Genomic DNA, 54,575 nt, shown 5'->3' on the forward strand with positions numbered 1-54,575 from the left:
GCCGAAAGCGAGCCCGATGAACGTCGTCCGGATGATGTTGAGGACGTAAATGATAGAGATAGAGACGGCCAGCGCCCGGAGTTTCCGTCCCAACGGCGCCCGGACCGCGGCGATACAGCCGGCGAAGATGGCCATACTCCCCAGTCCCGTACACGCCATGATGATGTTGTAGACGATGCCGGCGTGGTTCGGGTCGGGCGTCTCGAAGTAGAACGCGGCGTGAAAGCCCTCGTATGCCGGCCGTTCGGGGCCGATGGGTTGCAGCGTCGGGTCGTAGCCGAGCAGCGACATCAGCGACGCCGTCTGGCTGGCGACGTGTTCGACCAGCAGTTCTCGGACCAGCGGTATCGTCTCCGCCGGGAGGTAGATGAGGCCCATCACCGCCACGGCCCGCGAGAGGACGAACAGCGAGTCTCGTCCGTCGACGAGCAGGTAGCCGGCATACAGACACGCCGGCACCCCGACGAGAGCGAGTAGCGCCTCGACGAAACTGTTCTGCTCGAAGAAGAAAAACGGCGCGAGCAACAACCAGAAGACGGCGAACAGCCCCCACGCAGCGCCGACGGCGTAGCGTGCGAGGTCCGGACGCCATCGCTCGGCGAGAGTGCCGCCGCCGAACAGCGCGATGAGAACCCACGCAAGCGGGTCCGTCACCGCCAGTACGTCGAAGGGGAGCATCTATGCGTACCGACCGGAAGGGACGGTGCGGTAAAATCCTTGTTGGCCCATGTCCGACTCGTGCCGAACCGTCACCAGAACACTTCGTCGGCGCGGTGGCCGTCGGTGTACGCCGCCAATCCCTCGCCGGTCACGCCGGTGATGTGGAGGTCGTCGTACAGCGTCGAGTGGGTGTAATCGAGGAAGGTCATCGGGAAGACGAGGCCGCCATCTTCGCGGATGACGCTTGTGACGCCCGTGAAGGCGTGTTTGTGCCGTCTGTCGCTGATGTAACAGGCCGCGACCGGAACCGTCTGTTGCCACGGCCCGACGGCTTGTAGTGCGTCCATCGAGCGGTGGACCAACTCCCAGCAGAACAGCCCCGTCCCGTCGCTTTCTAAAATCGCCTCGAAGGTGACTTCGCCTTCGAAGTGTTTCCGGAGGTCGACAGTGCCGAAGACGACGTTGTCCTCGATAGAGCCGGCGAGATATCGGGGGATGTCGTATCCCGCGTGCTCGCGGAATCCCGTTACGAGACCGTCGACGAGGGGTTCGATTTTCGCCGGATCGACATCGGCGAACCGCTCGACGATGGCCGGGTCGACGGTTCGGTCACGGCGACCCCGAATCGCGGCGACGGCGTCGGGGCGGGTGTCGGCTTGGGCGACCCGTTCGAAGAACGCCTCCGGTTGGCTGAACTCGAAGGTGTAGTCGCCGGCCAGCAGCGCTTTTCCGTCGGCGAACAGCGCGGCGAGGCGGCCACCGAGACCGAGTTCCGAATCGGCCTCGCGGGCATCGTCGGCAGAGTCTTCCGTGAACTCGAGTCGGTGCGTCGCGTCTTCGTTCCACGCCGTGACACCGTCTTCGACGAGCCGAAGCCGCGTGCCGTCGACCATCTCGTCGTAACTCGGCGCCAAGCGCTCCGTGACCACCGACGCGAGATCCTGCTCGTGGAGGTTCGTCCCCATGCCGAGTTGGCCGTACCCCAGCGTCGTGTTGTGAATCGCCTTCGCCGCGCCGACGCCACCCAGCGTCGCGCCTGCACCAGCGAGAAAGCGCCGCCTCGATACACCACGGAGGTCGTCCAGCCGTGAGTCCTCGGTCACGTCTCGCGGTCACCTCCGTCGGTGGCCGTCTGGGGCGGTCGTAGCGTCACCTCGCTGCCGGTCAGAAGCGACAACAGTTCCTCGGCGATGTCGAGCAACTCGGGCAGCCACCGCGAAACGAGCCAGGCGACGCCGATGAGCGCGAACACCGCAAGCCCCTGTGAGATGATTCGGTCGGCAACAAAAAAGGACACCCGCCCGGGGTCGGACAGTCCGAAGACGAACATTACCGGCCCTTCGAGCCACGCGTAATCGAACCACTGGTGGCCGTTCGACAGAGCGATGAAGGCGTTCCGGCCGAGGTTGAGCACCCAGATGGTGGACACCGACGCGACGACGGCCGTCACTTTCCGGCGGAGCGGCGCGTCGACGGCAGCCGAGAGCCCGCCGAAAATCGCCATGCTCGCCAACCCGGTACAGGCGAAGACGATTTGCGAGGACCGCCCCGTTGCCGGGAAGAAGAACGTGTTTACGTAGCCCGACCCGTCGAAGGGGTCCTTGATGAGTTCCATCCCCCCACCGTAGCCGAGCGCCTCGATGAGCCACGCCGTCTGGGTGGCGACGCTCTCGATGAGGAACTGCCGGGCGGCCGGCGAAGTCTCGAAGGGCAGATACAGCAGGCCCATGAACGCGACGGCTCTGGAGACCACAAGCAGCGAATCTCGGCCGTGATACAGCCGCCAGCCGACGTACAGACACGCCGGAACCGCGATGGCGACCAACACCGTCTCGACGATGCTCCGGTGGACGAAGACGTAGAAGTGGATGAGGAGCAGCCAGAAAATCGAAAACAGCCCCCACGCGCCAGCGGTCAGTTTTCGGGCCGCCTCGCGGCGGTCCGTCGACTCCGCGAGGACGCCAGCGAAGAAAACCCCGATAATAATCCACGCGAGTACGTCGGTGACCGGCAGCACGGAGGGGCCACTCGTCGGGAGCGCGGAAAGACTCATTGTCGAAGCAATGCGGCACGACGAGTATAGGCTTTGTCGTCGAAGGTGCGCCGGACACACGACCACGGGGCGGCGCCGATACTACGTGACGACGCGTTGGTAAGTGGTGTTGAAGTCGGATTACCGCGTCACTACTTCCACTTCGTGACCATCGTTCGTCTTCGTGAAGGCATAGCGGTTCCCGCAGGATTCGGGGTCCCGATAGTCCTCGGCGTCGCGGGTCATCAGCGTCTCCCACGTCGAATCGAGGTCGTCACACCGAACGGCGACGTGGCCCCACGCGTCGCCCATCTCGTAGTGCCGGCCGTCGTAGTTGTAGGTCAACTCGACGCTCATCGCCTCCTCGGCGGCGTCTTCGGGCTTCATGAAGTACAGCGCGAAGTCGTCGAACTCCTCGCGTCGGAAGAGGTCGTACTCCAGTTTGCGGCTGAACCAACCGATTGTCTCGTCTGCGTCCTCGACGCGGAGCATGGTGTGGTCGAGGCTCCACTTCTCGCCGTGGTCGCGTTTGACCAACTCGATTTCGTGGCCGTCGGGGTCCGTCACGAACGCGTAGCGGTTGTCGCAGGATTCGGGGTCGCGGTAGTCCTCGACGCCGCTTTCCATCAGTTCGTCGTAGGACTCCTTCAGTTCGTCTTCGGGGACGCGAACCGCGATGTGGCCCCACGCGTCGCCCATGTCGTACGTGCGCCCGTCGTGGTTGTAGGTGAGTTCGAGCAGTGCACCCTCCTCGTGGACGTTTTCGGGGCCGAGAAAGACGTTCGTGAACGTGTCGGCCTCCCAGCGGCCCTTCTCCTCGTAGTCGAAATGGGTGGTGTAGAACTCCAGAGACTCCTCTAAGTCCTCAACGCGCATCATCACGTGGTCCAGTGTCGCGTGCATGTCCGGACCGACGAGTCCGCGACAGGAAAACGTAGCGGCGGCGGCAGTGGGCCGTCGGCCGTACGAGCTATACCCCCTCGTCGACTGCATTGGTCACATGGACCTCCAACGACGCGACGTGTTGAAGACGGCCGCCGCAATCCCGCTGGCAGCGGTTGCCGGCTGTACCGGCGTTCTCGATGACGGTGAAACGCCGGCGTACAACGACAGCACGCCCAAAGACGGCGCGAACGACGATGCCGGCGTGTTCTTCGTCCACATCGACGCCGAGTGGCTCCGCGACTTCGACGGCGACGAAGAACTCCCCTACGCCGAGGAACTTCCGGACGCCGTCGACATCGATGTCGGTTCCGACACCGCGCCGGTCAACGTCGACCCGCTTGTCGGCTACCCCACTGGGGGCCTCCTCGTCGGCACCATCAGTCTCGGCTTCGGACTCCTCCCCTACGGTTTCGGCGACCGGCTTCTGAAAGGGGTCGGTGGGAGCGAACTCTCCGAGGGAACGGCCGACAACGACACCGACTCGGATACGGACACACCCGAGTCCGGGAGCGAACTCCGCGTCGATTCGATGCTGCTCGTCGACGGCGTCGCCGTCTTCCGGGGCTCTTTCGATGCCGATGCCGTCGTCGCCGCATCCGAAGGGTTCGAACCCGGCGAGGAGCGAAACGACTTCGATGTCTACGAGGGCACCGAAGAGGGCTTTCTCTCGACGGAGGGATTGGCCTTTGCGGTCCGCGAGGACACTCTCGTCACGCTGTTGGACGGGGAGTCGAGTCTCGACACCGTACTCGACACCGTCGCCGGCGAAGCCGAACGGTTCGGCGAGGGCGACGGCGGCGGGTGGGCACTGGAGACCGCTGGCGACGGCCACATCACGCTTGGTGCGTGGGGCATCGACCCCGAAGCGGGGGCGACGAGCGACGGGGAGGCTGACACCGGTCAGTTCATCAAGAGCGGCCCAGTGCTTGAATCCGCGACCGGCGTCGTGAGTTCTCTCACCCTCGGCCCCGAAGAGGGAACCGCGTCCCTCGCCGCCGTCTATCCGGAGGGAGAAGTGCCCGATCGGGCCGCCATCGAGAACGAAGTCGGTGCGTCCGCGACGACGCGTGACGTTTCGGTCGATGGAGTCCGCGTCGCCGTCGACGGTACGTGGCGCGTGGTCGAGGAGTCGACGCCGACCGACACCGGGAGCGACTAATCCAGCGGGCCGAGGCCCTTCCGTCGAGCCAACGGCCAGTAGTACCACCACACGACGGCCCACGAGGCGATGGCGCCGAGCGGCAGGACGGGGAGTTCAGACAGCGGAAGTCCGTAGGCCCGAAACAGCCCGTAGGACACCTGTGCGTGAGCGACGCCGGCGAAGGCGAGCAAGCCGCCGGTAAGCCGAGGGTCCTCGAAATCCCAGAGGCCGGCCACCGCGCTCGTGAGCGCGCCCGCGTAGAGAAGTATCCCGGCCGGCCACGCTTGCAGTCGACGCGGGAGTGCGTCGGTGTAGACGAAGAGGAACTCGTAGACGTTTGTCAGATGGAACGGGTCGAGACTCACCAGTCCGAACGAGAAGACGAACGTCGTCTGGCCAACGAGGAGGACGGTCCACGGTAGCGCCCCCACCGCGAGAACGGCGAGCAGTCTGCGACGTGCGGCCGAGTCGTGGTTCACGGCGGTCACTTCCGGGCGACGATTCGGAGGATGTCCTCGTCGTGGAGTTCGTGGTCCCTCCCGACCTGCTGTTCGTCGTGTTTCGCCGACGAACCGGTGACCCGGGCGAACCGGAACCGCTCGTCGAAGCTTCCGCCGAGTTTCTCGATGGCGTCGTCGACGGTGTTTTCCTCCTCGGTGAGAACGAGCGGTTCCTCGCGGTCGACGCCGCGACCCGGCTTGTCCATGTAGATGCGGATGAGGCCGAGTTCCTCCCAGATGGTCTGTTTCAGCGAGTCGAGGCCCTTCTCCTCTTCGGCGCTGATGAAGACTGCTTCCTCGGGGTTGATGTCGTGGTCCCGCAACTGCTCGTTGACGGTTTCGAGGTAGTCGGGTTCGATGAGGTCTGCCTTGTTGACACAGACCATCGAGGGGAGGTACTCCCGATTGGCCTGCAGGGAGTCGACCAACTGGTCGATGGTGAGGTCCTCGCGGATGGTCACGTCCGCGTTGACGTAGTCGTACTCCCGGAGGACGCTCATGATGGTCTCGTCGTCAAGGCTCACCCGGTCGGAGGTGGTGAGGTTGATGCCGCCTTTGTGTTTCTTCCGGATGTTCACCTGTACCGGTTCGGTGTCGAGACGCACCTTGTTCTTGTACAGTTCTTCGCGCAGGCGCTCGTACTGCTGAATCTCGAACACCGACAGGACGAACAACACTAAGTCCGCGGTGCGGACGACCGACAGCACGGCTTGGCCGCCGCCGCGGTTCTCGGCGGCGCCCTCGATGAGTCCGGGCACGTCGAGCAGTTGGATGTTGGCGCCGTTGTACTCCAGCATGCCGGGGTTGACGTCGAGCGTCGTGAACTCGTAGGAACCGACCTCGCTGTCGGCGTTCGTGAGGGCGTTGAGGAGCGTCGATTTGCCGACGGAGGGGAATCCGACCAACGCGACCGTCGCGTCGCCGTGTTTCTCGACGGCGTAGCCACCGCCGCCGCTCCCGGAGGACTGTCTACGCTCCCATTCCTCCTTCTTCTCGGAGAGTTTGGCCTTCAGCCGACCGATGTGCTGTTCGGTCGATTTGTTGTACGGGGTGTTGGCGATCTCCTCTTCGATCGCCTCGATCTCCTCTTTGAGCCCCATTACGCGAGTACTGTCGTCGGTGCCGAAAAAGGCGTTCGGTTGTGCCTCACTCGCCCCGAGCGCGGGGATTATATCGCGACGGCGACAAGCGATGGTATGGAGGGCAAGAAGAAACTCGCATACAGCCTCATCTGTATCGGATTGGCCTTCGTCGGCGTCTTCCACTTCGTCTTCTCGACGCTGTTTGGCTACGGCTTCCGGCAGGTGAGTGGTATCCTCATCGTCGCCGCGATATTCGGCCTCGTACTCGTCAACGCCTGATTCGACCCGGTTCGGACGGGTTTCAACAATTTAATGTCCGGGTACAAGAAACGATTTCTCGATGGCAAGCCCCTCCGGACTCCGCGACAGCACCCAAATCGTTCTCCCATGGGCGTCGCTGGATGGGGTGCAAGCGGAGCTCGAATCGGAGTTCATGGTTACGATTTACGACGAGGGAAGCGCCGCCCGCATCATCGGCAGCCCCGTCGTTATCAAGGAAGTCAGCGAGTATCTCGTTCGGCAGGGCATCTCGCTGCCCTAAGCGGACGAGCGGTGGGGCTGAGACTGCACCACACGCCGGAGTGAATCGACAACCCTTAAACTCGCGGCGACAGTTCGTTTCGATATGGCTGGAACTATCGAAGTGCTCGTCCCCGGCGGGCAGGCCAACCCCGGACCGCCGCTCGGCCCGGAGCTCGGCCCGACCCCCGTGGACGTGCAGGCGGTCGTCAACGAAATCAACGAACAGACCGCGGCGTTCGACGGCACGGAAGTGCCCGTCACCGTCGACTACGACGACGAAGGGTCGTTCAGCATCGACGTTGGTGTGCCGCCGACGGCGGCGCTCATCAAGGATGAACTCGGCTTTGAGACCGGCAGCGGCGTCCCCCAGGAGGACTTCGTCGCCGACATGTCCGCAGAGCAACTGAAGACCATCGCCGAGCAGAAACTCCCCGACCTGCTCGCCTACGACGCCCGCGGCGCCTCCAAGGAGGTCGCCGGCACCTGCGTCTCGCTGGGCGTCACCATCGAGGGCGAGGACGCACGCACCTACAAGCAGCGACTGGAGGACGGCGAGTTCGACGACACCTTCGCCGAGTCGGAAGCCGCAGCGTAATCCGGACGGAGATACCCCGTCCAGCAGTCACACCACGAACTTTTGGTGGCGACGCTCCTCGAGAGAGACGTGAACGACGACGAAGCGACGGCGCCGGAGAGCCACCCGGTTTTGCTGTTCGACGGGGTCTGTAACCTCTGTAACGGCCTCATCCAGTGGGTCATCGAGCGGGACCCGGAGGGACGGTTCCGGTTCGCCGCGCTTCAATCCGACGCCGGCCAGCGACTCTTGTCGACTCACGACCTACCGACCGAGGACTTCGAGACGTTCGTTCTCGTCGATGGTGAGAACTACTACACAAAGTCGACGGCGGCGTTGCGCGTCCTGAAGGGCCTCGGGTTGCCGTACTCGCTTCTGTACCCCGCGGTGGTTCTGCCGCGTTTCGTTCGGGACCGCGTCTACGACTTCGTCGCCGACCACCGCTACGGATGGTTCGGAAAACGCGAGTCGTGTATGGTGCCCGACGAGAGCCTCGAATCGCGGTTCCTCGAGTGAGAGGTCTCGGCACGCCGAAAGCGGTTCGACGGCCTTAAGTGCGTCATACTCCTCGCTCGATACGAGACAGGCGTAGCCTGTTTCACACCGTAGTAGCCCACGTGGCTGCGACTACGGAGGTGAACGATGGCAGATTCGATACAGGACGCAGTATCTCGCGCACTCGACGAGGCACCCGAGCGGAACTTCCGTGAGACGGTCGACCTCGCTATCAACCTGCGCGACCTAGACCTAGACGACCCCAACAACCGGGTAGACGAGAGCATCGTCCTACCATCGGGTACGGGCCAGGACACGCGTATCGTCGTGTTCGCCGAAGGTGAGACAGCGATTCGTGCCCAGGACGTCGCAGACGACGTACTGGACGGCGACGAGCTGGAAGACCTCGGAGACGACGACGACGCGGCGAAAGACTTGGCGGACGAGACGGACTTCTTCATCGCCGAGGCCGACATGATGCAGGACATCGGTCGCTATCTGGGTACCGTACTCGGTCCCCGTGGTAAGATGCCGACGCCCCTGCAGCCCGACGACGATGTCGTCGAGACGGTCAATCGGATGAAGAACACCGTCCAGGTTCGTTCTCGTGACCGGCGCACGTTCCACACGCGCGTCGGCGCGGAGGACATGTCCGCCGAGAACATCGCCGACAACATCGACGTCATCATCCGTCGACTGTTCACGGACCTCGAGAAAGGTCCGCAGAACATCGACGCGATTTACGTGAAGACGACGATGGGACCGGCCGTGGAGGTGCCCGCATGAGCGCCGAAGCAGAGCGCAAAACCGAGACGATTCCGGAGTGGAAACGTGAGGAAGTCGACGACATCGTCGCGTTCCTCGAACGCTACGACTCCGTCGGCGTCGTCGACGTTACCGGCATTCCCAGCCGCCAACTGCAGGACATGCGCCGTGAACTGTACGGTACCGCGGCCCTGCGAATCTCGCGAAACACGCTCATGCAGCGGGCGCTCGAAGAGGTCGACGACGGCCTCGAAGACCTGACCGAGCACGTCGCCGGACAGGTTGGACTCATCGGCACGAACGACAACCCCTTCGGGCTGTACAAACAGCTCGAGGAGTCGAAGACGCCGGCGCCCATCAACGCCGGGGAAGTCGCGCCGAACGACATCGTCATCCCCGAAGGCGACACGGGTGTCGACCCGGGTCCGTTCGTGGGTGAACTCCAGTCCGTAGGCGCCAACGCCCGCATCGACGAGGGTTCCATCAAGGTGATGGAGGACTCGACGGTGCTGTCGGCCGGCGAGGAGGTCTCCCAGGACCTCGCAAACGTGCTTGGCGAACTCGGCATCGAGCCGAAAGAGGTCGGTCTCGACCTCCGCGGCGTGTTCTCCGACGGCGTGCTGTTCGCGCCGGAGGAACTCGCCATCGACGTCGAGGCCTACGAGGCTGATCTCCAGTCCGCCGCCGCAGCGGCGCGGAACCTCTCGCTCAACGCCGAGTACCCGACGGCCCAGACGGTGCCGTCGATGCTGGCGAAGGCCGCCGGCGAGGCCAAGTCCGTGGGCATCTCCGCCGCAGTAGAGAGCCCCGACCTCGCCGACGACCTCGTCTCGAAGGCGGACGCACAGGTCCGCGCGCTCGCAGCGGCCATCGACGACGAGGAGGCCCTCCCGGAGGAACTCCGCGGGGTCAGCGAACCCGTCGACACGGGTAGCGAGGCCGAGAGTGACGAGGAGACGGCCGACGAAGACGAAACGGAAGCGGAAACTGACGAAAGCGATGCCGAGGACGCCGACGACACCGAAGACGGTGACGGCGGCGACGCCCTTGGCGACATGTTCGGGTGACTTACAATGGAATACGTTTACGCAGCACTCATCCTGCACGAGACCGGTGAAGAGATCAACGAAGACAACCTGACGGACGTACTCGACGCAGCGGGCGTCGATGTCGAGGAATCCCGCGTCAAGGCGCTCGTCGCCGCGCTGGAGGACGTCGATGTCGAGGAGGCCATCGAGACGGCCGCGGCCGTTCCCGCCGGCGGTGCCGGTGGCGCCGCGGACGGTGCGGCGGAGGAGTCCGCCGACGAGGCCGAAGAGGAAGCCGAAGAGGAGGCCGACGAGGCCGAAGCGGAAGAAGAAGACGAAGGCGACGACGAGGACGGCGGCGAAGGCCTCGGCGAGCTGTTCGGCTAACTTCGGAGACACCTTCTTCATTTATCGACCGCACAGCGGCAGCGACAGCCGAGGGTTTACCCGTGGAGACGCGGCCAACCCCCCGCGATGGAACTACTCTTCGGCCCCCGTGAAACCGCCATCGCGCTCGGCTTCGTGTTGGGTGGGGTCGCGTTGGGAACCACGAGCGGTCTCGTTCCGGGCCTCCACGCCAACAACATGGCGCTCGTCCTCGCGGGCGTCGCCCCGTCGGTTCCGGGACCGCCGCTGTACGTCGGGATGGCGATGCTGTCGGCCGGCGTCGTCCACACGTTTCTCGACATCGTGCCCGCATTGGCCCTCGGTGTCCCCGACGCCGCGGTCGCCGTAACTGCACTCCCGGGACACCGACTCGTGTTGGAGGGGCGTGGTCACGAGGCGTTGCGGCTGTCGGCGCTCGGCAGCGGGACTGCAGTGACACTCGCGGCGCCGCTGGCGATTCCACTGACGAGAGCGATGACCGCTGTCTGGCCAACAGTACGCTCGAACCTCGTCGTCATCCTGCTCGGCGTGGTCGCGGTGTTGGTGCTCACCGAGCGCGGCATCCTCGCGAAAGGCGTCGCCGTGGTTTCGCTGACGGCGAGCGGCCTGCTCGGACTCGGGACGCTGGAACTCTCCCCGGAGGCACCGCTGTCGGCGGGCGGCATGTTGGCGCCGCTGTTCGCCGGCCTGTTCGGGGCGCCAGTACTGCTCGATGCGCTCGACGGGGACGGCGTACCACCGCAGGACGACGCCGGCGTCGCGCTGTCGAAGGGGTCTGTCGCCGGACTGGCGGGCCTCGGAACGGTCTCCGGTGCGGTCGTGGGCTACGTTCCCGCGGTGTCGAGCGCTATCGCGTCGACGCTGTCGCTGCTCGCCGTTCCGGGCCGTCACGGTGCCCGCGGATTCGTCGTCACGACGTCAGGAGTCAACACGGCGAACTGCGTCTTCGCGCTGTTCGCGCTGGTCGCTCTCGGTGCACCACGAACGGGCGTCCTCGTGGCTGTCGAATCGGCCGGCGTGCCGCTGTCGCTTCCACACCTACTCGTCGCTGTGGGCGTCGCGGCAGCGGTCGGCTTCGTCGCCGTCCCGGTGGTGGGCGACCGGTACCTGTTGGCCGTCGGTCGAATGGACCCGACGCGTCTCTCGGTGGCCGTGTTGGCCGGCCTCGGCGGACTCTCGTGGCTGTTCGCGGGCGGTGTCGGCGTGGCCGCCTACGTCGCCGCAACGATTGTCGGGTTGGTTCCCGCGCGATTCGGTGCCCGACGAGCGAACCTGATGGGCGTGCTCATCGGGCCGATAGTGGTCGGGTGAAAAGAGCCGTCTCGGGATTCAGGCCGGGTGCTGGACACCCTCCAAGAGGCGGTTGATTCGGTCGGTCTCGTCTATATCCTTCGGGTGGACGCCCAGTGCAACGACGAAATCGCTCTCGCTTGGGGCCTGTGCGATGTGAATGAAGACGTCGACGCTCTCGCCGTTCGTCTGTGCTTCGGCCTCGAACCGGGAGACGGTGACCGTCTCGCCGAGTAGGGAGCCGTCGCGTTCGTCGACGCTCTGGACGTTTTCGATGCCGTCGTACTGCTCTTGAAGCCGCAAAGCCAGTTCCTTGTTGTTCAAATCGTCGATGGGGTTGAATGCCCGTCCGGCGATTTCGACCTGTGGAGACGAGAGGACGGTGAACCGAGCGAGTTCTCCACTGAGACCGAGGCCGATATCGACAGACCGGGAGTACTCCGCGAGCATGTTCACGACGACGACGGTTCTGTCGACCTGCTCGAAGTTCCGCTCCAGTACGTCCTCTTTGATGGCTTGCTCTTCGTAGTCAGTATCCGAACGAGCCTGTTGGGAGACCGTCGCCGTCTCCGCTTCGAACCGTGCCTCGTCACCAGTGATGAGGTCAGTACAGCCGCTCAAACCACCCACGAGCAGTGCCGAAGGAACGCCCGCGAGTACCGTGCGTCGTTTCATACCCAACGTTAGTACGTTGACAACCTATAAGTGGCGTGGCCGTCGTGGCAACGTATTTCACGATACGGGGTCTCATCACCCGTACACCATCAGATTCGACGTTCCGTAGGCCCACCAGCGCGAAGGTGACGACGAAAGCAAACCAAAGTTATGAACAAATAATGAGAAATTTCCGGGAATTTATATACTGTCATTGCTAGTGAAAGATATGCTTCGCATACCGGAGGTGGCCGCATGAGTTCCCAACAGCGGTCCGAGAAGGAGTTACAGGACCTAGTCGGTAAACTGTCCAAAGACGGCGACGGCAACGGTACGGATGACCCTGCCGCCCGCACTGAACGGCTCGTGACCGACACGTCCGGGACGCTCGCGCCCGAGGGCTGTCTAGATATCGACGACGGCCTCGTGAAACAGTCCCTGTCCCCGCTGCTCCTGTTGCTCGTCGGGCTTCGAACCGACGACGCCCACGGAAAGGGAATCATGGAGGACCTCAGCCGGTTTTTCGGTGCGGATTTGAGCCCTGGCACCGTCTACCCGGCGCTTCACGACCTCGACGAGAACGGCCTCCTCGAGATGCACGAACTCATCCAGACCAAAGAGTACCGCATCGACGACCGCGAAGCGGTCCGAGAGACGCTCGAAGACGCGATGCAACAGCATCTCGCGTTGGGATTCGTGTTCCAACAGGCGCTCGACGAACTCGACCGCGCGGACGAATAACCCCCAGCCCTCCTCCGGGTTTAGTGCGGAAACCGACTTCTGCTTTCGCGACGGTGTTGCGACGGTAGCGAGCCGAAGGTTCGGGAGTTCAGAGCCGATACGTCGGCCCGTCGTCGGTATCCTGTACCTCGACGCCGAGTGCTTCGAGGCCGTCGCGGAGTTCGTCGGCACGCTCGTAGTTCCCGGCCTCCCGTTCGGCCGCCCGTACGTCGAGAACGAGTTCGACGAGTTCGCCCGCCAGCGTCGCCTCACCGTCGCCGTCGCCGGTGAAATCGAAGCCGAACACGTCGCCGCCCAACTCCTCGAAGGTCTCGACGGTGCGACGGAGCGCGCGGTAGTCGTAGTCGTCGCGTTCGTCGAGATGTGCGTTGGCGGCGGAGGCGAGGTCGAACAGCGCCGCCAGCGCCTCCCGCGTGTTGAAGTCGTCGTTCATCGCCTCGGTGAAATCCTCGCGGGTCGCCTCGACTGCGCCGCGGAGCTCGCTTTCGACCTTCGTGTGGGCGTCCGGCGAGTCGACGGCATCGACGACGCGTCTGTAGGCGTTTTCCAGTCGCTCCCAGCGTTCGATGGCTTCCTCGATGGCGTCGTCGCTGTAGGTCTGTGTGGAGTTGTACGACGCCGACACGAAGAACATCCGCAGGGCGTTCGTCCCGAAGCGGTCGACGGCCTCCGAGACGGGAATGAAGTTGCCGAGACTGGAGGACATCTTCTCGTCGCCCATCTGGAAGAGGTCGGCGTGTAGCCAGTACTTCGCGAACTGCTCGCCGGTGGCGGCCTCGCTTTGGGCGATTTCGTTTTCGTGGTGCGGGAAGACGAGGTCTCGGCCGCCCATGTGGATGTCGATTGAGCTGTCGAGATGCGTCATCGACATCGCCGAACACTCGATGTGCCAACCGGGGCGACCCTCGCCCCACGGCGACTCCCAGGTCTCGCCGGCCGGCGAGTCGACGGCGTAGGTGCGGTCGTCGTGGCGGTGTTCCGCGACGGCTGACTCGCTGACGCCGTCGGCCTTCCACAGCGCGAAGTCCGCCGGATGTCGTTTCTCCGAGCGCTCTTCCTCGACGCCCTGTGCCTCGACGTCCTCGAGTCGCTGATTCGAGAGCTTGCCGTAGTCGGGGAACTCGGTCACGTCGAAGTACACCGAGCCGTTGGACTCGTAGGCGTAGCCCCTCCCGACGAGCGTTTCGATGAGGTCGATGATGTCGGGGACGTGTTCGGAGACCCGTGGATACACCTCAGCGCGTTTGAGGTTCAGCGCACGCATATCCGAGAGCAACTGGTCGACGAACCGTTCGGCGACTGCCCCTTCGCTGTCACCGAGGTCGTCCTCGCCAATTCGGGCGACGATTTTCTCGTTTACGTCGGTGATGTTCTCGACGTGGCGGACGCCGTAGCCGAGGTGTTCGAGCCAACGGTGAATCACGTCGACGTGGGTCCACGTGCGTGCGTGTCCGAGGTGGGCCGCATCCGAGACGGTCAGTCCACAGTAGTACAGCAGTACGTCGTCGGGGTCGGCCGGCTCGAACGGTTCGCGCTCACCGGAGAGCGTGTTCAGCACGCGAAGAGTCATTGTCGGAGGGAACTCCCCGGGTCGGTTTCAATCCGTCGCTATACCGCGTCCTCGACGGCCCGGACGGCGTTGGCGCCGTCCCGGCGGCCAACCACGACGGCGAGCGTTCCATCCGCGCCGGCGGCCGCCTCGACGCCGACTTCGGCGGTCCGGAGCCGTCCGAGTACGTCGGCGAGGGCCTCGGCATCGACATCACCCGATGCGACAACGGCGGTGCTGTCGCCGCCGTCCGCAGCGAAGGCGGTGTCGCCGACGACGAGCAGTGCCTCGCTGTCGCCGTCGACGGGACCAACGCCCGACTTCATCGAGACGCTGGCGCGGCGGTTCGGGGGTTCGTACTCCGCTCGCTCCTCGGCGTACCGTCGGAGCGCGGCGGTGACGGCCTCGACGTCGCCCACATCGAGGAACCGAGCGGCGGCGGTGTAGTTGACGACGCCGGCCCGGAGGGCGGTCTCCAGAAAGGGGTGTTCGCGGACGGCCTCGCGGGTGTCGGCAGCGACGGTCATGTCGGTCGCACTCGGCGCGTCGACAAACCGATGTCGGTCCCGAAATCGACCGTCGCGACCTTCGGGTTGCGAAGCCCCTAAGAGCGCGCTGGCCGTTCCTTCGGGTATGCAAGCGCTCGTCATCGTCGCCCACGGGTCGCATCTGAACCCGGACGCGAGTACGCCCACCTACGAGCACGCCGACACCGTGCGTGCGGCCGGCGTCTTCGACGAGGTCCGGACCGCCTTCTGGAAGGAGGAGCCGTCGTTCCGCGAGGTGCTTCGGACCCTCGAAAGCGAGGAAGTGTACGTCGTCCCGCTTTTCATCTCGGAGGGATACTTCACCGAGCAGGTCATCCCGCGAGAACTCCGCCTCGACGGCTGGGACGTAGCCGAGTGGGACTCCGACGGCACGAGTGCGACTCACAGCACGTTAGAGGCCGGCGACGTGGAGAAGACGGTCCACTACTGCGGTCCCGTCGGTACCCACGACGCGATGAGCGACGTTATCGTCCGCAGAGCCGAGACAGTGACCGACGACCCCGACGTGGGAGAGGGGTTCGGACTGGCCGTCGTCGGCCACGGCACCGAGCGCAACGAGAACTCCGCGAAGGCAATCGAGTACCACGCCGAGCGCATCGGCGAGATGGGACGCTTCGACGAGGTGAAGGCGCTGTTCATGGACGAGGACCCCGAAATCGACGACGTGACCGACTTCTTCGAGAGCGACGACATCGTCGTCGTCCCGCTGTTCGTCGCCGACGGCTATCACACCCAAGAGGACATCCCCGAGGACATGGGCCTGACCGACGACTACCGGACGGGCTGGGAGACACCCGCCGAAGTCGATGGCCACCGCATCTGGTACGCCGGCGCCGTCGGAACCGAGGCGCTGACCGCCGACGTCATCATCGAACGGGCCGCCGACGCCGGCGCCGACGTTGGAAACGCAATCGAGGAAATCCGACGCCGGACCCGCGTGGCGGGTGCCGACGGCGCGAGCGTGGGGGACTGACGTGAACGACACACAACTCGACGCCCTGGTGGCGGCCGCCGCCGAGGGCGTCGACTGCGATGGCCTCCGCGTCACCGCCGACGGCGACGCCTACACCTTCGCGCTTCCGGAGGAAACCCACGAGGGACTCGACGAGTCGGAACTCCGCGAGCGCGCCACCGAGAACCCGTGGTTCGTCTCGAACTGGCACTACTGGACCGAGCGCGACCGGCCCGATGCGGAGACGGCGTACCTCCGGTGGCTCGAAGGCGCCGACGACCGGCCGGTGCCCGAACGGTACGAGGCACTCGCCGACGGCGGCATCGAGGCGTCGTGGGGAGAGCTCGCCATCGAAATCGGACTCGGCGACGACGGCGACCGGACCTACACGCTTTGCCACGAAGACGACGCCAACGCCGACACCGCGGCCCTCGATGTCCACACCGACCCGCTGGAAGCGCGCGAACTCGTCAAACACGACGACAGGGGACGGTACCGGCCGCTGAAGACCGCCCCGACGCTCCCGACCGGGTGGGCGTTTCTCGACCTCGACGGTCGGGCGTTGGCCCGAACGGTCGACATCGTCTACCCCGCGACGGTCGCCAACTGGCATCTCGAACGGCAGGGCGACCTCGATATCTCGAACTGGACGGAGACGATGGAGCGACAGACGGGCATCTACGGCGTCATCGAGACGTGGGACCGAGGCGAGGGTCACGAACACGTCAACTGGGTCGCGGAGGCCTGCTGTGCCGATTCGCAGTGTCTCAAACGCCGCGAATGGGAGTACGACGACGACACCGACCTCGATGTCGACGGCGGCGACGGCGCCTTCCCCTGTCGGGAACCCTGTTCGCTCGTCATCGCGGCGGCCCGTCAGTGGACGAAACTGGAAGGCGAACAGCCGAAAACATACGAGTTCGAATTGACGCCCTCCGAGAAGGAGCAAATCGAGGACATCATCGACGCCGTCGCCGACGGCGAGGCCGACGACATCCGCGAGGCCGACGTGTACGAGGGCGCCAACCGCTATCGGACGCGGTTCCTCAGAGCCAAACGGTTCGACGAGGAGGGCAATCTCTGTGGCGTCCCGACTGACGACGAGGAGAACTAACCGAGGAGGTAGTACGCCGCGACCGCGCATAGCCCGCCCGCGAGGACGGCGAAGCCGCCCATCACGAAGTTGATTCCGTCGGCCGTAATCAGCGCACCGACAGCCAACAGCAGCGCGATTGCCGCGAGGACGACGACCGGCAGCGCCCGGATATTCGTCGACGGCGTCGACGAGTCGTCAGTCTGCTGGGGTTTCGAGAGGTCCGGGTCGATTTCGACCGGCTCTTTCTCCGGCGTCCGGTCGAACGTCACGTCGACGTAGTGGGTTTCGCCGCCATGGGCGGTGACGACCTTCAGTTTTCCACGGATGCTCTCGCGTGGCCACTCCGGTCGCGGCCGAACCTCGATTTGGACGCCGCGGGCCTCGTCGGATTCGACGTAGTGGTTCGACGCCTCGATGCGTGCGATTTCCGAGAGCGTATCGTCGAGATGGAGGTGGACGTGGGAGGCCTCACCGTGGTTCCGCAGTTCGACGACGAACGGCCCGTCGGCTTCGAACGTCGTCGGCGCGTCCAGCGTGTGGAGGCCCGACCGATTGATGTCGACGCCGAGCGTTCGAGTCACGGGCATGGGGTCGGCCGGTGAGGTTAAAAATACTCGCCTCCCACTTTTGTGACCACTTTTTGCACGCTCGGCGCTGCTTCGCCGCGCCTCACGGCAAAAACGTGGGGGAAATATGCGCGCACTCTTCCTGTCGCGCGCCTTCGGCGCGCGGTAGTCATCGTGCGCTACGGCGACTCGACGGCTTCGCCGTCTCGTCGCCGCGAACCGCGCTCGCTACGCTCGCGCGGACAGTAAACCATCACTTCGGCTGATAACACGTCGAAGAACGACGGCTCGAAAAAGAGACCTACGCGGCCGCTTCGTCCCGCATGTCCGGCGGCAACAGGTTCGGGATGCCATCCTCGATGGGGTACTCCTCGCCGCATTCGGTACAGACGAGTCGACCCTCCAGAATCTCGTCGTCGTTCTCGCGGATGACCTCCAGTTCGAGGTCGCTCTTGTCCAGCGGACAGCACAGGATGTCCATCAGCGACTCCTTCATGAACGGACCTGCGTGGGGACCGGCCAAAAGTATGGCGGGTCCGGGCCGTCCGCGGGGGTTTTGCCTCCGGCCGTCGAAACGCGCTCATGGCCGACGGCACCTACACCCTCCTCGTCGAACTCTCCGAGGCCGCGACCATCGAGGTCGGCGCCCTCGGCGAACACCGCTTTCCGTCCGGGTGGTACGCCTACACCGGCAGCGCACTCGGGTCGGGCGGGTTCTCGCGGGTCGACCGCCACTACGAACTCGCCGCCGGGGAGCGGGAGACACGCCACTGGCACATCGATTATTTGCTCGGCCACGAAGCGGCGACGCTTCGGGGCGACGTTCGAACCGTCGATGCGGACGTAGAGTGTGCCGTCGCCGAGCGTCTGCCCGACGGCCCCCTCGAAGGGTTCGGAGCGTCGGACTGTGACTGTTCGAGTCACCTCGCCTACGGTGCCGACGGTGCCGACGGTGGCGAGTTACAACGGACGGTTGCCAGCGCACATCGTGCTGTATCGGAGGACTGAACGCGAGTCATGCCCGCGCAGAGGACGTGACGTAGATGCCGAAAAGCACCACGACACCGCCGAGGACCGTCGTCACCCCCGGCGCTTCGCCGAGGAAGACGAGCGCGAGGACGGTCGCGCCGACGGGTTCGCCGAGCAGCGAGACGCTCACGACCGAAGACTCGACGTGTTCGAGCGCCCAGTTGACGACGGTGTGACCGAAGAGGCCAGGGCCGACTGCCATCGCGAGGAAGATGAGCCACTCCCGTCGCCCGTAGCCGGTCAACTGCTGGCCGTCGACCAACGCGACGACCAGTAGCGTAATCGTACAGGCGGTGTAGACGACGAGAACGTACGGGACGAGGGCGACGCGTTGACGGAGCGACCGCCCAACGAGAACGTAGATGGCGGCCATCAGCGCACCGAGGACGGCCAGAGAGTTGCCGTACAGCGGACGCGACCCCGCGACGACGGCCCCCGAGAGGAACTCCGCGGCCGACATAGCGACGATTCCGAGGACGGCGACGGCGATGCCGAGGGCTTTCCGCGCGCCGATTCGCTCGCTCAACACCAGCGCCGCACCCACTGCGACGAACAGCGGTTGAGACTGAACGAGCGTGACGCTGGCGGCGACGCTGGTCCACGCGAGGCTCTCGAAGTACGCGGTGAAGTGCAAGGCGAGGGCGGCGCCGGTCAGGGTCGCGACGAGGAGGTCACGAGGCTGGAACCGTGCGAACTCGCCCCGGTACCGCGTCAGGAGGAAGGGCGCGACGAGAAGCGTCGTGAGCAGGACTCGGTAGAACGCGAGGACGACCGACGGGGCCGTACTCCATCGGACGAGAACGGCGCTCGTCGACACCGCGAGGATGGCGACGGCGAGGGCGGCCAGCGGAGGCGTCCGTGATTCCAGTCGCGCGAGCACACTCGATGTGGTGATGGAGCGGACTTGTTGGTTCCGGGACGGCGACGGTTTCGCAACCGATTTGCGGGGTCGACTGAAGACGACGATATGGACGACTCCCGCGTCGGTACGCTGTTCGTACTCTGCTCGGGTGCCGGCTTCGGTACGCTGGGCGTCCTCGGCGTCGTCGCGGGCGAGGAGGGACTGTCGATACCGACCGTGCTGTTCTTCCGGTTCGCTCTCGCGACAATCCTCGTCTGGAGCGTTCTCGCGGTTCGTGGGGAACTACGGTTGCTGTCCGGACGAAACCTGCTGGTCGGGTTCGCACTCGGTGCGTTCGGCTACGCCGCGATGAGCGGTCTGTACTTCGTGGGACTGGAGTTCATGACCGCCGGAATGGTCGGCATCGTCCTCTACACCTACCCCGTCTTCGTCCTCGTGTTGGCGGCCGCCTTTCTCGACGAGGTGGTCGACAGACAGCGCATCGCCGCCCTGTTGGTCACGCTGGGCGGTATCGCCCTCATCACGGGTGCCGACCCCGCGGCGGCCGACCCCCGTGGCGTCGGTATTGTCCTCGTGGCGGCCGTCGTCTACGCGACGTACATCACGGTGAGTCGAACGACCCTCACGGACGTGAGCGCGCCGACGCTGACTGCACACGTCCTGCCGGCGGCGGCGTTGACCTTTCTGGTCATCGGCCTCGCGACGAATAGCCTCTCGGTTCCGTCGACTGGCGTCGGATGGGGGGCCGTCGTCGGTATCGCCGTCGTGGCGACGGCAATGCCCATCTTCGCGTTTTTTGCGGGGCTGTCCAGAATCGGCGCCGGTCCGGCCTCGATTCTCAGCGCCGTCGAACCGGTCGTGACGGTCGCGCTGGGGGCGGCGTTCCTCGCCGAACCGGTCTCGGTCGTCGTGTTGGTCGGCGGGGGGTTGGTGTTGGTCGGCGTCGTCCTCGTCACGCGGCGGTAGCCGACGGCCGGCATAACGGACCGGTCTTCCGCGGCAGCAAATTATAATCGCGACGGGGCGAAGCGCAGCACAACGATGCTCGAAGACACGGTGTGTATCGTCTGCGGTGGCGGGCATGGACTCGGCGAGGAGACGGCGGTCGCGATGGCCGAGGAGGGGGCCTCGGTCGTGGTCAACGACCTCGGGGTCGACGTTTCCGGCGAGGGAAGCGACGAACAGCCAGCCGAGGAAACCGTCGAACGAATCGAGGCCGCCGGTGGCGAGGCGACCGCCCACTTCGGCGACGTAACCGACCTCGATTACACCGAAGGGCTCATCGAAGACACCGTCGCCGAGTACGGCGCCGTCCACGGCATCGTCAACTTCGCGGGCGTGTTGCGCGACGGAATGTTGTTCAAGATGTCCGAAGAACAGTTCGATACGGTCGTCGACGTACATCTGAAGGGTCACTTCTCGCTGCTTCGGAACGCCGCCAGCCACTGGCGACAGCGACACAAGGCCGAGGGCGGCTTCGACCGCGAGCGGTCATTCGTCTGTCTCTCCAGTGGCGTCTCCGTCGGCAACGTCGGACAGGCGAACTACTCGGCGGCGAAGGCGGGGATTCTCGGGTTGATGCGAACCGCGGCGCTGGAACTGGACCAGTACGACGTTCGCGTCAACGCGATGTGGCCGACAGCGGTCACTCGGTTGACCGAGGACCTCCCGGCGATGGTCGCCGCCGACCCCGATGACCTCGGGCCTCAACACGTCACGGGCGTTCCCGTTTTCCTCTCGAGTGAGGCCGCCGAGGGCGTCACGGGCTGTACGCTGGCCGTCGCCGGCGACAGCGTCTCCATCGTCTCTGACCCCGAACGTGAGCGAACTCTGTCGACGGATAGCGACGGCGGCTGGTCGGCCACTGAGTTGGCCGAGCGCTGGTCGGAGTTGACCGACGGCTTCGAGACGACGCGGTTGAACAGCGGCTGGTAGCTACTCCAGCAGTTCCTTCGTCTTCTTGTGTCGGCCCCGGAACATCGGCTCGAAACCGACCCATCCGAGCGGCGACGCCGCACGTCCGAGGGCGCCGCCGGGGAGTTCGTACTCCACGCGGTCGGAGACGATGGTTCCGTCGCCGTCGGCGAAGAACCGGTGGGTGTGTTCCCACGTCGGGAACGGACCCTCCTCCATCACGTCGTGGAACATCGCGGCGCCGTCGTCCTCGGTGCGTTCGGTGACGACCGAGGTCCAGTGTTGTCGCGGGCCGACGCCGAAGGGACGCATCGACATCTCGATTCGGGACCCATCCTCCAAAATCTCCGGGTCCGTGTCGCCGTCTGGGCCGATGACGCGTTCGATTTCGAGGTTCATGAAGTCGGGCGTCAGCGCATCGAGCCCGTCGATAGTGGCGTGAAACGCCCACACGTCCTCGAAGGGGGCATCGACGAACGTCTCGCGTCGGTAGATAGCCATACCTCACGAAGGGGCGCCAACGGCAAAACGGCACGGGCGGCGGAAATCGACGGTTGGACCGAGAGGGCGGTCACTTCAGCCGCTCTTGGAGGAAGGAGGGGTGGGCGGCTTCGACGCCGTCGAGCGAGAGGATGTCCTCGCGGATGACGTCGCCGACTGCGTCGCCATCGGAGGCACGCACCTCGGCCATCAGCATGTGGTCACCACTCGAGGTGTACAGCGACTCGACCGCATCGAGGTTCTTCAGTTCCTGTGTCACCTCGACGTACCGTTCGCTGGCCACATCGATACCGACCAGTGCGATGGATTTCCCGGAGAGTTTCTTCGGGTCGATGTCGGCCGAGTAGCCGACGATGACCCCCTCGGACTCCAGTTTCTCGATGTACTTTCGGACCGTCGGCTTCGATACCTCCGCACGGTCTGCGATTTCAGCGTAGGAGGCCTGGGCGTCGTCCTCAAGGACGGCGAGTATTCGGTCCTCCGTCTCCGCGCTCATGGGGGTATCTTTTCCGTCCGTGAAAAAATATCTTCCGAAGAAGAAAACCGGCCCGGAGTGGCGAAGCAAGGGCGAAACAACACTTGTTTTCTGTTTACAACTATTGACCAGTCAGGAAGAATTCCTAACAACGGTAACAGCATGGGGTATCCTTAAGTCCCTGCCGACAGCAGAATCGGCCGTATGACTATCGACGCCATCGACCGAGTGACGGTTCTCGGCGCGGGAAGCATGGGACACGGTATCACTGAGGTCGTTGCCCTGGCGGGGTATCAGGTGACGATGCGCGACATCGAACAAGAGTTGGTCGACGAGGGCTACGAGGACATCGAGTGGTCCCTGGAGAAGCTCGCCGAAAAAGGCCTCGTCGACCAGACGCCCGCCGACGTGATGGAGCGAATCGACACCGCAGTCGACCTCGAAACCGCCACCGAGGACGCCGACCTCGTCATCGAGGCTGCCCCCGAGCAGATGGAAATCAAGAAGGACATCTTCGGGCAACTCGACGAGTACACACCCGAGGACGCCATCCTCGCGTCGAACACCTCCTCGCTGTCGATTACGGAAATCGCCACCGCCACCGACCGCCCCGAACAGGTCTGTGGGATGCACTTCTTCAACCCGCCGGTGAAGATGGAACTCGTCGAGGTCATCTACGGCGACGAGACGACCGACGACACTGCCGAGACGGCCTACGAGTTCGTCGAGAGCATCGACAAGACGCCCATCTACGTCCGCAAGGACGTCAACGGCTTCGTCGTCAACTCGGTGCTCGGCCCGTTCGGCGACGAGGCCGCCTGGATGGCAAGCGAGGACGTCGCAAGCGTCGAGGAAATCGACGCCGCGATGGTCCACCAGCGTGGCTACCCGATGGGCCCGTTCGAACTGTCGGACATGACGGGCATCGACATCGGCTACCACGTCCGCAAGGAGGCCGGTAAACCCATCCCGCCCATCGTCGAGGAGAAAGTCGAAGCCGAGGAACTCGGCCAGAAGACCGGCAAGGGCTACTACGACTACGAAGACGGCGAGGGAACGACCTACGAGGCCGGTCAGGGCGAGGGCGTCGACTGGCTCCGTATCGAGTCCCGTATCGTCAACGAGGCCGCGAAACTCATCGGCAACGACGTGGCCACCGCAGAAGCCATCGACACCGGGCTCCGGCTCGGCGCCGGCTTCCCCGAGGGGCCGTGTCGCCGTGCCGACAAAATCGGCCTCGACACCGTCTTGGAGAAACTCGACGACCTCCACGAGGAGTACGGCGAGGAACGCTACGATGCCGCCGACTATCTGCGCGAGTTGGTCGAAGAAGGCAACACCGGCGAAGACGCAGGAGCGGGCTTCTACGACTACGGCGACTCCGCCGAGCGCGACTACACGACCATCAACCACACACTGGGCGACGACGGCCTGCTGGAAATCGAACTCGACCGACAGGCCCGGATGAACGCGCTCAACGGGGACATGATGGACGAAATCGTCCACCTCTTGGAGAACGTCGACATCGACGAGGTCCGGGCGGTCACCTTCGAAGGCGCGGGCGACCGCGCGTTCTGTGCCGGCGCCGACATCACCGGCTTCGCGGGCATCGAGCCCCACGAGGTCGAGGTGACGCCCGTCTTCCAGACGGTCAACGACTTCCCGCGACCGACGCTGGCGAAAATCGACGGCTACTGTCTCGGCGGCGGCAACGAACTCGCACTCGCCTGTGACCTCCGTATCGCCACCGAGGATTCGGAGTTCGGTTTCCCCGAAATCAACCTCGGTCTGATTCCGGGCGGTGGCGGCACCCAGCGTGCGATGCGAATGCTCACCGAAGCACGAGCGAAGGAACTCGTCTTCCGTGGCAACCGCATCGACGGCGAACTCGCCGAGGAGTGGGGACTCATCAACCGCGCAGTCGAGGAAGACGAGTTCGAGGAGACCGTCGAGGAGTACGTCTCCGACCTCGTTTCCGGCCCGCCCATCGCCCTCCGGAAGGCCAAGAAGGTGATGAACGAGGGTCGCGACCAGGACATCTCCGCCGGTCTCGAACTCGAATCGCAGGCCTTCGGCCTGCTACTCTCGACCGACGACATGATGGAAGGCGCCTCCGCGTTCATGGAGGATCGCGAACCCGAGTTCGAGGGCAAATGAGCGACTGCGAGGCGACCGCGTCGGACGGCGAACGCGACGACGCACTGGAGCGTGCGCTCCGCGAACACGGCCTCTTCGAGTGGCTGAACCTCGACATCGACGTCGTCGAACCCGGCCGCGTCGTCTTCGAGTTGCCGTTCGACGAGAAGTTCGCCAACCTCGCCTCCGGTACCGTCCACGGCGGCGTCACGGCGACGGTCATCGACACCGCCTCCGGCTTTGCCCTGCGGTCGACGTTCGACGACCCCGCGACCGCACGGCTGACGACGACGGACCTCAACGTCAGATACGTCCGCCCCGCACGGAACGACCTCCGAGTCGAGGCCGAAGTCGTCCGCTCGGGCGGGTCGATGGGGTTCACCGAAAGCGAGGTTACGACCGTCCACGAGGGCGAAGAGAAAGTCGTCGCCACCGGCGGCACCAGCTACAGACTGTTCAGAGAATGAGCCAGCAAGACACAGACGACGTGAGCGTCTTCGAAGACATCGAAGAGGGAGACACGGACGTCACGCAGGGACGAACCATCACCGAGGCCGACGTGACGAACTTCGCCGGCATCTCGGGGGACTTCAACCACCTCCACACCGACGAGGAGCGGATGGGCGACTCCATGTTCGGCGAGCGAATCGCCCACGGCATGCTCGTCGTCAGTGCAGCGACGGGGCTGTTGTGGCAGTCCCGAACGCCCGAAGAGCGGGAGGCCGTCGTCGCCTTCTACGGCATGGACGAACTCCGGTTCCGACAGCCGGTGTACATCGGCGACACCATCCGCGTCGAAACCGAGGTGCTGGAGACCCGCGAGAAGCCCGACGGCCCCGGCAACGGGACGGTCCGAAACGCCGTCGAAATCAAAAATCAGCGCGACCAGACGGTCATCTCCTGTGAGATGACCTCGCTGATGAAGTAGTCACGCCGACCGCTCTCGTTTTAGTAGTTCGTCGATGGCGCTCCGTTCGGGCAGCGACGGCACGACACCGCGTTCGGTACAGGCGAGTGCGCCGGCGGCGATGCCGCGTTCGGTCGCCGCGAGGTGGCTCAACCCGTTCCCGCGGGCGACCGCGAAGGCGGCGTTGAACGCGTCGCCGGCGCCAGTCGTATCGACCACGTCGACGGGAATCGGGTCAACCGCGGTGGCGTCGTCGTCGGTCACCACGAGCGCGCCGTCGGCTCCGAGCGTCACGACCACCGCGTCGGGCCCGCGGTCGAGAACGGCTCGTGCAGCCGTCTCCTCGTCGATATCGGCGTCGGGTTCGTGGCCCGCCAGCAGTCGGACCTCGCTTTCGTTCGGCGTGAGAATCGACACGTCCTGCAGAAATACATCGGGGAGGTCCCGGTAGGGCGCGGGGTCGACGACGACTTCGGCCCCGGTCGCTGCTCCACATGACACCGCTTCGGTCACGGCACTAATCGGCGTCTCCAGCTGCGTCAACAGCACGTCACAGCCATCGATGACGCCTGCAGACTGGACCGTCTCGGCGTCGAGGTCGTCGTTCGCCCCGGAAGCGACGGCGATGGCGTTCTCACCGCTTTCTTCGACGTGGATGAGTGCGACACCGGTCGCAGTCTCGACCGACGAGACGGCGGCGTCGATGCCTTCCTCGGCCCACAGTTCACGTGCGTACTCGCCGAAGCGGTCGTCACCGACCGCGCCGACGAAGGCCACGTCGCCACCGCTGCGGGCGGCGGCGATGGCCTGATTCGACCCTTTGCCACCGGCGTGTTCCTGAAAATCCTCGCCGGAGGCCGTCTCACCGGGAACCGGAAGCGACGGCACGGTAACCGACATGTCGTGGTTGTAGGAGCCGACGGCGGCGATTCGAGGGGGGTCAGTCATACCGAACCGACAGCGGCGGCGCTGAAAAGCGTGATGACGGGACTCGGGATGCGAGCATCCGCGAGCGAAGCGAGCGGTTTTCTGAAAAGAGCGCGAAGCGATCTTTTCGCATACTACAGGAGCTCTGCTCCTGTGTAGCTCGCAAATCTTCGATTTGCTTACTGACGAAAGACGCCCACGGCGTCTTTCGAACCACACCGGCGACGAGGCCGAAGGCCGAGTCGCCGGATGGTTTTTCCCCAAGTTTTTGCGGGAGGGGGTTCCCCGCAGCGACCGAAGGGAGCGAGGAAACCCCTCTCGTAAAAAGTGGGTTGTTAGTACTCTTCGTAGGCCAGATTCATCACCCAATGCGAGAAGGCGTCGCTTTGGGCGTCGGCCTCCTCGTCGCCGACGAACGGCGAGAGCATGTCGCCGGCCATCAGCAGCGAGAAGTCGAGGTCCTTCGGGTCGCGAACCGGCGTGATGTAGTAGGTGTTGTGCCCCTCATAGACGGTGTCCTCGCGTTCGACGAGGCCCTTCTCCTCAAGGGAGTCGATGATACGGCTCCCCTTCCGGGAGTCGACGTCGAGTTCCTTCCAGAAGTCGCTCTGGTGGATGCCACCGGTCGACCGAATCAGTTCGAGCCCCGCTCGTTCGGCCTCCGTGAGCTCCTGCTCCTCGTCGGCGGTGGTACTCATTGTTCTTCCCTCCGCCGGCGAGCCGTTTAAATCCTGCTTTCGGTCGGTTCGTACGGCGTCTCACACGGCGGGCCGTCGGCGAACTCGAAGACACGGTCCCCGCCGAGTCGGACGAGCGAGGACGACCGGGTTCCGAAGCCGTCGCCGTGGATGCAGGCGCCGAACTCGTGGTCGCCGAGTATCTCGCCGGCCCGACGCGTCCACGCTTCGGCTGTTTCGCCGTCTCTCGGCTGGAGTTCCGCCCGGATGCGGTCGGCGTTGTTCGCCTGCTGGCGTCCCGCTTCGGGTCGCATCGGTGGGACGAACCACTCGCCGTCGAAGCCGACGTTGACGACGATGTGGACGCCAGGGTCGAGTTCAGTCACTCGGCGCACGTCGCCCCACTCGATGAGTAGGGCATCTTCGCCGTCGGCCGCCAGCAGATGGAGGGGGGCGTACTCCCTGGCGTCGAGTTCGGCTTCCACGCGGTCGATAGCGGCGCTTGCGGTCGGTTCCGAAAGCGCGTCGTCGACGAGGAGGCCACGGGAACGGTCGCCTTCGCCCTCGACCCACCGGTTCGTGATGGCGACGAGAACGCCGTCTTCGTTGTACCCCAGCCACGTCCCGCCGGCCTCTTCGTCACGAGGGGCGACGATTCGGGGGTCACCCTCCCGGACCACAGGCGGCGTCGACGGGCGTCCGAACGCCTCGTCGCGGTTGGCCGCGACACAGACGGGTGCTTCCTCGAAGACCTGCCACGCGACGATGAGTGTACACACGGGAGGCGGTAGGTCCGCCTCGAAAATAAAGCCGCCTCCGGTTCAGGCATCGTCGGCCGCTTCCAGGGTCGTCCGAACGGCCTCGCGGTCGACGGTTCCCGAGGCCGTCCGCGGCAGCGAGTCGGCGAATCCGACCGTCCGGGGGAGTTTGTAGCCGGCGAGGTGTCCCCGACAGTGCTCTCGGAGGGCGTCGGCGGCCACCTCCGTACCGTCGGCGAGGACGACCAATGCAGCGACGCGTTCGCCCCACTCCTCGTCGTCGAGGCCGACGACGGCCGCGTCGTCGACGGCCGGGTGGTCTCGGAGCGCGGCGACGACCTCGCTTGGGTCGACGTTCTCCCCGCCGGTGACGATTGTGTCGTCGACGCGGGCGTGGACGTACACCCGGCCGGCCTCGTCGCGGTGGCCCACGTCGCCGGTTCGGAGTCCGCCGTTGGTGAACGCGTCCCGCGTCGCCGCGTCGTCGAGATACCCCGGCGTCACCATCGGCCCGGCGACGACGAGTTCGCCCGTCTCACCGGGGCGACACACCGCGCCGGCGTCGTCGACGACGGTCACCTCCGCGAACATGAGCGGGTTGCCGACCGTATCGGGGTGTCGGCGGGACTGTTCCGGCGTCGCGGTGGCGATTTGGGAGGCCGCCTCCGTCATTCCGTAGGTGGGAGCGACCGGAACACCCCGGTCGTGGGCGCGAGCGAGCAATTCGGGCGGACAGGCGGCCCCGCCCAAGAGTACAAACCGGCAATCGGGAAACTCGCCGGCGTCGAGCATCCGGTCGAGCATCGTCGGGACCAGCGAGACGCAAGTGGCTCCGGCCTGCCGCATCACCTCGGCGGTCCCCTCGGGGTCGAAACCACGTTGGACCGACAGAGAAGAGCCGTACAGCACCGACCGGTAGACCGGTGCCAACCCGCCCATGTGATACATCGGAAGCGTGACGTGCCAACAGTCGTCGCCGCCGACGCCGAGGCGGAAGGCGGAGGCGGTCGCACTCGCCAGTACGTTCGCCAGCGTGAGCACGACCCCCTTCGGGTCGCCCGTCGTCCCCGAGGTAAACATGACGACCAGCGGGTGGTCGGGTTCCCACTCCGGGAGGTCGAACGGCTCCGGCTGGATGCTTTCGACCCGTTCGGCGCCAGCGGCCGGCTCGTCGAAGGACAGAACAGTGGTGTCGTCCTGTTCGGTCGCTTCGACCGCATCGATAACCGCCCGCTCGGTCCCCGACTCAGAGGCCACGGCCGCAGGGTCGATTCGTTCGAGCCGGACGGCGAGTTCCTCAGCAGTCAGCCGTGCGTTGAGCGGAACGAGTACGGCTCCGAGTCGCTGTGCGGCGTGGACGGCTTCGAGGAACTCGACTCGGGTCTCGGCACACACGGCGAGGGCGTCGTCGACGCCGACGCCGCGGGCGGCGAGGCGGCCGGCCAACACCTCGACCCGCTCGTTGAGGTCCGCGTAACTCCGGGTAGTCGCCACGTCGCCACCGGCGGCTACTGCGGTCGCCGCGGGCGTCCCGTTCGCTCGTGTGGCCAGCCAATCTCGCATCTCCGTCGCCCGATTCACGATGGGGGAATATTGCCTTTTCCCTGTGGAACGGCCATCGACCCCTCGTCGGCGACCGCCATATCCGGTCGAAGGTCCTCGGCGAGCAACCCACCGGTCGCCAGCCCACAGGGCCGGACATCGGGTATCGACGCCGCGAGATGGACCGCACCAGCGCGGGCGACCGCACCATCAATGGTCGTCGTGATGATGGGGTCGACGCCCCCAGCGCGCGCCTGTAGAGCGATTTCTCGCGCTCGGTCGACACCACCCAGCGCCATCGGCTTACAGACGACGACATCTGCCGCATCCGCTTCGAGGATAGCGTCGAGACCATGTTCGAGAAGTCCCTCGTCGAGGCCGACTCCAACCTCGCCACCGCGGAGTGCGGCGTGTCCGGTGAGGGTGTCGGCTGACAGCGGCTGTTCGACGAAGGACACGTCGAACCCCGCGAACGCCTCGAAGGCGCGTTCGGCGGTCGGTTGGTCCCAGGCACCGTTGGCGTCCGCCCGGAGTTCGACATCGGGACAGGCGTCCCGAACCGCCTCGATTCGCTCGATGTCCGCCGTGAGCGACCGAGCACCGACTTTCACTTTCAGCGCCGGGTAGCCGTCGGCGACGGCCTGTTCGGCGGCCGTGGCAGTGTCGGCTGGCGTTGCGTCGCCGAGAGTCGCGTTGACCGGGACGCTCTCGACGCCCTTCTCGCCGCCGAGATAGCGGTACAGCGGCTCCTCTGCCGTGCGCGCACGAGCATCCAGTACCGCGAGCGAGACGCCGTGTCGCGCCGCCGGCGTTTCGCCGAGGGAGACGAGAGCCTCCTCTGGGTCCGAGACGGATTCGAGCGCGGCGGCACACGCAGAGCGCGATTCGGTCCAGCCGGCAAGCGGTGTCGCCTCTCCGACGCCCGGAATGCCGTCGAGTTCGAGTTTCACGAGGAACCCGTCCCGGCGCTCGATACTGCCGGCGGCGGTGTCCAGCGGGCGGGCCAACGGGAGTGAGAATCGGTCAACTCTCATACCAACGCCGGTGCTGCGAGGCCGATGGCGAAGGCCAGCGAGTGGACGAACAGGAGTTGGCCCGTCCGTTCCAGCGCCGGGTTGAGCGCCTCGCCGTCTTCGTGGCTCCAGACGGTTCCGCCGAGCGAGACGGCGAGGGGGGCAGTCAACAGCGGAAGGAGGACTGCGAGGCCGTATCCATCAGCCCAGAACACCACCGGAACGGCGTAGGCCATTCCGACCAACGCGGTCCACTCGATTCGGCTGAGTCGGTAGCCGAGCATAACGGCGAGTGTCCGCTTTCCGGCGGCGGCGTCGGTCTCGCGGTCACGGATGTTGTTGACGACGAGGATGGCAGTCGACAGCCCCGCGACGGGGAGTGCGGCAACGACCGCCCGAACGGGCACCGTTCCCTCGGGAAGCCACAGCGGGAACGGCGCAGCCGCGTAGGTGACGGCCTGGACGTAGTACGTTCCCGCGACCGCGACGAGACCGAAGAAGACGAACACGAACACGTCACCGAGTCCGCGGTAGCCGTACGGCAGCGGGCCACCGGTGTAGGTGATGCCCGCAGCCACGCTGGCGAGGCCGATAACGAGGATGGGAACGCCACCGAGATACACGAGATAGACGCCCACGAGGATGGCGAGACCGAAGGTTGCATACATCGCCCGTTTGACCGACTGTGGCTCGATGATACCGCCGGCAGTCACGCGGGTGAACCCCTCGCGGTCCTCGGTGTCGGCGCCGCGAACGGCGTCGTAGTAGTCGTTGGCGAAGTTCGTCCCGATTTGGAGGAGCAACGCCCCGACGAGGGCGAACGCAGCCGACACCGGTGCGAAGAAATCGTCGTGAATCGCCAGCCCCGTCCCGACGATGACCGGCGCCGCTCCCGCCGGCAACGTCTGCGGGCGGGCCGCCATCAGCCACGCTTTCGTGGGTGAAACCGCCTCAGTCATTGTCGGTACTGCGTCCGGGAAGGGTATAATGTCGGGTGGTCCGAGTCGACGGCTCGCAGTTCTCGGATAGCGGCGCTATCTGTGGTGAAAAAACGGAGAAGGTGTCGGGAGTCGTGAAGACCGCTTACGCCGAGCTGCCGGTCGCGTCGTCGGTCGCGTCTTCGACCTGTTCGGCAGCGTCCTGAACCTGCTCGGAGACGTCGTCGATTTGCTCCTGCAGCGTGTCGGCGCCTTCCTCGAGTTGGTTCTGGATGTTGTCGAGTTGCTCGTCGAGTTGGTCCTGGAACTCCTCGGAGCGCTCGTCGAGCTGCTCCTGGAGGTCCTCGATGGACTCCTGAAGGTTTTCGAGGGCGTCGACGGTCTGGTCTTCGAGGTCCTCGCTGGCCTCGAGCAGTTGGGACACTTGCTCGTCGAGGGTTTCGAGGAAGTCCTCGAGGAGTTCGTCGACAGACTCGTGGCCGTCGTCGAGGTTCTCCTCGATGGTGTCGAAGGCATCCGACTGGTTGGCTTCGAGTTCGTCGAGCTGTTCGTCGAGGGTCTCACGAACGTCCGCGAGCACGTCTTGGTCGCCGGGGACGGCCGACTCGACGGCGTCGAAGTAGGCGTCGACGCCCGTGCGGACGAGGTCGCTGCTGCGTTCCGAGAACTCTCGGGTCGTGTCGAAGCTCTCGACGAGGCGCTCGTTGACGTTCTGCTGGAACTCGACGCCGGTCTCGATGGCGCTTTGGGTCTGTTCGAGGGTGCTGCGCTGGAGGCTGAACATCGTGCTGACCGCGGAGTCGTTTTGGCTCATTGTAATTGAACTAACGCGTCCCGACTATATAACTCTTACCACCAAATACCACTCAATACCAAGAAATGGTTTGAGAATACGAGTGGAGCGTTCAGTTACCTCGTCGACGGTCTGTCCGACTCGTCGTTGCACGGCTACGTACGATAAAACAACGTCAGAGCCAATTATTGCATCCGGGTGTCACCGAGTGACGAACGGACGACGCGTCAGTAGTACCAGTCGAACTTCTCGAATTCGGGGTCCCGTTTCTCGTTGAACGCGTCGCGTCCCTCCTGGGCCTCGTCGGTCATGTAACCGAGTCGGGTGGCTTCGCCCGCAAACACCTGCTGGCCGACGAGTCCATCGGTGTCGAGGTTGAACGCGTACTTCAACATCCGAATCGCCATCGGTGACTTCGAGAGGATGCGCTCGCCCCACTCCAGGGCCGTCTCTTCGAGTTCCTCGTGGGGGACGGCCTCGTTCGCCATCCCCATTTCGACGGCCTCCTCGGCGGAGTAGGTCTTTCCGAGGAAGAACACCTCACGGGCCTTCTTGTGACCGACCTGGTGGGCGAGATACGCCGACCCGAAACCGGCGTCGAACGACGCCACGTCCGGGTCGGTCTGGAGGAACTTCGCATGCTCCTCGGAGGCCAGCGTCATGTCACAGACGACGTGCAGGGAGTGGCCGCCGCCGACGGCCCACCCGGGAACGACGGCGATGACCGGCTTCGGAATGTGACGGATGAGCCGCTGAACTTCGAGGATGTGGAGTCGCGGCGCGTCCTGCTGTTCGGCTTCGGATTCGGATTCGTACTCGTAGCCCGCCTCGCCACGGATGCGTTGGTCGCCCCCGGAACAGAACGCCCAGCCGCCGTCTTTCGGTGACGGGCCGTTACCGGTCAACAGCACACAACCCACGTCGGTCTGGCGTTTGGCGTGCTCTAAGGCGGTGTACAGTTCGTCGACCGTCTCCGGCCGGAAGGCGTTGCGCACTTCGGGTCTGTCGAAGGCGATTCGGACGACGCCGCTGTCTTTCGCCCGGTGATAGGTGAGGTCCTCGAAGTCGTCGGTGACCGGTTCCCAGCGCTCGGAATCGAAGATGTCCGATACCATGCCGGAGGTGGGACCGGCGCCAGCAAAAAGCCACCCGACCGCGACTCACCGAGAACCCACGCCGAGCAGCCACACCGTCAGGTACAGCCCCATCCCGACGAGCAGCCCGGTCGTCGGCTCACCGCCCAGAAATCCGGCGCCGAGGACGACCGCGAACAGCGCCGCCGCCCCGGCCGCCCGACGGTCACCCATCCGCGCTGGCGAGGGCAACTCCGAGCGGCCGACGGCCGTCGCCGCCACCGTCGCCACGATGACCGCCACACCGACGACGGGGAGGCTTCCGGAGAGGACGAGCGCGGCGAATCCAGCGAGCATCGCCGTCACCGTCGTGAACAGCCACGGACCGACGCGCGGGTCGCTCACTGCGAGAGTTCCTCGACGACGCGTTCCTGCAACGCCGCGCGGTCGGCGTGGTTGCGGTCGCTGTCGGTGCGGACCTCGATGACCTGCGTCCCTTCGCTTGCGAGGGAGTCGGCGTACAGTTCCCGGAACCCTTCGCGGTCGCCCGTGCGCGCGAACTCGAGGTTGTACAACTCCGCCGAATGTTCGAAGTCCAATCCGTGCGGCGTCCGGAACCACTCCTCGAAGGTGCCGTGGGCCTCGATTGGGAGCAGATGGAAGATGCCGCCGCCGTCGTTGTTGATGCAGACAACGGTCGCGTCGACATCGCAGCGACCGACAGCGAGCAGACCGTTCATGTCGTGATAGTACGCGAGGTCACCCGTCACGAGGACGAGTGAATCGTCGGTCCCGGAACCCGCTCCGAGTGCCGTCGAGGTGATGCCGTCGATGCCGGATGCGCCGCGGTTGCCGAGAACGGTCAAATCAGCCGGTCGGGGACGACCGAACCGGTCGAGGTCCCGGACGGGCATCGAGTTCGAGACGAACAGCGTCGTCGAGTCCGGTGCGGCCTCGACGGCATCGGCGATGACCGCACCCTCCTCGGGTTCCGCGCCGGCGAGGAGTTGCCAGTAGGCCGCCTCGGCCTCTCGGAGTTGGGCGGCGTACGCTCCGGGTTCGCGTTCGATTCGGGCCGCGAGGTCCCTCGCGAGTCGCGTCTCGTCGGCGACGACGAGGTCCGTCGCGGTGAACGTCGCCTCCGGCCATCCGCCGGCCGAGTCGACGACGAACTGGCGGGCGCCCGACCCCGCGAGGTAGTTCCGGAGTGGCTTGGAAGTCGGTGAGGCACCGAACCGGACGACCACCTCGGGGGACTCCTCGATTGCGGCGAGATAGGAGTCGTACCCGCCACAGACGGTTACGCCATCGCTGTCGACGTGTCCGCCGAACCGAATCCCCGAGAGCGGGTCGGCGAACACGGGAAAGCCGGTGGCCTGGGCGAACTCTTCGAGTGCGTCGCTGGTCGGCGCCGGGCGGTCGGTGGGACCGCAGACGACGAGTCCGGATTCCGCGGTTTCGACGGCGTCGACGAGGTCTCGTCGCTCCGCAGCGGATAGCGCCGAGCGGCCACGTGTCACCGCGACGAACGGCCCATCGCGGCCCTCGACGGCGAGGAGGTGGTCGTCGACGAACCCCTCCGGAACCGCGCTATCGGGGACGCCGGGCGGGGCGGCTTCACCGCCCGCCGTCGGTTCCAGCGGCTTGCGAAGCGGCACGTCGAGGTGGACCGGTCCGGGTTCGACCCCCGTGGCGGTGCCGACCGCCCGCGCGAGTGCGGTCCGAAGCGACCGGAGTTTTCGGTCCGCAGCCTCCGGTTCCGGGAGTTTTCGGTACTGACGCACCGCATCGCCGTACAGTCGCTCCTGGTCGATGGTCTGGTTGGCGCCGCTGTCCTGCAGTTCGGGCGGGCGGTCCGCCGTCAACAACAGCAACGGAACGCGGGACCGGTCGGCCTCGATGACCGCCGGATGAAAGTTCGCCAGCGCCGTCCCGGAGGTACAGACGAGCGCCGTCGGCGTCCTCGTCCGTTTGGCTCGACCCAGAGCGAAAAACGCCGCCGACCGCTCGTCGAGAAGCGAGTGCGTTTCGATGTCTTCGTGTTCGGCGACGGCGACGGTCAGCGGCGTCGAGCGGCTTCCCGGAGCCAACACTGCCGCCTCGACGCCCGCCTTCGACAGTTCGTCGGCGATGACCTCCCCCCACAGCGTGTTGACGTTCATGTCGGTCACTCGAGTTCGTCGAGGATGGGCCGGTACTTCAGTTGTACTTCGTCCCACTCCCGGTCGGGGTCGGAGTCACCGACGATACCGACGCCAGCGAAAAGCGTTGCGACATCCCCGCTGGCGACCGCCGAGCGGATGGCGACGGCGAAAGAGCCGTAGCCGGCAGCGTCGAACCACCCGACGGGCGCGGCGTACCAGCCACGTTCGAACGGTTCGGTGTCGCGGATGGTATCGAGTGCGCGGTCCGGGGGTAGTCCACCGACCGCCGGTGTGGGGTGTAGCGCCTCGACGAGCGAGAGGACGTGTTCGTCGACGGCCAACTCGGCGGTAATCGGCGTCTCGATGTGCTGGACGGTCGCCAACCGCCGAATGCCACGCTCGCCCGCGCGGATTGACGCCGCATAGGGTTCCAGTTGCTCCCGGATGGCGTCGGCGACGAGTTCGTGTTCGTGGACGTTCTTTTCGTCCGCCAGCAGTTCCTCGGCGAGCCACTCGTCTTCTTCGGGTGTGTCACCGCGGCCGGTCGTGCCGGCGATGGCGCCCGTTTCGACCGTTCGTCCCCGGAGGCCGACGAGTCGCTCCGGCGTCGCACCGAAAAAGCCCGAGCGGCCGTCCGCCGGTTCGAAGAGGAACCGAAAACAGTTCGGATAGGTGTCGCCGAGTCGGGTAATCGCGTCGGGAATCGACAGCGGTGCGTCGAGACGAGCCTCCAGTGCCTGTGCGAGGACGACCTTCCGGAGTTCGCCGGCGTCGATACGGTCGATAGCAGCCGTGACGCTGTCGCGCCACTCCGCCTTCGAGGTGGTTCGTGTCCGGCTTTCGACCCCCGGCGGTCCCGCGGTGGCCCCCGACTCCGGCGCATCGAGGAGCGCTTCGGTGGCGGTGTCGAGTCGGCGTTCCACGTCGGCGGCGCCAGCATCGACTGCGTTGACCGTCACCCACGCCTCGTCGTCGGTGTAGGTGACCTGTACGCGGGGAAGCACGAATCGGGCACCGGGATACCCCTCCCACGGCCCCTCGCCGACGTGTTCGTCGTGAAACGAAAAGCCGCCGAACACGCGGGGGCGGGCCGCGAGCGTCCCGGCGTGTACGTCGCCGACAGCGAAGAGTTCCGCCGCGGCCTCCCGAATCGCGTCGAATCGACCGGGGCCGTCCGCCGTGATGGTCGCTGCCGCGCCGCTGCCGACGACCGTCGACTCGTCGGGAGCAGCCCAGAGCGTCCGTGGCGACTCCGCCGCCGCGAGAGCCGCTCTGGGCGTCGGTGCCTCCCGAACCCGTCTCGACCGACTGACGAGCCCCGTCGATTCCGGGGCCGCCTCTTCGCTCCGCAACGGTTCCATTGGCACTACGTTAGACCCCCACCGTTTTAGGTTACGTGTTCGGGCACGGACCGGCCGGAACCCAGGACGGCCCCGCGACGCTCGAAAAGAGTCGGCTTACAGTTTCGATTCCGCGTCGTCGGCGAGTTCCTTCATCCGCTTACCGATCCGGCCCGCATCGGAGAACTCGTCTTCGCTCATGACGTTCGCCAAGGCGTTGCCGAGGACGAACACGGCGTGTTTGTGCTCGCTCTTCGATTTGTGAACGTCGTCGGGCGTCACGTCGAGTGATTCGTAGGGGTCGAACACCGACGAATCGATTTCGTCCATGTCCTGGAAATGACCCATTATCGATACCATCTTCGCGTGCAGTTCGAGGAGTTCGTCTTTGTGCATATTCGTGGATACTGTTAGGGACCGTTTAACGCTTTCGCGGGAACCAGCCACACACGAAAACAGCGCCGAACGGGTTGTTAGAAGACGTACTCGTCGTCGTGTCCCATCATCCCGTCCTCTTCGAAGCCCGGTTCTTCGTCCTCCATCGGACCGCTCGTCTTGTAGGCTCGGAGCCCGGTTGAGAGCAGTTCTTCGATGGCTTCTTCCCGGTTTACGAACTCGCCCTTCTCGACCAGTTGGGCGATTTGCATTTCGAGATGTTCCGGGACAGTGAGTTGTACCTTCGGCATCGGAACGTTCGAACGTTCGGGGATGGGGTATTTAACTCTGACGGGGAAATTTTCGCTACTCAAAAACCGAATCCCGGGTTACCCAAATAATCCTTATCGAAACGAGCATCAATTTTATCGTTTCGACGAGCCGTTTCGCAAACCGCCTGCGGAGCGATAGGCCTACCTACCAGCGACCCCGAATCACCCAACATGAAGGACGTGACGGACCTCCACGTCGAGTTCGACGGCAAGCGACTCCCACCCGGCCAGCGCGAGACGAGTCGGTTCCCGGTGCTATCGAAGGGCGGAACGCCGTCGATACCGAACGACTGGACCTTCGAGGTCTGGGGTGCCGTCGACGAGGAACTCTCCTTGTCGTTCGAGGAGCTACAGGAACTCCCCACACAGACCCAAAAACAGGACTTCCACTGCGTTACGGGGTGGTCACGCTTCGACTGTGGGTTCCACGGCGTCACCTTCCCGACGCTCGCCGACCACGCCGGCGTCGACGACGATGCCGTCCACGTGATGTTTCACGCCCACGACGGCTACACGACGAACCTCCCGCTCGCCGAGTGTGCGCGCGAAGAGGTCATGTTCGCGTGGGAACTCGACGGCGAGCCGCTTCCGGCCGAACACGGCGGCCCACTTCGGGTCGTCACGCCACACAAGTACGCCTACAAGGGTGCGAAGTGGGCCTCCGGCGTCGAGTTCCTCACCGAACCCGAACGCGGCTACTGGGAGAAGCGCGGCTACTCGAACACGGCGAATCCGTGGGAAGAGCAGCGGTACGCCTAAACGTTCGGTGTTGGCGTAACACAGGACGTACCGAACGTTGTTTTCAGTCGCAGCGAAGTGAGTCCATCGTTCAATAGAGGTGCGGATTGAACGACTTGGTGATTATCTATACTCCGTGAAACCTCGGATGATAGGTGCTGAGAGAGGGAACTGAAATCGCCAGTGAGGCCACAGTAGACTTGCCGAGTTTCTGTTCTATACCTTCGCAGAATACAGTTCTGTTGTGTAGGTGTCTTCGAATAGTGTAATTCCGACACCGTCCGAATCATCCTCTCGGTTGGTTGGTTCTGCCGGCTCATCGAAAAACACGACTACCTCGTAGGGAAGAGACGGATTGAGTCGAAGCGTATACGACCCCGGTTCTGTGATTATATTCGAATAATACCTACACTCGGAGTCACTCCCTGTCTCCGACTCGATTCCGAGTTCACCTCGTTCGTCAAGCAGGATTTGATTCTCTGCTGTCGTCCGCTCTAGTTCAATGTTGTATTCTACGTGTACATCCGTCTCGTTACAGACGTAGAGGTCGGGCCTATTCGGGTCTGGGGCTGTGACGCTCTCGAAACTACACCCGGCAGTTACCGAAGCGAGGATGGGTACCATCAATATTACATCTCTGCGAGATTTCATTATGCCAGCACTCATACTTTGTATAGTTAAAATATCGGTGCATCAAATGATTAATAAAACACCTGTACGAACCGGAGCCGAAGTCCGGATATGTCTCTCGACGAGGGCTTCACCAGAGCTAAAAGAGTAAGTAGAACGTCCGCGCGCCGCAGGCGCGCGGTTCACGCGACCGAGGGCCGCAGGCCCGAGGTCGCGCCTTTTTCATCAACGTTTTTCGAGGAGCGGTTCGCGCGGAGCGCGAACCCGAAGAAGAAAAAGGTTGGTCGGTAGCTATATGCCCCTCCTGTGGCTTTCGGCGTGTATGGATGCCCACACCGTAATCGAGGAGTGGGAGGTGTCGCCGTTCGACGGCGGCTTCGAGGGGATTGATTCGTTGCGTTCTCGTGGGTTCAGCGGCGCCGTCGAGGCCGACGGGACGTGGCTGTTTCTCGAGGACGGCGACCCCTTGGCCGTTCGAGCGGACATCGACGAAGCGCCTCGGGAGGGCGACATCGATGCCTTCGAGGACGCGAGCGGACGGATACACGAAGCGCCCCACCCGGCGACTGCCGCGCTGGCGGCCATGTTGACTGTCGACGGCGATGTTCGTGGCCAGTACTTCAGCGACGAGACGCCGCTGTCGACGGTCCACGAGACGCTTTCGGAAGGGGGGTTCACCGGCTACGTCGAACTGTCGAAGAACGTCCTCAGCGGCGATTACTTCGTGGTGTACGAAGACGGCAAGGCATCGTATCTCGGTTATCTCGGTCCGAGCGGTCGCCTGTTGACCGGCGAGGAGGCACAGTCGAAAGCGGAAGGCGAGGTCGGTATCTACGACGTGGTCGCGGTTCGACTTCCCGCCGTGGAACTGCCGGAACCCGCCCCGGAGCCGAACGAGACAGCGGTCGTCGGCGCCGAGGGCGACGAAACGGCGGACACCGACGAGGAACTCGAAACGGCGGACACCGAAGCCGAGGCCGTCGAGGGGTCGAGCGACGAACACGAGGCAGAAACCACGGTTGGCGGGGAACCGACTGACGACGAATCCGAGGACACTGAAGTGGTCGAAGATGATGTCGACGCTACCGACGGCCAGTCGGCGGACGAGGGCGACTCCGAACCGGAGACTGCAGAAATCGCAGAGACGGCGGACGCCGACGCCGACGAGGAACCGACGTATGCGGTGCCTTCGGTGGACCCCGAAAACAGCGGCGACGGCACCGAGGAAGACACCCCACCCGTCGTCGAATCAGGAACCGAAAGTGCCGCCGACGCCGAGACTCGCGCCGAATTCGACTCCGACGTGGCGTCCGAGAGGGAAACGGCGGTCGAATCCGGTCCGGAAGCCGGACGACACGAGAGAGCGGCGGGGACCGACACTGACGAGGCTGAGACCGAATCCGATAAGACGGAGGCTGAGACCGACGACGAGGTGGAAACCGAATCGGAGCCCTCCAGCAACGAAGCCGAACTCGAGGCGCTCCGCGAGGAGTTCGAAGCGGAGTTGTCGTCGCTTCGGTCGAAAGTAGATGCCCTTCGGTCCGAGCGGGACCGTCTCCAACAGCGTATCGCGGAACTGGAGACGGGAGACGCCGAGGAGGGGTCCGGGGCCGTATCGCTCTCGTCGATGGAGGCCTTCGAGGGAACGAACCTCTTCATTCGTGAGGATTCCCGCGGCGATGCGACTCTCGAGAACGCCCACGACGGGAGCGTCGACCCCGAGGCGCTCGCAGAGAACCTCCGCATCGAGTACCACACCCGTTTCGAGAGCGAAGACGCGACGGTCGAGGGGACGCCGTTCGATTCCTTCCTGCGGTCGTCGATCCCCTACGCCTTCGTCGAGTGGCTCGTCACGGACCTCCTCTTCGAGATACAGTCCACCGGGACCGAGGGGTCGATGCGGCACCTCTACGACGCCTTGCCCGAAATCGACCGCGTCGGCTTCGACGAGACGATACGGGTCGGGGACGGACAGGAGGGCCGCGAGGTGGACTTCGACATCGTCGCGCGCGACCGGATGGGCGATCCGCTCGTCGTCGCGAACATCGACGAGAGCCGCGACCCTACGCGTGGGGAGTCGATGGGGCCGCTCGTCACAGACGCCTCCGACGTCTGTGAGGAACACGAGACGCTGGCGGCCGCCTTCGCGGTCACGTCGAGTTTCTTCGAGCCCGACGCCCTCTCGACGGCTCGGGAAGCCACGAGCGGCAGCCTCCTCAGCCGCGAGAAGTACCGGAGCTACGTGAAGCTCGCACGGAAGAACGGGTTCCACCTCTGTCTCGTCGAGTCGCGAGAGGAATCGTTCCACCTGACGGTACCGGAGCTGTAGAGGCGCTGGAAGACAGAGGAAAGCAGTCGTTCAGCCTTCGATTTCCGGAACGTCGTCGATTTTCATTCCTTCGAGCTTCTCGACGATGTCGTCGATTTTGCCGTCGAGGTCATCGACGAAATCGGCGGTGTCTTCCGTGGTAATTGCACCCTGGCTGGACGGTTCGATGAGGTTCTCTTCTTCGAGAACGCGAAGCGAGTAGCGGACCTTGTGGTGGGGGTAACCGGTCTCGTTGGACATCTTGACGATGCCAATCGGCTCGTTCTCGATGACCATCCGCAAAACCTGCAGATGGCGCTCCAACATGTCGACTTCTTTCTCAAGCCGGTCTATCATGGCATTTGTTAACTTGTGTTTGGAGGGTTTAAAAGTTGCTGTCCGTTCGGCGGATGACCCCGGTGTAACGGGGAGATTGACGAATCTTTGCGGTAAAAGTATAAATCCCTTGTGACCACGGCACATGTAGGTTCCCGTCGAAACCGCCGCCGTCCGTCCGGCGTCTGACGCACGCGGCGGCACTCGTCACAACGACACCGCTCGGGTTCGACGCTGACCAGACCGTAATCTGTTTACCCCGCTGGCGGAAACTGCCGTTCGATGACCGTAACCATCGTCGGTTCGCAACTCGGCGACGAAGGGAAGGGAGGCATCGTCGACGTTTACGGCGATGCCGCCGATGTCGTCGTCCGCTATCAGGGCGGCGACAACGCCGGCCACACCGTCGTCTTCGAGGGCGACGAGTACAAACTCTCGCTCGTTCCCTCGGGTGTAGTCCGCGGGAAAGTTGGGGTACTCGGAAACGGCTGTGTCGTCAATCCGCGCACGCTGTTCGACGAAATATCCACACTCCAAGAGAAGGGGCTCGACCCCGACGTTCGGGTGGCCGAGCGAGCCCATGTTATTCTACCGTACCACCGCATCCTCGACGGCATCGAGGAAGACGTCAAAAGCGAAACCGACCAAGAGGTCGGAACGACTGGTCGCGGTATCGGGCCGACCTACGAGGACAAAGCAGGCCGTCGCGGCGTGCGAATCGGGGACCTCCTCGACCCAGAAGTGCTGCGCGAACGCCTCGAGTACGTCGTCCCGCAGAAACGCGCGCTCATCGAAGACGTGTATGGACTCGACATCGACAGTCTCGACGACCCCGCAGCCCTCGATGTAGACGCCCTCTTCGAGGAGTTCCGCGAAATCGGCGAGCGTCTTGAAGACCGAGACATGACCGTCAACGCCAGCGCGTTCCTCACTGATGCGATGGCCGATGGACAGAACGTGATGTTCGAGGGAGCACAGGGGACCATCATCGACATAGACCACGGAAACTACCCCTACGTTACGTCGTCGAACCCGACAGCAGGCGGTGCCGCGACTGGAACGGGCCTCAGCCCCGGCGTAATCGGTAACGGAGAGGTCATCGGCATCGTGAAAGCTTACCTCACCCGCGTCGGGAGCGGCCCCCTGCCGACCGAACTCGGAGGTGTCGTCGGCGACACACCGGATTACGACGAATCAACCGACGGCCGCAACGAGGAACTGGCGGAGTACATCCGCGAAGAGGGCGGCGAGTACGGCACCGTCACCGGTCGCCCGCGTCGCGTCGGATGGCTCGATATCCCGATGCTTCGTCACTCGGCACGGGTCAACGGATTCACCGGCCTTGCTATCAACCACCTCGACGTGCTGGCCGGTCTCGACGAGGTGAAAGTCGGACACTCCTACACCTTGGACGGCGAGGAGCTGCTGACAATGCCTCCAACCACGGAGAAATGGGCCGACTGTGAGGCGAATTTCCGCATCTTCGACGGCTGGGACGATGTCGACTGGGCCGCCGTCGCCGAGGAGGGGTACGACGCGATTCCGGAGAACGCCCGCAAGTATCTCGACTATCTCAGCGCGGAACTCGACACGCCTATCTACGCAGTCGGTGTCGGTCCCGGCCGCGAGGAAACCGTCGTGGTCGAAGACGTGTATTAAAAACGCGTTCGCTACGCCCGAAGGTCGGGTCCCGAACTACCGCATTCCGGGAATCCGGCGCTGGAACTTCAGCGTCTTGTTCATCAGTTTCGCGTACAGCCAGTAGGGCACACCCGGCGGCGCGGTCATGCCCATCCGCTTTTGGACCGCGACGGTCTGGGATTCGGTGTACTTCATGATGCCCTCGTCACCGTGACGGCGGCCGATACCGGAGTTCTTCATCCCGCCCATGGGTGCGTCGAGGGACGCCCACGCCGCGGCGTAACCCTCGTTGACGTTGACCGTCCCCGTCTCGATTTGTTTTGCGAGTTCGCGGCCGTAATCGAGGTCCTCCGTCCAGATGGAGGCGTTCAGACCGTAATCGGAGTCGTTGGCCCGCTCGATAACGTCGTCTTCCTCGCTCCACTCGTAGATGGAGACGACGGGACCGAACGTCTCGTTTGCACACAGCGCCATCGATTCGTCGACATCAGTGAGGACCGTCGGTTCGTAGAAGTACGGCCCGATATCCGGTCGGCCCGTCCCGCCCGTCAGTACGGTGGCGCCGTTGGCTTTGGCGTCCTCGACGTGTTCGGTCACCTTCTCCAGTTGCTCCTCGGAGATGAGGCTGCCCACGTCCACGTCGTACTCGTAGCCGGTGCCGAGCTGGAGGTCCTCGATGGCGTCGACGAACGCCTCGACGAACTGACCGTGGACGTCCTCGTGGACGTACAGCCGCTCTAGGGAGATACACAGCTGGCCGGCGTTGGTGAAGCAACCGCGAATAAGTCCCTCCACGGCGCGGTCGATATCGGCATCCGAGCAGACGATGCCGGGGTTCTTCCCGCCGAGTTCCATCGAGCACTTCGTGAGGTGTTCGCCGGCCTGACTGGCGACGATACGACCCGTCGCGCTGGAACCGGTGAAGCAGACGTAATCCGAGTTGGCGACCAGCGGCTCGCCGAGCGTCGGGCCGAACCCGGTGACCACCTGAAAGACATCCCGCGGCAATCCGGCCTCCTGAAGCAACTCGACTGCTTTCAGTGCTGTGTAGGAGGTCTGTTCGGCCGGCTTGAGGACGACGCTGTTGCCGGCGAGCAGCGCGGGAATGGCGTCGGAGACGGCCAACGAGAGGGGGTAGTTCCACGGCGAAATCATCCCGACGATGCCGACGGGGTGGTGGTTGACCTCGGTTTCCGTGAGTCCGGGTAGTGCGCCTTCACGCTGTTCGGTTTCGAGATACCCCTCCGCGCGGTAGGCGTAGTGGCGGGCCGTCATCGCCACGTCGAGGACCTCTTCGTAGGCGTGCTTGCGGGCCTTCCCGCTCTCCAGTTGCACGATGTCGAGCAGTTCCTCGGCGTTGTCGATGACGAGGTCGTGGTACCGCTTGAACACCTCGGCGCGCTCTTCGACGGTTCGGTCCTCCCACGCCTTCTGGCCCTGCTCGGCGCGGTCGAAGGCGACCTCGATGTCCGCTTCGTCACACGCCGGCAGTTCGCCGATGACGACGCCCCGGTACGGCGCCTCCACGTCGAAGTGTTCCTCTGGCGCCCCCGACAGCGTCACGTACGATTCCAGCCCCGACAGCAAGTCGGGTTCGACGTCTATCTCACCGTCCGCTGTGGTCTCCGATACTGTCATACACTCCCGTACAGGCTACGTCGTGTTAACCGTACGGGAACCTCAAACAACGCTTCGGGTGTTTTCGTCCGTTGCCGCCGCTAGAAGCCGTAGCGGCCAAAAAAGCGGAGTGTCCGGCCCGGTCAGTGGATGCCGAGTGCTTCGATTTGCTCCTGATACCGGTTGCGGATGGTGACCTCGGTCACCTGCGCGACTTCGGCGACCTCACGCTGGGTCTTCTTTTCGTTGCACAGAAGCGAGGCGGCGTAGATGGCGGCGGCGGCGTAGCCCGTCGGGGACTTCCCGGAGAGCATGCCCTTCTCCGCCGTGACCTCGATTATCTCGCGGGTCTTCTGCTCGACTTCCTCGGAGAGACCGAGTTCCGAGCAGAACCGCGGGACGTACTGGACGGGGTCGACGGGTTCGAGTCCGAGCGACAACTCCTGGGCGATGTAGCGGTAGGTGCGGCCGATTTCCTTCTGTTCGACGCGGGCGACCTCGGCGACCTCGTCGAGGCTCCGGGGGATGCCCTCCTGTCGGCAGGCCGCATACAGTGCGGCGGTGGCGACGCCCTCGATGGAGCGACCCCGAATGAGGTCCTCGTCGAGCGCACGCCGGTAGATGACGGAGGCGACCTCACGAACCGACCGCGGCACGCCGAGTGCCGAGGACATGCGGTCGATTTCCGACAGCGCGAACTGGAGGTTGCGCTCGCCGGCGTCCTTCGTCCGAATCCGCTCCTGCCACTTCCGGAGGCGGTGCATCTGGGAGCGTTTTTCCGAAGAAATCGAGCGACCGTAGGCGTCTTTGTCCTTCCAGTCGATTTGCGTTGTCAGTCCTTTGTCGTGCATCGTCTGGGTCGTTGGCGCGCCGACCCGGGATTTCGACTGTCGCTCGGAGTGGTTGAACGCACGCCACTCGGGACCACGGTCGATGTTTTCCTCTTCCACTACGAGACCGCATTCCTCGCAGACGAGTTCACCCCCGCCGTCGGCGCTCCGAACCAGCGAATCGGACTCACACTCGGGACAGCCAGTTTCTTGTTCGGTCTCTGCCTCGTCTTCGCTGGTGCGCTCTCGCTGACGGGTTGGCCCTGGCATTATGCTTATATGGTTTGCTTGTTCAACATATAAATGCTTTGCAGTCACGGCTTGTTGCCACGAAATTACTTATAAATCCTTCCAAAACAGTGTGTTCGCCGCCTCACGCGGCGGACTGGCAGTCATTCTCAGGGGAATCGACGGTCCGCAGGCGGGTTCGTCTTCCGGGGAGGGCGTTGTCGGTCATTGCCTTCGTCGGCGCCAGCCGACTGCAAAGCACACCCCAGCGAAGGCGCCAGCGCCGACCGGTGCAACCGCACACAGCACCACCAACACGAAACCGACGGCGAAGGCGGTGCTGACGGCGCCCGGAGGTGGGCGTTCGTCGGGACGGTGCGAAACGGAGGGCCGAAGTTCGGGATGTCTCATCGAATCACGGGGCTGTCGCCCCAAGGGTTCCGCCGGGGGTCGAACCCGTCGTGCCCCAGCCGGCACGGAACTACTGAACGGTGGCTTCGATGACGCCGAAGCCGTCGGCGAGGTGGGCATCGGGCGCCTCAACGTCGGCATCGATGGCGACGGTCGCCGTAGCGTCGACATAGAGGTCGAGGGCGTCCGGGCGGACGCCACATAACTCAACGTTCTCGACGCGTGCGACGCCGTCGACTTTCTCGACGACTTCGCGGACGCCGCCTTCGACATCGCCGGCCGCACCCCGGGGGACGCGGACGGACAACTCGATTCGGTGGTCGTGGGCTAACATAGGCCCCCGGCGGGAGTCGAACCCGCAGGCCCGCGGCGGTCGACCGCGGACGGCACAGCCGTGGCTAACGGGGGAGCGTCGCCACTACGCGATTCGGCGACGAGCCGGCACGGCGCCGAAGGACGGCTCCGTGGCTCCCGGTCGAAGGCGGCGCGGAAAAACGGGAACACACCCGAGAGAACGGACCTCTCCGGAGGTAGCGTCGAGAGAAGTCCGCCGCGCCGCCGAACCGGGGTGGCTCGTTATGCGGCGCGAATCCCGAATGCGAGCGGAGCGTTCCACCCGCTCACACTCGAGGCGCGCCGCTTGGCGTAAGCGGCCGCATACAGCGGAGTGTGAGTGGTGGTGGTCATGATTGTGCTCCGTGTACGAAAAGCAAGCTATCGGATGGGTATTAATAATTGTGTGACTGTGTGTACCACAGACACCCGTAGAGTGCGGTCACAGTCTCGTACGTCGGCGTACAGGTGGGTCTGTCGGTGGCGTGTTCAGTCCTGTGTCCTCACAGTTCGTCCGCTCTGACGACGGCCTCACGGTCGACATCGTCGACGTCGTCGTAGCCGATGAGTCCGAGCGTCAAATCGAGGTCGGCGAGGAAGTTCTTCACGACCGATTCGACGCCGTTTTCGCCGTCGATGGCGAGACCGTAGGCGTATGGGCGGCCGAATCCGACGGCGTCGGCACCGAGTGCGAGTGCGACGAGCGCATCGGAGCCGCGTCGGATACCCGAATCGAAGAGGACAGGCACGTCGTCGTTCACAGCCGAGACGATGCGCGGCAACACGTCGAGAGCGGTGACCGCGTTGTCGACCTGTCGACCGCCGTGATTCGAGACGATGACGCCCTCGGCACCGCGTTCGATGCACTCCCGTGCGTCGTCGGGATGAAGCACCCCCTTGACCACGACGGGAATGTCGGCGTACTCACAGAGCCACTCGAGGTCGTCGAACGTCAGCGACGGGTCACCGAAGATGTCGATGAACGTCCGAATCGCGTTCAGTTCGGCCTCTTCCGGCGGGGCGTCGAGCAAATCGCGGAACGCCTCGTCGCTGAAGTAGTTGGCGACGCCCTCGCCGTCGAGGAAGGGGAGATAGCCGTCGCGGATGTCCCGTTCGCGCCACCCGAGGATGTTGTTGTCCAGCGTGACGACGAGCGCCTCGTAGCCCGCCGCCTCGGCACGGGAGACGAAACTCTTGGCCACGTCGTCGTTCGACGACCAGTACAACTGAAACCACCCGGGCGTGTCGCCCAGTTCCTCGGCGACCTCCTCCATCGTGTGTGAGGCCGCCGAGGAGACGACCATCGGAACGTCGAGGTCGGCCGCGGCGCGGGCCACCGCGAGTTCGCCCTCGTCGTGGATGATAGATTGGACGCCGATGGGCGCGAGCAACGCGGGCACGGACAGTTCGGTTCCGAACAGTTCCGTCGAGAGGTCCCGCTCGGAGAAGTCCCGAAGCATTCGGGGCCACAGTCGCCACTTCGCGAAGACGTCGCGGTTGTGCCCGATGGTCCGTTCGCCACCCGCCCCGCCGGCGACGTAGCCGTAGGCCTTCTCGTCCATGGCCGCGAGGGCGGCTTCCTCCAGTTCCTCGAACGATGGCGGCACGTCGGGCGTCACGCCGGCCATCCCCTCCATGAAAATCTCGACCTGTCTGTCCGAGCCGCGGTTTGACTCGCTCATGGGGCGACCGTAGAAGCCGGCTGAAATATACTTTGGCCGTCAGGTCCCGTTCAGTCAGCCGCCGGAAGCTCGACGCGGAAGCGGGCACCGCCCTCGGGGGACTCGTCGAGAGTCACTTCACCGCCGTAAACGTCGGCGAGTCGCGAGACGAGATACAGCCCGAGACCGTCGCCGTTGCTCGCCTCGCCTTGCTCGCCCAACTCGAAGACTTCCTCGCGACGCACTTCGGGGATTCCGACGCCGCTGTCGGCGACGACGGTTTCGACGGTGGTCCCGTTCCGTTCGGCCTCGACGCGGACGGTCAATGATTCGGCGTCGTTGTGAGCGACCGCGTTGCCGAGCAGGTTCGAAAACAGCTGATGAACGAGTCCGTCGGCGACGACCCACAGGCCGTCGGGTACGTCGGCGTCGATGTCGACCTCGGGGTGGCTGTCGGCGATGCTGGCGAGTTCGTCGTCGAGCACCGTCGAGAGGTCGACCCGCTCGAACTCCCGCTCGGCGCCGAGCGTCTCGACGAGGGTGTCGGTGTCCCGGAGCAGACGCACGATGGCGTCGCTTCGCCGCTGGATGACCTCCAGTGAGGATTCCCCTTCGGGGTCGACGTGGTCGGCGACGATGTCGGCGTGACCGTTGATGGCCATCATGTCGTTGCGGATGTCGTGTCGCAGGAGTCGCGTGAGCAACACGAGCGTCTCGCGTTGGTCCTCGTTGCGCTCGGCGAGGCGGCGGTTCCGCTCGGAGCGGCCATGGTTGACGCCGGCGATGACGCCGAAGGCACCGCCCATGCTGCCGAGCGTGACGACCTGACTCGCGAAGGCGGCGGTGAACTCACCGGCGAGCAGCGAGCCGAGTTCCGACCAGACGGCCAGAGCGAAGAAAAACAAAAAGCCGGAGAAACACCAGACCATGACGGTGAACCGTTCGTCGGAGGCGAGTTCACTCCGTTCGATGTGAACGCCGAGAACGAGGACGACTCCGCCGAAGAGGACGTGAAGGACGAGTTCGTACAGGGCCGCCTGAATCGAGGCGGTGGTCGGCAACACCGACTGGGACCACAGACTCACGCCGGCGACGACGAAAACGAGTCCCAACGCGGCGACGAGTTCGGACCCGTCGATTCGGTCACCGAAGTATCCACCCATCTTAGCCGAGAGTTATATTCAACTAAGTTAAAAGATACGACACGACGCTACGCCGGCAACGTCAGCGCCGCCCCGAGGAGCGCGAACGCGAGCGTGTTCAGGCCGGCCGCGAGGAGACCGACTTTCACGGTCAGCGAGAGGTACGTCTGTCGGCGGAGCCACTCGCCCACCGTCTCCGCCGGTTCGGACGACCCCGCGTGCGTTCGTTTCGGTTCGTAGCCGGGGCGTTCGATGTCGCCAGGGGGCGAGGGCGGCTCGACGGACGGCACCGACCGCTCCGGGTACAGTTGGGCATCGGGTCGTTCGACGAGCGGTTCCCCCGTACGCTCCTTCGGGGGACGGTCAGCCGGTTGGCGGCGGGCACAGTCGTGATACCGGTGGCCGAGGTGGGTCGCACAGAGTCGCTGGCCGCACCGCTCACACCGGTAAAGTAACTCGCTGTCGGCGCCGCACACCGAACAGTCCATAACCCCGGGGAGGCAGTGTGTCGATATGAATCCAGCGCACAGTTCAACGGTCGTGTCCGCGGTGCCCCACACCGCAGCGCGGCGACCGGATGCCGCAGAGCGGCGCTAAATGGGCGAGTACGACGTTCGGGCGGTGTCGCTGGCCGTCGTCGGCGGCGTGTTCTTCGGCGGTATCGCCACCGGCGTCGCCTTCCCGACGCTGCCGCTGCTCGATGACCTCCTCGGCATCACGGCGGTCATGCTCGGTCTCATCCTCGCGGCCAACCGCATCGCTCGCCTCGTGATGAACACGCCCGCGGGTAGTGTCATCGACCGCGTCGGCGCGCGCACGCCGATGATAGTCGGGTTGTTCACACAGGCACTCGCCCCGTTCGGTTACGTCGTCGGCTTGCACACGCCGCCGGTTACCGTGGCCTCGCTACCGGTGCTCGGAGACGTGTCGGCCCCCGGCGTCGTGTTCGTCCTCGCGCGGACGATGTGGGGAGTCGGGTCGGCGTTCGTCTTCATCGGCGCCTTCGCCGTCGTCACTCACGTCACGACGGCCGACAATCGTGGGAAGTGGATTGGCTACGTCCGCGGCGGCCAGTCGCTCGGCTTCCCGACGGGACTGGTCGTCGGCGGCGTCATGACCGACCTCGTCGGTATCCAAGAGGCGTTCCTCGTCGCCGGTGGCTGTGCACTGTTGGCTGGCGTCGTCGCTTCGGCCGTCCTCCCCGACGTGACGCCCGACCGCGATACAAGCGGTGGACTCCGTGACGTGCCGGCACTCTTGCGCCGACGACCCGTCGTCTTTCCAATCGGAGTCGGGAACTTCACGCTACAGTTGCTGTGGGGCGGCGTCCTGTTGACGACGCTCGCGAAGTACGCCGAGGCGTTCGCCTTCGAAATCGGGCCGTTGGAGGCCGCTGGCGTCGCCGGCGTCGTCATGGGGGGTGGCGTCCTCGTCACTGGCGGCGTGACGCTGTGGGCCGGACGACGCTCCGACGAACTCAGCAACCGGGCGCTGTTGACCGTACCATCGTTTCTCGCCTTGGTCGTCGGGTTCGGCCTCATCGCCCTCGTTCCCGCCCTGCCCGCGTTGGTCGTCGGCGTCCTGTTGGCCGGGGCAGGCGTCGGTGCTGGCGCCCCGGCACTGTTGACGATTCTGGGTGACGTGACGCCGGGCGACGAGTTGGGGCGGTTGGGCGGCGTCTACAACACGATGGGCGACGTGGGGCTCAGCCTCGGCCCGCTGGTGGCGATTCCGGCCGTCGAAACCGCCGGCTACCGAGCGACCTATCTGTTCTGTGCCGGTCTCGTGGCGGCGTGTTTGCTGGTCGTCTCGCTTCCCCTGTTGTGGTCGCCGACGGGGGAGGCCGCTGGTGTCGCCGACTCCGATTGAAACTCCGCGTCGGAGAACGGAAGTTTATCGGGGACAGCCCTCCCGGGTCAGAGCATGAACGTCACCGTCATCGGCGCGGGAAGCATGGGACACGGCATCGCACAGGTGTCGGCGATGGCCGGCCACGACGTGGTGTTGAACGACGTCGACGAGGAACGCGTCGCCGCCGGCCTCGACGGCATCGAATCCAACCTCGACGGCGGGGTCGAGCGCGGCAAAGTGACCGAAAGCGAGCGCGAGGAGACACTGGAGCGTGTCTTCGGCGATGCCGACCTCGCGTCGGCCGTCGAGGCCGCCGACCTCGTCGTCGAGGCCGTTCCCGAGGACATGGACCTCAAAAAGAACGTGTTCGGCGACGTCGAAGCCGCCGCACCCGCCGACGCCGTTCTCGGGTCGAACACGTCGTCGCTGTCGGTCACCGAGTTGGCGAGTTGCCTCGACTCCCCTGAGCGTGCGGTCGGTCTCCACTTCTTCAACCCACCACACATCATGGACCTCGTGGAAATCGTCGTCGCCGAGCAGACCAGTTCGGCGAGCGAATCGACCGCGGTCGACTACGTCGAGGGACTGGACAAGGAGGCCGTTGTGGTTCGAGACAGCGCCGGGTTCGCCTCCTCTCGACTCGGTGTCGCACTCGGCCTCGAAGCGATTCGGATGGTCGAAAGCGGCGTCGCGAGCGTCGAGGACATCGACACCGCAATGGAGGAAGGATACAGCCACCCGATGGGGCCGCTGAAACTCACCGACCTCGTCGGGTTGGACGTGCGACTCGACATCGCCGAGTACCTCCGCGAGGAGTTGGGCGAGCGGTTCCGCCCGCCGCAGACGCTGAAACGGAAGGTCCGAGCGGGGAAACTCGGCAAGAAGTCGGGCGAAGGGTTCTACGTCTGGGAGGACGGCGAAGCGGTCGGCGTCAGCGGCGACGCCGAGGACTGACGGTGAGTTTCCGCAGTACGGCCCTCACAGCCGAACGGTGAGTTGCGCGCCGCCGCCGTCGCTTTCACCGATATCGAGCGACCAGCCGTGGCCCTCGACGACCCGCTGGATGATGGCGAGACCGAACCCCGTCCCGTCTTCTTTCGTCGTGTAGCCGGGTTCGAGCACCGCCTCGCGCTTCTCCGGGGGGATACCCTCACCGTCGTCAGCGATGTAGAATCCCGTTCCGTCGTCGAGCGCACCCACGGTGACCGTCACGTCCGACCCGCCGTGGGTGACTGCGTTCGCGAAGGCGTTTTCGAGCAGTTGGTTGAGTCGGTCGGCGTCGGCCTCGAAGCAGAGGTCCGACTCGATTCGGAGCCCCGCATCAGCGGTGGCGACGAGCGACCACGATTCCTCGGCGCTCTCCCGGAGCGAAACCGTACTCGCTTCACCCACCTCTCGGCCCTCCGAAGCCAACCAGAGCACGTCGTCGATGATGCGGTCCATGTGCGTCAGCGAGCGGCGTATCTCGTGTAAGTCGTCGTCGTCGCCGATGCGCTCTTCGAGGATATCGAGGTAGCCGAGCGCGACCGAAAGCGGGTTCCGAAGGTCGTGGGAAACCACCCCGGCGAACTCATCGAGCCGTTCGTTCTTCCGTTCGAGTGCGCGGTAGTTTTCGATTCGGTCGATGACGGCCTCCAGGTTCGTCGCGAACACTCGCGCGATGCCCACGTCGGTGTCGTCGAACGAGGCGGTCGTCGCGACGTGTATCAGCCCGTAGTCCCCGACCGGAAGGAGCAACTCCTCGACGGCGTCGCTCGTGGCCGAGTGGGAGACGCCGGAGCGGTGTTGTGGGTCGCTGCTCTCGAAGGAAATCCACCGCCGGTCCTCGGTCGACTCGATAGCGGACGGTTCGAAGCCCTCGAAGGATTCGCGGGCGGTCTTTGCCGCCGGGACGAGTGTGCCCTCGTCGTCGGTCGTACAGTACACGGAGACGAGTTCGGCATCGAGCAGTTCGTCGAGTTGGTCGCGCGCGCGGTCGGCGATGTGGTCCGGCGAGGCGAGCTCGAGCCACTCGCGGGTCGCGTCGTGGAGTGCTCGGAGACGGCGCCGCCACGCCCGCCTGTCGGTGATGTCGGCGTTGACCGCGACGAAGCGGACGATTTCGCCGTCGACGTGAATCGGGGCGATGGTCTGATTGACAACGTAGCGGCTGCCGTCCTTGCGCTCATTGACGATTTCGCTCTGCCAGGCGTTGCCGTCCAGAATCGTCTCCCAGAGGTTCTCGTAGAACGCGTCGTCGTGTTCGCCGGATTTCAGTATCGCCGGCCGGGCACCCAGCGCCTCCGCGGCACTGTAACCCGTCGTCGCCTCGAAGGCCGGATTGACGTACCGTATCGTCCCGTCGGTGTCGGTGATGTAGATGGAGTGACCAGCCTGTTCGACAGCGCGTTTGAAACTCCGCAGTCGGATGTCTGCGCTTCCGGCCGCTTGCTCGGTGAGCACTCGCTCGACGGCTTCGAGGAGCCGTTCGACCCGGGCGTCGGCGTCGGAAGGGACGTACTCGACGCCGTCGGTGCGAAGCGCTCGGACCGCGAGGCGCTCGCTGCCCTCCGATGGAAACAGCACCACCGGAACGTCGGTGGCTTCCGTCCGAAGGTCGGAGACGACCGTCATCCCATCACCGTCGGGGAGAGGCGTCGCACAGACCACGCAGTCGACCGGCCGCTCTCGGAGCGCCCCGCGGGCCGCCGACAGCGACTGCTCGAAGAGCACGCGAGCCGAAATGTGCTCCTCGAGGGACGAACACCCCTGTCGAAGCGACTCGCACCCACCCACACACAGAACCGTCTGAGACACGTTGGTAACACTTGCCACCTCACACATATAAAAAACCGGACCATATCGATAGCGAAACTTCGACGTTCGGTACGACCCCACAACTCAAGACGCCGGCCGGCAGAGTGACCGACAGTGAAGCCGCATCCCCCGACGCCGGCAATCGGCGACGCTCCCGAGATGCTGCTCGATGGCGGCCACCTCTGGATACAGGAACTGCTCGACGGGGCCCCGTTTCGGTTTCGGCTTCGGTCGAGCGGTGTCATCGAGGTCGGCGATGGACGGCGACGGTTCGGCGACAGAGAGGTCCCGCTTCCCTACGAACACGCAGTTCGGTACGTCCGAGCGAACCTCGACCGTGAGGCGCTTCGACGTGCCGTCGACGACGTGGCGTCGGTGACGTTCCTCGGCGTCGCGATGCATCACCAGTCTGTCGACTACGACTGGCATCGGATACCGTCGGTGCTTGGCGTCGACGTTTTCGACGCCGACAGGGACCGCTATCTGTCGCCGGACGCCGTCGAGGGAGTGTACGAACGGCTCGGTCTGGAGTCGGTCAACACCTTCGAGAAGGAACACAGGGCGCTCGATTTCGACCCGAAGACGGTGTCGGTTCCTGACTCCGCGTACTACGACGGCCCCGCCGCAGGCCTGCTGGTTCGTGACAAGACCGGCAACCGGGCGGTGGTGTCGAATCCGGACGTCGAGTTGGATGTCGACCCCGAACCGCTGTCGATGTCGGCCGAAGAGGCGGCCGAGCGCTACGCGACCGACCGGCGCTTCGACCGGATCGCGGCGGCGCTGAAAACGG

Annotated in this window: 60 protein-coding genes (2 of these 60 only partly in view); 24 read left to right on the top strand and 36 right to left on the bottom strand. The window is 64.8% G+C overall.

The genetic code is table 11. The features are described 5' to 3' along the window. From artA (NMP98_RS06395) to NMP98_RS06410, 4 genes are all read right to left on the bottom strand, one after another. Window positions 1-678: the 5' portion of an archaeosortase A gene (artA, locus tag NMP98_RS06395; RefSeq protein ID WP_254860701.1), read on the bottom strand. Its footprint begins 291 nt before the window's first position; only the first 678 of its 969 coding nucleotides appear in the window; the start codon lies at window positions 676-678; the stop codon falls past the left edge of the window. A gap of 71 nt (window positions 679-749) precedes the next feature. Next, complete coding sequence (locus NMP98_RS06400; RefSeq protein ID WP_254860702.1) at window positions 750-1,763, bottom strand: hypothetical protein; 1,014 nt, start codon at window positions 1,761-1,763, stop codon at window positions 750-752. Continuing rightward, a complete protein-coding gene (artA, locus tag NMP98_RS06405) occupies window positions 1,760-2,713 on the bottom strand; it encodes an archaeosortase A (protein WP_254860703.1) in 954 nt (317 codons plus the stop codon). The genes NMP98_RS06400 and artA (NMP98_RS06405) overlap by 4 nt, the downstream gene beginning before the upstream one ends. Window positions 2,714-2,833: 120 nt before the next feature. Continuing rightward, window positions 2,834-3,595, bottom strand: coding sequence for a VOC family protein (locus tag NMP98_RS06410; protein WP_254860704.1), 762 nt, complete (start codon window positions 3,593-3,595; stop codon window positions 2,834-2,836). Window positions 3,596-3,692: 97 nt separating this feature from the next. Here NMP98_RS06410 and NMP98_RS06415 point away from each other — a divergent pair, with 97 nt between their 5' ends. Continuing rightward, on the top strand, window positions 3,693-4,796 hold the full coding sequence (locus NMP98_RS06415) for a hypothetical protein (RefSeq protein WP_254860705.1): 1,104 nt from the start codon (window positions 3,693-3,695) through the stop codon (window positions 4,794-4,796). On the opposite strand, the gene NMP98_RS06420 is transcribed toward NMP98_RS06415, so the two are convergent. Both NMP98_RS06420 and NMP98_RS06425 read right to left on the bottom strand, forming a co-directional pair. Beyond that, the gene (locus tag NMP98_RS06420) at window positions 4,793-5,257 is read right to left on the bottom strand and encodes a TIGR04206 family protein (protein ID WP_254860706.1); all 465 of its coding nucleotides are present in this window, start codon (window positions 5,255-5,257) and stop codon (window positions 4,793-4,795) included. The two genes, NMP98_RS06415 and NMP98_RS06420, sit on opposite strands and share 4 nt — an antisense overlap. 5 nt (window positions 5,258-5,262) lie before the next feature. Then, the gene (locus NMP98_RS06425; RefSeq protein ID WP_254860707.1) at window positions 5,263-6,378 is read right to left on the bottom strand and encodes an OBG GTPase family GTP-binding protein; all 1,116 of its coding nucleotides are present in this window, start codon (window positions 6,376-6,378) and stop codon (window positions 5,263-5,265) included. A 96-nt stretch (window positions 6,379-6,474) separates the two neighbouring features. On the opposite strand from NMP98_RS06425, the gene NMP98_RS06430 reads away from it, so the two are divergent. The 8 genes from NMP98_RS06430 (at window position 6,475) to NMP98_RS06465 (ending at window position 11,442) form a co-directional block, all read left to right on the top strand. Beyond that, the gene (locus NMP98_RS06430) at window positions 6,475-6,639 is read left to right on the top strand and encodes a hypothetical protein (RefSeq protein ID WP_254860708.1); all 165 of its coding nucleotides are present in this window, start codon (window positions 6,475-6,477) and stop codon (window positions 6,637-6,639) included. Between the two features lie 61 nt (window positions 6,640-6,700). Next, window positions 6,701-6,901 (top strand): VNG_1110C family protein, encoded by a 201-nt coding sequence (locus NMP98_RS06435; protein ID WP_254860709.1) that lies wholly within the window; start codon window positions 6,701-6,703, stop codon window positions 6,899-6,901. 84 nt (window positions 6,902-6,985) lie between these two features. Then, entirely contained in the window at window positions 6,986-7,477 is a 492-nt protein-coding gene (locus NMP98_RS06440; RefSeq protein ID WP_254860710.1) for a 50S ribosomal protein L11, read from the top strand. 69 nt (window positions 7,478-7,546) lie between these two features. Continuing rightward, window positions 7,547-7,972, top strand: coding sequence for a thiol-disulfide oxidoreductase DCC family protein (locus NMP98_RS06445; RefSeq protein ID WP_254860711.1), 426 nt, complete (start codon window positions 7,547-7,549; stop codon window positions 7,970-7,972). A 126-nt stretch (window positions 7,973-8,098) separates the two neighbouring features. Beyond that, the gene (locus tag NMP98_RS06450; RefSeq protein WP_254860712.1) at window positions 8,099-8,737 is read left to right on the top strand and encodes a 50S ribosomal protein L1; all 639 of its coding nucleotides are present in this window, start codon (window positions 8,099-8,101) and stop codon (window positions 8,735-8,737) included. Further along, window positions 8,734-9,783 carry a 50S ribosomal protein L10 gene (locus NMP98_RS06455; protein ID WP_254860713.1) on the top strand — a complete coding sequence of 350 codons (1,050 nt, stop codon included), beginning with the start codon at window positions 8,734-8,736 and terminating at the stop codon, window positions 9,781-9,783. The genes NMP98_RS06450 and NMP98_RS06455 overlap by 4 nt, the downstream gene beginning before the upstream one ends. Window positions 9,784-9,789: 6 nt before the next feature. After that, complete coding sequence (rpl12p, locus tag NMP98_RS06460) at window positions 9,790-10,131, top strand: 50S ribosomal protein P1 (RefSeq protein WP_254860714.1); 342 nt, start codon at window positions 9,790-9,792, stop codon at window positions 10,129-10,131. 87 nt (window positions 10,132-10,218) lie between these two features. Continuing rightward, window positions 10,219-11,442, top strand: a complete 1,224-nt coding sequence (locus NMP98_RS06465; RefSeq protein WP_254860715.1) for a tripartite tricarboxylate transporter permease — start codon at window positions 10,219-10,221, stop codon at window positions 11,440-11,442. 18 nt (window positions 11,443-11,460) lie between these two features. On the opposite strand, the gene NMP98_RS06470 is transcribed toward NMP98_RS06465, so the two are convergent. Then, window positions 11,461-12,096 carry a DUF6517 family protein gene (locus tag NMP98_RS06470; RefSeq protein WP_254860716.1) on the bottom strand — a complete coding sequence of 212 codons (636 nt, stop codon included), beginning with the start codon at window positions 12,094-12,096 and terminating at the stop codon, window positions 11,461-11,463. Between the two features lie 234 nt (window positions 12,097-12,330). Here NMP98_RS06470 and NMP98_RS06475 point away from each other — a divergent pair, with 234 nt between their 5' ends. Next, window positions 12,331-12,816 carry a PadR family transcriptional regulator gene (locus tag NMP98_RS06475; protein ID WP_254860717.1) on the top strand — a complete coding sequence of 162 codons (486 nt, stop codon included), beginning with the start codon at window positions 12,331-12,333 and terminating at the stop codon, window positions 12,814-12,816. A gap of 88 nt (window positions 12,817-12,904) precedes the next feature. On the opposite strand, the gene cysS is transcribed toward NMP98_RS06475, so the two are convergent. Together cysS and NMP98_RS06485 are read right to left on the bottom strand one after the other, a co-directional pair. Further along, window positions 12,905-14,386, bottom strand: a complete 1,482-nt coding sequence (gene cysS, locus NMP98_RS06480; RefSeq protein WP_254860718.1) for a cysteine--tRNA ligase — start codon at window positions 14,384-14,386, stop codon at window positions 12,905-12,907. Window positions 14,387-14,424: 38 nt separating this feature from the next. Then, on the bottom strand, window positions 14,425-14,892 hold the full coding sequence (locus NMP98_RS06485; RefSeq protein WP_254860719.1) for a DUF7523 family protein: 468 nt from the start codon (window positions 14,890-14,892) through the stop codon (window positions 14,425-14,427). 106 nt (window positions 14,893-14,998) lie between these two features. Between NMP98_RS06485 and NMP98_RS06490 the strand changes: the two genes are divergently transcribed. After that, entirely contained in the window at window positions 14,999-15,886 is an 888-nt protein-coding gene (locus tag NMP98_RS06490) for a CbiX/SirB N-terminal domain-containing protein (RefSeq protein WP_254860720.1), read from the top strand. A gap of 1 nt (window position 15,887) precedes the next feature. Then, entirely contained in the window at window positions 15,888-16,979 is a 1,092-nt protein-coding gene (locus NMP98_RS06495; protein WP_254860721.1) for a DR2241 family protein, read from the top strand. Here the strand turns inward: NMP98_RS06495 and NMP98_RS06500 are convergent. Next, a complete protein-coding gene (locus NMP98_RS06500; RefSeq protein ID WP_254860722.1) occupies window positions 16,976-17,542 on the bottom strand; it encodes a DUF7524 family protein in 567 nt (188 codons plus the stop codon). The two genes, NMP98_RS06495 and NMP98_RS06500, sit on opposite strands and share 4 nt — an antisense overlap. A gap of 286 nt (window positions 17,543-17,828) precedes the next feature. Continuing rightward, complete coding sequence (locus tag NMP98_RS06505; RefSeq protein WP_156710009.1) at window positions 17,829-18,023, bottom strand: methytransferase partner Trm112; 195 nt, start codon at window positions 18,021-18,023, stop codon at window positions 17,829-17,831. Window positions 18,024-18,109: 86 nt separating this feature from the next. On the opposite strand from NMP98_RS06505, the gene NMP98_RS06510 reads away from it, so the two are divergent. Next, window positions 18,110-18,535, top strand: a complete 426-nt coding sequence (locus NMP98_RS06510) for a GIY-YIG nuclease family protein (RefSeq protein WP_254860723.1) — start codon at window positions 18,110-18,112, stop codon at window positions 18,533-18,535. Between the two features lie 7 nt (window positions 18,536-18,542). On the opposite strand, the gene NMP98_RS06515 is transcribed toward NMP98_RS06510, so the two are convergent. Further along, the gene (locus tag NMP98_RS06515; protein ID WP_254860724.1) at window positions 18,543-19,436 is read right to left on the bottom strand and encodes a DMT family transporter; all 894 of its coding nucleotides are present in this window, start codon (window positions 19,434-19,436) and stop codon (window positions 18,543-18,545) included. An 87-nt stretch (window positions 19,437-19,523) separates the two neighbouring features. Between NMP98_RS06515 and NMP98_RS06520 the strand changes: the two genes are divergently transcribed. Further along, window positions 19,524-20,384, top strand: coding sequence for a DMT family transporter (locus tag NMP98_RS06520; protein ID WP_254860725.1), 861 nt, complete (start codon window positions 19,524-19,526; stop codon window positions 20,382-20,384). Window positions 20,385-20,459: 75 nt separating this feature from the next. Beyond that, entirely contained in the window at window positions 20,460-21,353 is an 894-nt protein-coding gene (locus NMP98_RS06525) for an SDR family NAD(P)-dependent oxidoreductase (RefSeq protein WP_254860726.1), read from the top strand. On the opposite strand, the gene NMP98_RS06530 is transcribed toward NMP98_RS06525, so the two are convergent. Together NMP98_RS06530 and lrpA1 are read right to left on the bottom strand one after the other, a co-directional pair. Continuing rightward, window positions 21,354-21,833 (bottom strand): SRPBCC family protein, encoded by a 480-nt coding sequence (locus tag NMP98_RS06530; protein ID WP_254860727.1) that lies wholly within the window; start codon window positions 21,831-21,833, stop codon window positions 21,354-21,356. A 70-nt stretch (window positions 21,834-21,903) separates the two neighbouring features. Continuing rightward, window positions 21,904-22,329, bottom strand: coding sequence for an HTH-type transcriptional regulator LrpA1 (gene lrpA1, locus NMP98_RS06535; protein ID WP_156710014.1), 426 nt, complete (start codon window positions 22,327-22,329; stop codon window positions 21,904-21,906). Window positions 22,330-22,512: 183 nt separating this feature from the next. On the opposite strand from lrpA1, the gene NMP98_RS06540 reads away from it, so the two are divergent. From NMP98_RS06540 to NMP98_RS06550, 3 genes are read left to right on the top strand one after another with little or no spacing between them, the layout of a single operon-like run. Next, window positions 22,513-24,465 (top strand): 3-hydroxyacyl-CoA dehydrogenase/enoyl-CoA hydratase family protein, encoded by a 1,953-nt coding sequence (locus tag NMP98_RS06540; RefSeq protein ID WP_254860728.1) that lies wholly within the window; start codon window positions 22,513-22,515, stop codon window positions 24,463-24,465. Beyond that, entirely contained in the window at window positions 24,462-24,911 is a 450-nt protein-coding gene (locus tag NMP98_RS06545) for a PaaI family thioesterase (RefSeq protein ID WP_156710016.1), read from the top strand. Before NMP98_RS06540 ends, NMP98_RS06545 begins: the two co-directional genes overlap by 4 nt. Then, on the top strand, window positions 24,908-25,372 hold the full coding sequence (locus NMP98_RS06550) for a MaoC family dehydratase (RefSeq protein ID WP_254860729.1): 465 nt from the start codon (window positions 24,908-24,910) through the stop codon (window positions 25,370-25,372). The genes NMP98_RS06545 and NMP98_RS06550 overlap by 4 nt, the downstream gene beginning before the upstream one ends. Here the strand turns inward: NMP98_RS06550 and NMP98_RS06555 are convergent, their stop codons facing one another. The 13 genes from NMP98_RS06555 to NMP98_RS06615 all read right to left on the bottom strand — a co-directional run bounded on the left by NMP98_RS06555 (window position 25,373) and on the right by NMP98_RS06615 (window position 37,242). After that, on the bottom strand, window positions 25,373-26,299 hold the full coding sequence (locus tag NMP98_RS06555) for a ribokinase (RefSeq protein ID WP_254860730.1): 927 nt from the start codon (window positions 26,297-26,299) through the stop codon (window positions 25,373-25,375). A 314-nt stretch (window positions 26,300-26,613) separates the two neighbouring features. Continuing rightward, a complete protein-coding gene (locus NMP98_RS06560; RefSeq protein ID WP_156710019.1) occupies window positions 26,614-26,976 on the bottom strand; it encodes a helix-turn-helix transcriptional regulator in 363 nt (120 codons plus the stop codon). Window positions 26,977-27,002: 26 nt separating this feature from the next. Beyond that, window positions 27,003-27,734, bottom strand: a complete 732-nt coding sequence (locus tag NMP98_RS06565) for an NRDE family protein (protein WP_254860731.1) — start codon at window positions 27,732-27,734, stop codon at window positions 27,003-27,005. Window positions 27,735-27,776: 42 nt separating this feature from the next. Beyond that, the gene (gene menE, locus NMP98_RS06570) at window positions 27,777-29,276 is read right to left on the bottom strand and encodes an o-succinylbenzoate--CoA ligase (RefSeq protein WP_254860732.1); all 1,500 of its coding nucleotides are present in this window, start codon (window positions 29,274-29,276) and stop codon (window positions 27,777-27,779) included. 14 nt (window positions 29,277-29,290) lie between these two features. Further along, a complete protein-coding gene (locus NMP98_RS06575; protein WP_254860733.1) occupies window positions 29,291-30,289 on the bottom strand; it encodes a mandelate racemase/muconate lactonizing enzyme family protein in 999 nt (332 codons plus the stop codon). Further along, window positions 30,286-31,227: a 1,4-dihydroxy-2-naphthoate polyprenyltransferase gene (locus NMP98_RS06580; protein ID WP_254860734.1), complete on the bottom strand. Its 942-nt coding sequence runs from the start codon at window positions 31,225-31,227 to the stop codon at window positions 30,286-30,288. Before NMP98_RS06580 ends, NMP98_RS06575 begins: the two co-directional genes overlap by 4 nt. A 124-nt stretch (window positions 31,228-31,351) precedes the next feature. Then, a complete protein-coding gene (locus NMP98_RS06585) occupies window positions 31,352-32,020 on the bottom strand; it encodes an apolipoprotein A1/A4/E family protein (RefSeq protein ID WP_254860735.1) in 669 nt (222 codons plus the stop codon). A 206-nt stretch (window positions 32,021-32,226) separates the two neighbouring features. Continuing rightward, complete coding sequence (locus NMP98_RS06590; protein ID WP_254860736.1) at window positions 32,227-33,114, bottom strand: 1,4-dihydroxy-2-naphthoyl-CoA synthase; 888 nt, start codon at window positions 33,112-33,114, stop codon at window positions 32,227-32,229. A 45-nt stretch (window positions 33,115-33,159) separates the two neighbouring features. Beyond that, a complete protein-coding gene (locus tag NMP98_RS06595) occupies window positions 33,160-33,477 on the bottom strand; it encodes a hypothetical protein (RefSeq protein WP_254860737.1) in 318 nt (105 codons plus the stop codon). After that, entirely contained in the window at window positions 33,474-35,243 is a 1,770-nt protein-coding gene (gene menD / locus NMP98_RS06600) for a 2-succinyl-5-enolpyruvyl-6-hydroxy-3-cyclohexene-1-carboxylic-acid synthase (protein WP_254860738.1), read from the bottom strand. Before menD ends, NMP98_RS06595 begins: the two co-directional genes overlap by 4 nt. After that, on the bottom strand, window positions 35,240-36,577 hold the full coding sequence (locus tag NMP98_RS06605) for an isochorismate synthase (protein ID WP_254860739.1): 1,338 nt from the start codon (window positions 36,575-36,577) through the stop codon (window positions 35,240-35,242). Before NMP98_RS06605 ends, menD begins: the two co-directional genes overlap by 4 nt. 96 nt (window positions 36,578-36,673) lie before the next feature. Further along, a complete protein-coding gene (locus NMP98_RS06610; protein ID WP_156710410.1) occupies window positions 36,674-36,952 on the bottom strand; it encodes a UPF0058 family protein in 279 nt (92 codons plus the stop codon). A 77-nt stretch (window positions 36,953-37,029) separates the two neighbouring features. Next, entirely contained in the window at window positions 37,030-37,242 is a 213-nt protein-coding gene (locus tag NMP98_RS06615) for a ribbon-helix-helix domain-containing protein (protein ID WP_254860740.1), read from the bottom strand. Window positions 37,243-37,434: 192 nt separating this feature from the next. On the opposite strand from NMP98_RS06615, the gene NMP98_RS06620 reads away from it, so the two are divergent. Then, the gene (locus NMP98_RS06620) at window positions 37,435-38,022 is read left to right on the top strand and encodes a sulfite oxidase-like oxidoreductase (protein WP_254860741.1); all 588 of its coding nucleotides are present in this window, start codon (window positions 37,435-37,437) and stop codon (window positions 38,020-38,022) included. A gap of 195 nt (window positions 38,023-38,217) precedes the next feature. On the opposite strand, the gene NMP98_RS06625 is transcribed toward NMP98_RS06620, so the two are convergent. Then, entirely contained in the window at window positions 38,218-38,667 is a 450-nt protein-coding gene (locus NMP98_RS06625; RefSeq protein ID WP_254860742.1) for a hypothetical protein, read from the bottom strand. A gap of 286 nt (window positions 38,668-38,953) precedes the next feature. On the opposite strand from NMP98_RS06625, the gene NMP98_RS06630 reads away from it, so the two are divergent. Continuing rightward, entirely contained in the window at window positions 38,954-40,960 is a 2,007-nt protein-coding gene (locus NMP98_RS06630) for a DUF7527 domain-containing protein (RefSeq protein ID WP_254860743.1), read from the top strand. A gap of 30 nt (window positions 40,961-40,990) precedes the next feature. Here the strand turns inward: NMP98_RS06630 and NMP98_RS06635 are convergent, their stop codons facing one another. Next, entirely contained in the window at window positions 40,991-41,296 is a 306-nt protein-coding gene (locus NMP98_RS06635; RefSeq protein WP_156710406.1) for a hypothetical protein, read from the bottom strand. Between the two features lie 261 nt (window positions 41,297-41,557). Between NMP98_RS06635 and NMP98_RS06640 the strand changes: the two genes are divergently transcribed. Then, window positions 41,558-42,934 carry an adenylosuccinate synthase gene (locus NMP98_RS06640; protein WP_254860744.1) on the top strand — a complete coding sequence of 459 codons (1,377 nt, stop codon included), beginning with the start codon at window positions 41,558-41,560 and terminating at the stop codon, window positions 42,932-42,934. Window positions 42,935-42,970: 36 nt separating this feature from the next. Here NMP98_RS06640 and NMP98_RS06645 read toward each other — a convergent pair whose 3' ends face one another. The 6 genes from NMP98_RS06645 to NMP98_RS06670 all read right to left on the bottom strand — a co-directional run bounded on the left by NMP98_RS06645 (window position 42,971) and on the right by NMP98_RS06670 (window position 49,626). Next, window positions 42,971-44,554, bottom strand: coding sequence for a succinic semialdehyde dehydrogenase (locus NMP98_RS06645; RefSeq protein ID WP_254860745.1), 1,584 nt, complete (start codon window positions 44,552-44,554; stop codon window positions 42,971-42,973). A 122-nt stretch (window positions 44,555-44,676) separates the two neighbouring features. Continuing rightward, on the bottom strand, window positions 44,677-45,633 hold the full coding sequence (locus NMP98_RS06650; RefSeq protein WP_156710402.1) for a transcription initiation factor IIB: 957 nt from the start codon (window positions 45,631-45,633) through the stop codon (window positions 44,677-44,679). Window positions 45,634-46,072: 439 nt separating this feature from the next. Then, window positions 46,073-46,336, bottom strand: a complete 264-nt coding sequence (locus NMP98_RS06655) for a hypothetical protein (protein WP_254860746.1) — start codon at window positions 46,334-46,336, stop codon at window positions 46,073-46,075. Between the two features lie 502 nt (window positions 46,337-46,838). Beyond that, a complete protein-coding gene (locus NMP98_RS06660) occupies window positions 46,839-48,017 on the bottom strand; it encodes an alpha-hydroxy-acid oxidizing protein (RefSeq protein WP_254860747.1) in 1,179 nt (392 codons plus the stop codon). A gap of 50 nt (window positions 48,018-48,067) precedes the next feature. Continuing rightward, a complete protein-coding gene (locus NMP98_RS06665) occupies window positions 48,068-49,159 on the bottom strand; it encodes a sensor histidine kinase (RefSeq protein ID WP_254860748.1) in 1,092 nt (363 codons plus the stop codon). A 47-nt stretch (window positions 49,160-49,206) separates the two neighbouring features. Further along, window positions 49,207-49,626: a hypothetical protein gene (locus NMP98_RS06670; protein ID WP_254860749.1), complete on the bottom strand. Its 420-nt coding sequence runs from the start codon at window positions 49,624-49,626 to the stop codon at window positions 49,207-49,209. Window positions 49,627-49,735: 109 nt separating this feature from the next. Between NMP98_RS06670 and NMP98_RS06675 the strand changes: the two genes are divergently transcribed. After that, entirely contained in the window at window positions 49,736-51,007 is a 1,272-nt protein-coding gene (locus tag NMP98_RS06675; RefSeq protein WP_254860750.1) for an MFS transporter, read from the top strand. 54 nt (window positions 51,008-51,061) lie between these two features. Then, window positions 51,062-51,943, top strand: coding sequence for a 3-hydroxyacyl-CoA dehydrogenase family protein (locus NMP98_RS06680; protein ID WP_254860751.1), 882 nt, complete (start codon window positions 51,062-51,064; stop codon window positions 51,941-51,943). A gap of 24 nt (window positions 51,944-51,967) precedes the next feature. Here the strand turns inward: NMP98_RS06680 and NMP98_RS06685 are convergent, their stop codons facing one another. Beyond that, window positions 51,968-53,764, bottom strand: coding sequence for a hybrid sensor histidine kinase/response regulator (locus tag NMP98_RS06685; protein WP_254860752.1), 1,797 nt, complete (start codon window positions 53,762-53,764; stop codon window positions 51,968-51,970). A gap of 135 nt (window positions 53,765-53,899) precedes the next feature. Here NMP98_RS06685 and NMP98_RS06690 point away from each other — a divergent pair, with 135 nt between their 5' ends. After that, window positions 53,900-54,575, top strand: partial view of a hypothetical protein gene (locus NMP98_RS06690; protein ID WP_254860753.1) — the 5' portion only. It continues 158 nt past the right edge of the window; 676 of the gene's 834 nt are visible here — the first part of the coding sequence; it begins with the start codon at window positions 53,900-53,902; its stop codon lies off the right edge, out of view.

The organism is Natronomonas gomsonensis (assembly GCF_024300825.1).
Lineage (GTDB): Archaea > Halobacteriota > Halobacteria > Halobacteriales > Haloarculaceae > Natronomonas > Natronomonas gomsonensis.

Coding starts and splice junctions, on each gene's coding strand:
- artA (WP_254860703.1), bottom strand. CDS start 2,713: ATGAGTCTTTCCGCGCTCCCGACGAGTGGCCCCTCCGTGCTGCCGGTC.
- NMP98_RS06410 (WP_254860704.1), bottom strand. CDS start 3,595: ATGCACGCGACACTGGACCACGTGATGATGCGCGTTGAGGACTTAGAG.
- NMP98_RS06415 (WP_254860705.1), top strand. CDS start 3,693: ATGGACCTCCAACGACGCGACGTGTTGAAGACGGCCGCCGCAATCCCG.
- NMP98_RS06425 (WP_254860707.1), bottom strand. CDS start 6,378: ATGGGGCTCAAAGAGGAGATCGAGGCGATCGAAGAGGAGATCGCCAAC.
- NMP98_RS06430 (WP_254860708.1), top strand. CDS start 6,475: ATGGAGGGCAAGAAGAAACTCGCATACAGCCTCATCTGTATCGGATTG.
- NMP98_RS06435 (WP_254860709.1), top strand. CDS start 6,701: ATGGCAAGCCCCTCCGGACTCCGCGACAGCACCCAAATCGTTCTCCCA.
- NMP98_RS06440 (WP_254860710.1), top strand. CDS start 6,986: ATGGCTGGAACTATCGAAGTGCTCGTCCCCGGCGGGCAGGCCAACCCC.
- NMP98_RS06450 (WP_254860712.1), top strand. CDS start 8,099: ATGGCAGATTCGATACAGGACGCAGTATCTCGCGCACTCGACGAGGCA.
- NMP98_RS06455 (WP_254860713.1), top strand. CDS start 8,734: ATGAGCGCCGAAGCAGAGCGCAAAACCGAGACGATTCCGGAGTGGAAA.
- rpl12p (WP_254860714.1), top strand. CDS start 9,790: ATGGAATACGTTTACGCAGCACTCATCCTGCACGAGACCGGTGAAGAG.
- NMP98_RS06465 (WP_254860715.1), top strand. CDS start 10,219: ATGGAACTACTCTTCGGCCCCCGTGAAACCGCCATCGCGCTCGGCTTC.
- NMP98_RS06470 (WP_254860716.1), bottom strand. CDS start 12,096: ATGAAACGACGCACGGTACTCGCGGGCGTTCCTTCGGCACTGCTCGTG.
- NMP98_RS06475 (WP_254860717.1), top strand. CDS start 12,331: ATGAGTTCCCAACAGCGGTCCGAGAAGGAGTTACAGGACCTAGTCGGT.
- cysS (WP_254860718.1), bottom strand. CDS start 14,386: ATGACTCTTCGCGTGCTGAACACGCTCTCCGGTGAGCGCGAACCGTTC.
- NMP98_RS06485 (WP_254860719.1), bottom strand. CDS start 14,892: ATGACCGTCGCTGCCGACACCCGCGAGGCCGTCCGCGAACACCCCTTT.
- NMP98_RS06490 (WP_254860720.1), top strand. CDS start 14,999: ATGCAAGCGCTCGTCATCGTCGCCCACGGGTCGCATCTGAACCCGGAC.
- NMP98_RS06505 (WP_156710009.1), bottom strand. CDS start 18,023: ATGAAGGAGTCGCTGATGGACATCCTGTGCTGTCCGCTGGACAAGAGC.
- NMP98_RS06510 (WP_254860723.1), top strand. CDS start 18,110: ATGGCCGACGGCACCTACACCCTCCTCGTCGAACTCTCCGAGGCCGCG.
- NMP98_RS06520 (WP_254860725.1), top strand. CDS start 19,524: ATGGACGACTCCCGCGTCGGTACGCTGTTCGTACTCTGCTCGGGTGCC.
- NMP98_RS06525 (WP_254860726.1), top strand. CDS start 20,460: ATGCTCGAAGACACGGTGTGTATCGTCTGCGGTGGCGGGCATGGACTC.
- NMP98_RS06530 (WP_254860727.1), bottom strand. CDS start 21,833: ATGGCTATCTACCGACGCGAGACGTTCGTCGATGCCCCCTTCGAGGAC.
- lrpA1 (WP_156710014.1), bottom strand. CDS start 22,329: ATGAGCGCGGAGACGGAGGACCGAATACTCGCCGTCCTTGAGGACGAC.
- NMP98_RS06540 (WP_254860728.1), top strand. CDS start 22,513: ATGACTATCGACGCCATCGACCGAGTGACGGTTCTCGGCGCGGGAAGC.
- NMP98_RS06545 (WP_156710016.1), top strand. CDS start 24,462: ATGAGCGACTGCGAGGCGACCGCGTCGGACGGCGAACGCGACGACGCA.
- NMP98_RS06550 (WP_254860729.1), top strand. CDS start 24,908: ATGAGCCAGCAAGACACAGACGACGTGAGCGTCTTCGAAGACATCGAA.
- NMP98_RS06555 (WP_254860730.1), bottom strand. CDS start 26,299: ATGACTGACCCCCCTCGAATCGCCGCCGTCGGCTCCTACAACCACGAC.
- NMP98_RS06560 (WP_156710019.1), bottom strand. CDS start 26,976: ATGAGTACCACCGCCGACGAGGAGCAGGAGCTCACGGAGGCCGAACGA.
- menE (WP_254860732.1), bottom strand. CDS start 29,276: ATGCGAGATTGGCTGGCCACACGAGCGAACGGGACGCCCGCGGCGACC.
- NMP98_RS06575 (WP_254860733.1), bottom strand. CDS start 30,289: ATGAGAGTTGACCGATTCTCACTCCCGTTGGCCCGCCCGCTGGACACC.
- NMP98_RS06580 (WP_254860734.1), bottom strand. CDS start 31,227: ATGACTGAGGCGGTTTCACCCACGAAAGCGTGGCTGATGGCGGCCCGC.
- NMP98_RS06585 (WP_254860735.1), bottom strand. CDS start 32,020: ATGAGCCAAAACGACTCCGCGGTCAGCACGATGTTCAGCCTCCAGCGC.
- NMP98_RS06590 (WP_254860736.1), bottom strand. CDS start 33,114: ATGGTATCGGACATCTTCGATTCCGAGCGCTGGGAACCGGTCACCGAC.
- NMP98_RS06605 (WP_254860739.1), bottom strand. CDS start 36,577: ATGGAACCGTTGCGGAGCGAAGAGGCGGCCCCGGAATCGACGGGGCTC.
- NMP98_RS06610 (WP_156710410.1), bottom strand. CDS start 36,952: ATGCACAAAGACGAACTCCTCGAACTGCACGCGAAGATGGTATCGATA.
- NMP98_RS06615 (WP_254860740.1), bottom strand. CDS start 37,242: ATGCCGAAGGTACAACTCACTGTCCCGGAACATCTCGAAATGCAAATC.
- NMP98_RS06620 (WP_254860741.1), top strand. CDS start 37,435: ATGAAGGACGTGACGGACCTCCACGTCGAGTTCGACGGCAAGCGACTC.
- NMP98_RS06625 (WP_254860742.1), bottom strand. CDS start 38,667: ATGAGTGCTGGCATAATGAAATCTCGCAGAGATGTAATATTGATGGTA.
- NMP98_RS06630 (WP_254860743.1), top strand. CDS start 38,954: ATGGATGCCCACACCGTAATCGAGGAGTGGGAGGTGTCGCCGTTCGAC.
- NMP98_RS06635 (WP_156710406.1), bottom strand. CDS start 41,296: ATGATAGACCGGCTTGAGAAAGAAGTCGACATGTTGGAGCGCCATCTG.
- NMP98_RS06640 (WP_254860744.1), top strand. CDS start 41,558: ATGACCGTAACCATCGTCGGTTCGCAACTCGGCGACGAAGGGAAGGGA.
- NMP98_RS06645 (WP_254860745.1), bottom strand. CDS start 44,554: ATGACAGTATCGGAGACCACAGCGGACGGTGAGATAGACGTCGAACCC.
- NMP98_RS06650 (WP_156710402.1), bottom strand. CDS start 45,633: ATGCCAGGGCCAACCCGTCAGCGAGAGCGCACCAGCGAAGACGAGGCA.
- NMP98_RS06655 (WP_254860746.1), bottom strand. CDS start 46,336: ATGTTAGCCCACGACCACCGAATCGAGTTGTCCGTCCGCGTCCCCCGG.
- NMP98_RS06660 (WP_254860747.1), bottom strand. CDS start 48,017: ATGAGCGAGTCAAACCGCGGCTCGGACAGACAGGTCGAGATTTTCATG.
- NMP98_RS06665 (WP_254860748.1), bottom strand. CDS start 49,159: ATGGGTGGATACTTCGGTGACCGAATCGACGGGTCCGAACTCGTCGCC.
- NMP98_RS06670 (WP_254860749.1), bottom strand. CDS start 49,626: ATGGACTGTTCGGTGTGCGGCGCCGACAGCGAGTTACTTTACCGGTGT.
- NMP98_RS06675 (WP_254860750.1), top strand. CDS start 49,736: ATGGGCGAGTACGACGTTCGGGCGGTGTCGCTGGCCGTCGTCGGCGGC.
- NMP98_RS06680 (WP_254860751.1), top strand. CDS start 51,062: ATGAACGTCACCGTCATCGGCGCGGGAAGCATGGGACACGGCATCGCA.